47 protein-coding genes and 1 tRNA gene (1 of these 48 running past the window's edge) are annotated in these 57,671 nt (G+C 44.9%); 26 read left to right on the top strand and 22 right to left on the bottom strand.

Features of this window, described 5'->3' with window-relative positions:
- Positions 1 to 41 precede the first annotated feature (41 nt).
- The gene (locus E5S67_RS05065; RefSeq protein ID WP_246276631.1) at positions 42 to 449 is read right to left on the bottom strand and encodes a hypothetical protein; all 408 of its coding nucleotides are present in this window, start codon (positions 447 to 449) and stop codon (positions 42 to 44) included.
- Between the two features lie 816 nt (positions 450 to 1,265).
- Between E5S67_RS05065 and E5S67_RS05070 the strand changes: the two genes are divergently transcribed.
- Positions 1,266 to 1,745, top strand: a complete 480-nt coding sequence (locus tag E5S67_RS05070) for a YqhA family protein (protein ID WP_172185981.1) — start codon at positions 1,266 to 1,268, stop codon at positions 1,743 to 1,745.
- Positions 1,746 to 1,945: 200 nt separating this feature from the next.
- Positions 1,946 to 2,188, top strand: coding sequence for a ChaB family protein (locus E5S67_RS05075; protein WP_172185982.1), 243 nt, complete (start codon positions 1,946 to 1,948; stop codon positions 2,186 to 2,188).
- A gap of 3 nt (positions 2,189 to 2,191) precedes the next feature.
- On the opposite strand, the gene E5S67_RS05080 is transcribed toward E5S67_RS05075, so the two are convergent.
- Both E5S67_RS05080 and E5S67_RS33135 read right to left on the bottom strand, forming a co-directional pair.
- The gene (locus E5S67_RS05080; RefSeq protein WP_172185983.1) at positions 2,192 to 2,356 is read right to left on the bottom strand and encodes a hypothetical protein; all 165 of its coding nucleotides are present in this window, start codon (positions 2,354 to 2,356) and stop codon (positions 2,192 to 2,194) included.
- A gap of 55 nt (positions 2,357 to 2,411) precedes the next feature.
- Positions 2,412 to 2,711 (bottom strand): hypothetical protein, encoded by a 300-nt coding sequence (locus E5S67_RS33135; RefSeq protein ID WP_246276632.1) that lies wholly within the window; start codon positions 2,709 to 2,711, stop codon positions 2,412 to 2,414.
- A gap of 589 nt (positions 2,712 to 3,300) precedes the next feature.
- On the opposite strand from E5S67_RS33135, the gene E5S67_RS05090 reads away from it, so the two are divergent.
- Positions 3,301 to 4,020, top strand: coding sequence for a methyltransferase (locus tag E5S67_RS05090; protein WP_172185984.1), 720 nt, complete (start codon positions 3,301 to 3,303; stop codon positions 4,018 to 4,020).
- 178 nt (positions 4,021 to 4,198) lie between these two features.
- Here E5S67_RS05090 and E5S67_RS05095 read toward each other — a convergent pair whose 3' ends face one another.
- Together E5S67_RS05095 and E5S67_RS05100 are read right to left on the bottom strand one after the other, a co-directional pair.
- The gene (locus tag E5S67_RS05095; protein ID WP_172185985.1) at positions 4,199 to 5,299 is read right to left on the bottom strand and encodes an iron-containing redox enzyme family protein; all 1,101 of its coding nucleotides are present in this window, start codon (positions 5,297 to 5,299) and stop codon (positions 4,199 to 4,201) included.
- A gap of 377 nt (positions 5,300 to 5,676) precedes the next feature.
- Positions 5,677 to 7,452: an AAA-like domain-containing protein gene (locus tag E5S67_RS05100; RefSeq protein ID WP_172185986.1), complete on the bottom strand. Its 1,776-nt coding sequence runs from the start codon at positions 7,450 to 7,452 to the stop codon at positions 5,677 to 5,679.
- A gap of 175 nt (positions 7,453 to 7,627) precedes the next feature.
- Here E5S67_RS05100 and E5S67_RS05105 point away from each other — a divergent pair, with 175 nt between their 5' ends.
- The 5 genes from E5S67_RS05105 (at position 7,628) to E5S67_RS05125 (ending at position 13,586) form a co-directional block, all read left to right on the top strand.
- The gene (locus E5S67_RS05105; RefSeq protein ID WP_172185987.1) at positions 7,628 to 8,173 is read left to right on the top strand and encodes an NfeD family protein; all 546 of its coding nucleotides are present in this window, start codon (positions 7,628 to 7,630) and stop codon (positions 8,171 to 8,173) included.
- A gap of 61 nt (positions 8,174 to 8,234) precedes the next feature.
- Positions 8,235 to 8,795 carry a paraslipin gene (locus tag E5S67_RS05110; protein ID WP_172185988.1) on the top strand — a complete coding sequence of 187 codons (561 nt, stop codon included), beginning with the start codon at positions 8,235 to 8,237 and terminating at the stop codon, positions 8,793 to 8,795.
- Positions 8,796 to 8,911: 116 nt separating this feature from the next.
- Positions 8,912 to 9,430 (top strand): type IV pilin-like G/H family protein, encoded by a 519-nt coding sequence (locus E5S67_RS05115; protein WP_172185989.1) that lies wholly within the window; start codon positions 8,912 to 8,914, stop codon positions 9,428 to 9,430.
- A 19-nt stretch (positions 9,431 to 9,449) separates the two neighbouring features.
- A complete protein-coding gene (locus tag E5S67_RS05120) occupies positions 9,450 to 12,263 on the top strand; it encodes an AAA-like domain-containing protein (RefSeq protein WP_172185990.1) in 2,814 nt (937 codons plus the stop codon).
- Positions 12,264 to 12,527: 264 nt separating this feature from the next.
- Entirely contained in the window at positions 12,528 to 13,586 is a 1,059-nt protein-coding gene (locus E5S67_RS05125; RefSeq protein WP_172185991.1) for an NAD-binding protein, read from the top strand.
- Between the two features lie 241 nt (positions 13,587 to 13,827).
- Here E5S67_RS05125 and E5S67_RS05130 read toward each other — a convergent pair whose 3' ends face one another.
- From E5S67_RS05130 to pyk, 3 genes are all read right to left on the bottom strand, one after another.
- Entirely contained in the window at positions 13,828 to 15,033 is a 1,206-nt protein-coding gene (locus E5S67_RS05130) for a phytochelatin synthase family protein (protein ID WP_172185992.1), read from the bottom strand.
- A 451-nt stretch (positions 15,034 to 15,484) separates the two neighbouring features.
- Positions 15,485 to 15,556, bottom strand: a tRNA-Thr gene (locus E5S67_RS05135).
- Positions 15,557 to 15,650: 94 nt separating this feature from the next.
- The gene (gene pyk / locus E5S67_RS05140; protein WP_172185993.1) at positions 15,651 to 17,438 is read right to left on the bottom strand and encodes a pyruvate kinase; all 1,788 of its coding nucleotides are present in this window, start codon (positions 17,436 to 17,438) and stop codon (positions 15,651 to 15,653) included.
- Positions 17,439 to 17,868: 430 nt separating this feature from the next.
- On the opposite strand from pyk, the gene crtR reads away from it, so the two are divergent.
- Positions 17,869 to 18,759, top strand: coding sequence for a beta-carotene hydroxylase (gene crtR / locus E5S67_RS05145; protein ID WP_172185994.1), 891 nt, complete (start codon positions 17,869 to 17,871; stop codon positions 18,757 to 18,759).
- Positions 18,760 to 18,917: 158 nt separating this feature from the next.
- Here the strand turns inward: crtR and aroH are convergent, their stop codons facing one another.
- Together aroH and sppA are read right to left on the bottom strand one after the other, a co-directional pair.
- Entirely contained in the window at positions 18,918 to 19,343 is a 426-nt protein-coding gene (aroH, locus tag E5S67_RS05150; RefSeq protein WP_425487373.1) for a chorismate mutase, read from the bottom strand.
- A gap of 246 nt (positions 19,344 to 19,589) precedes the next feature.
- Positions 19,590 to 20,408 carry a signal peptide peptidase SppA gene (gene sppA, locus E5S67_RS05155; protein WP_172186044.1) on the bottom strand — a complete coding sequence of 273 codons (819 nt, stop codon included), beginning with the start codon at positions 20,406 to 20,408 and terminating at the stop codon, positions 19,590 to 19,592.
- A 76-nt stretch (positions 20,409 to 20,484) separates the two neighbouring features.
- On the opposite strand from sppA, the gene E5S67_RS32250 reads away from it, so the two are divergent.
- Positions 20,485 to 20,622, top strand: coding sequence for a hypothetical protein (locus E5S67_RS32250; protein ID WP_216670207.1), 138 nt, complete (start codon positions 20,485 to 20,487; stop codon positions 20,620 to 20,622).
- 91 nt (positions 20,623 to 20,713) lie between these two features.
- The gene (locus tag E5S67_RS05160; protein ID WP_172185995.1) at positions 20,714 to 21,787 is read left to right on the top strand and encodes a DMT family transporter; all 1,074 of its coding nucleotides are present in this window, start codon (positions 20,714 to 20,716) and stop codon (positions 21,785 to 21,787) included.
- A gap of 13 nt (positions 21,788 to 21,800) precedes the next feature.
- Here E5S67_RS05160 and E5S67_RS05165 read toward each other — a convergent pair whose 3' ends face one another.
- Genes E5S67_RS05165 through E5S67_RS05180 form a run of 4 tightly spaced genes read right to left on the bottom strand, consistent with a single transcriptional unit; the run spans position 21,801 to position 24,344 of the window.
- Positions 21,801 to 22,220, bottom strand: a complete 420-nt coding sequence (locus tag E5S67_RS05165) for a PIN domain-containing protein (protein WP_172185996.1) — start codon at positions 22,218 to 22,220, stop codon at positions 21,801 to 21,803.
- Positions 22,217 to 22,507: a hypothetical protein gene (locus E5S67_RS05170; protein WP_172185997.1), complete on the bottom strand. Its 291-nt coding sequence runs from the start codon at positions 22,505 to 22,507 to the stop codon at positions 22,217 to 22,219. The genes E5S67_RS05165 and E5S67_RS05170 overlap by 4 nt, the downstream gene beginning before the upstream one ends.
- 51 nt (positions 22,508 to 22,558) lie before the next feature.
- Positions 22,559 to 23,233 carry a phage tail protein gene (locus E5S67_RS05175; RefSeq protein WP_172185998.1) on the bottom strand — a complete coding sequence of 225 codons (675 nt, stop codon included), beginning with the start codon at positions 23,231 to 23,233 and terminating at the stop codon, positions 22,559 to 22,561.
- 1 nt (position 23,234) lies between these two features.
- The gene (locus E5S67_RS05180; RefSeq protein WP_172185999.1) at positions 23,235 to 24,344 is read right to left on the bottom strand and encodes an AAA family ATPase; all 1,110 of its coding nucleotides are present in this window, start codon (positions 24,342 to 24,344) and stop codon (positions 23,235 to 23,237) included.
- A 47-nt stretch (positions 24,345 to 24,391) separates the two neighbouring features.
- Here E5S67_RS05180 and E5S67_RS05185 point away from each other — a divergent pair, with 47 nt between their 5' ends.
- The 3 genes from E5S67_RS05185 (at position 24,392) to E5S67_RS05195 (ending at position 30,371) form a co-directional block, all read left to right on the top strand.
- On the top strand, positions 24,392 to 25,240 hold the full coding sequence (locus E5S67_RS05185) for a M28 family peptidase (protein WP_172186000.1): 849 nt from the start codon (positions 24,392 to 24,394) through the stop codon (positions 25,238 to 25,240).
- Between the two features lie 145 nt (positions 25,241 to 25,385).
- Positions 25,386 to 29,177, top strand: a complete 3,792-nt coding sequence (locus tag E5S67_RS05190) for a hydantoinase B/oxoprolinase family protein (protein WP_172186001.1) — start codon at positions 25,386 to 25,388, stop codon at positions 29,175 to 29,177.
- 51 nt (positions 29,178 to 29,228) lie between these two features.
- Positions 29,229 to 30,371, top strand: a complete 1,143-nt coding sequence (locus E5S67_RS05195; RefSeq protein ID WP_172186002.1) for a three-Cys-motif partner protein TcmP — start codon at positions 29,229 to 29,231, stop codon at positions 30,369 to 30,371.
- On the opposite strand, the gene E5S67_RS05200 is transcribed toward E5S67_RS05195, so the two are convergent.
- Entirely contained in the window at positions 30,352 to 31,140 is a 789-nt protein-coding gene (locus E5S67_RS05200) for a DUF5131 family protein (protein WP_172186003.1), read from the bottom strand. The genes E5S67_RS05195 and E5S67_RS05200 overlap by 20 nt on opposite strands.
- Before the next feature lie 230 nt (positions 31,141 to 31,370).
- On the opposite strand from E5S67_RS05200, the gene E5S67_RS05205 reads away from it, so the two are divergent.
- The 3 genes from E5S67_RS05205 (at position 31,371) to E5S67_RS05215 (ending at position 33,002) form a co-directional block, all read left to right on the top strand.
- Positions 31,371 to 32,018 (top strand): RNA polymerase sigma factor, encoded by a 648-nt coding sequence (locus E5S67_RS05205; RefSeq protein ID WP_172186004.1) that lies wholly within the window; start codon positions 31,371 to 31,373, stop codon positions 32,016 to 32,018.
- Positions 32,019 to 32,202: 184 nt separating this feature from the next.
- Complete coding sequence (locus tag E5S67_RS05210) at positions 32,203 to 32,523, top strand: 2Fe-2S iron-sulfur cluster-binding protein (RefSeq protein ID WP_172186005.1); 321 nt, start codon at positions 32,203 to 32,205, stop codon at positions 32,521 to 32,523.
- Between the two features lie 5 nt (positions 32,524 to 32,528).
- Complete coding sequence (locus E5S67_RS05215) at positions 32,529 to 33,002, top strand: hypothetical protein (RefSeq protein WP_172186006.1); 474 nt, start codon at positions 32,529 to 32,531, stop codon at positions 33,000 to 33,002.
- A gap of 128 nt (positions 33,003 to 33,130) precedes the next feature.
- On the opposite strand, the gene treS is transcribed toward E5S67_RS05215, so the two are convergent.
- A complete protein-coding gene (gene treS, locus E5S67_RS05220) occupies positions 33,131 to 36,514 on the bottom strand; it encodes a maltose alpha-D-glucosyltransferase (protein ID WP_172186007.1) in 3,384 nt (1,127 codons plus the stop codon).
- A gap of 438 nt (positions 36,515 to 36,952) precedes the next feature.
- On the opposite strand from treS, the gene E5S67_RS05225 reads away from it, so the two are divergent.
- Positions 36,953 to 37,183, top strand: a complete 231-nt coding sequence (locus E5S67_RS05225; protein WP_172186008.1) for a photosystem II protein, Psb35-related — start codon at positions 36,953 to 36,955, stop codon at positions 37,181 to 37,183.
- Positions 37,184 to 37,325: 142 nt separating this feature from the next.
- On the opposite strand, the gene E5S67_RS05230 is transcribed toward E5S67_RS05225, so the two are convergent.
- Entirely contained in the window at positions 37,326 to 40,247 is a 2,922-nt protein-coding gene (locus E5S67_RS05230; RefSeq protein ID WP_172186009.1) for an AAA family ATPase, read from the bottom strand.
- Positions 40,248 to 40,523: 276 nt separating this feature from the next.
- Between E5S67_RS05230 and E5S67_RS05235 the strand changes: the two genes are divergently transcribed.
- The 3 genes from E5S67_RS05235 to E5S67_RS05245 all read left to right on the top strand — a co-directional run bounded on the left by E5S67_RS05235 (position 40,524) and on the right by E5S67_RS05245 (position 44,966).
- Positions 40,524 to 41,939, top strand: coding sequence for an MBOAT family O-acyltransferase (locus E5S67_RS05235; protein WP_172186010.1), 1,416 nt, complete (start codon positions 40,524 to 40,526; stop codon positions 41,937 to 41,939).
- 5 nt (positions 41,940 to 41,944) lie between these two features.
- Positions 41,945 to 42,919, top strand: coding sequence for an SGNH/GDSL hydrolase family protein (locus E5S67_RS05240; RefSeq protein WP_172186011.1), 975 nt, complete (start codon positions 41,945 to 41,947; stop codon positions 42,917 to 42,919).
- 271 nt (positions 42,920 to 43,190) lie between these two features.
- Positions 43,191 to 44,966: a hypothetical protein gene (locus tag E5S67_RS05245; protein ID WP_172186012.1), complete on the top strand. Its 1,776-nt coding sequence runs from the start codon at positions 43,191 to 43,193 to the stop codon at positions 44,964 to 44,966.
- Positions 44,967 to 45,067: 101 nt separating this feature from the next.
- Here the strand turns inward: E5S67_RS05245 and gloA are convergent, their stop codons facing one another.
- The 4 genes from gloA to E5S67_RS05265 form a co-directional block, all read right to left on the bottom strand.
- Positions 45,068 to 45,493 (bottom strand): lactoylglutathione lyase, encoded by a 426-nt coding sequence (gloA, locus tag E5S67_RS05250; RefSeq protein WP_172186013.1) that lies wholly within the window; start codon positions 45,491 to 45,493, stop codon positions 45,068 to 45,070.
- Positions 45,494 to 45,603: 110 nt separating this feature from the next.
- Positions 45,604 to 46,116 (bottom strand): cupredoxin domain-containing protein, encoded by a 513-nt coding sequence (locus tag E5S67_RS05255; protein WP_172186014.1) that lies wholly within the window; start codon positions 46,114 to 46,116, stop codon positions 45,604 to 45,606.
- Between the two features lie 19 nt (positions 46,117 to 46,135).
- On the bottom strand, positions 46,136 to 48,391 hold the full coding sequence (locus E5S67_RS05260) for a heavy metal translocating P-type ATPase (RefSeq protein ID WP_172186015.1): 2,256 nt from the start codon (positions 48,389 to 48,391) through the stop codon (positions 46,136 to 46,138).
- Between the two features lie 165 nt (positions 48,392 to 48,556).
- Positions 48,557 to 48,757 (bottom strand): heavy-metal-associated domain-containing protein, encoded by a 201-nt coding sequence (locus tag E5S67_RS05265; protein ID WP_172186016.1) that lies wholly within the window; start codon positions 48,755 to 48,757, stop codon positions 48,557 to 48,559.
- A 322-nt stretch (positions 48,758 to 49,079) separates the two neighbouring features.
- Here E5S67_RS05265 and E5S67_RS05270 point away from each other — a divergent pair, with 322 nt between their 5' ends.
- From E5S67_RS05270 to E5S67_RS05290, 5 genes are all read left to right on the top strand, one after another.
- Positions 49,080 to 49,799 carry a DUF305 domain-containing protein gene (locus tag E5S67_RS05270; RefSeq protein ID WP_172186017.1) on the top strand — a complete coding sequence of 240 codons (720 nt, stop codon included), beginning with the start codon at positions 49,080 to 49,082 and terminating at the stop codon, positions 49,797 to 49,799.
- Positions 49,800 to 50,146: 347 nt separating this feature from the next.
- Positions 50,147 to 50,344, top strand: coding sequence for a hypothetical protein (locus E5S67_RS05275; RefSeq protein WP_172186018.1), 198 nt, complete (start codon positions 50,147 to 50,149; stop codon positions 50,342 to 50,344).
- Positions 50,345 to 50,546: 202 nt separating this feature from the next.
- Entirely contained in the window at positions 50,547 to 52,493 is a 1,947-nt protein-coding gene (locus E5S67_RS05280) for an efflux RND transporter periplasmic adaptor subunit (protein WP_172186019.1), read from the top strand.
- Positions 52,494 to 52,558: 65 nt separating this feature from the next.
- Positions 52,559 to 55,672 (top strand): efflux RND transporter permease subunit, encoded by a 3,114-nt coding sequence (locus tag E5S67_RS05285; protein WP_172186020.1) that lies wholly within the window; start codon positions 52,559 to 52,561, stop codon positions 55,670 to 55,672.
- A 39-nt stretch (positions 55,673 to 55,711) separates the two neighbouring features.
- Positions 55,712 to 56,191, top strand: a complete 480-nt coding sequence (locus tag E5S67_RS05290) for a hypothetical protein (protein ID WP_172186021.1) — start codon at positions 55,712 to 55,714, stop codon at positions 56,189 to 56,191.
- 94 nt (positions 56,192 to 56,285) lie between these two features.
- Here the strand turns inward: E5S67_RS05290 and E5S67_RS05295 are convergent, their stop codons facing one another.
- A protein-coding gene (locus E5S67_RS05295; protein WP_172186022.1) for a sensor histidine kinase crosses the window boundary here: on the bottom strand, positions 56,286 to 57,671 show its 3' portion. The gene runs 87 nt beyond the window's last position; 1,386 of the gene's 1,473 nt are visible here — the last part of the coding sequence; its start codon lies beyond the right edge, outside the window; the stop codon is at positions 56,286 to 56,288.

Genomic DNA, 57,671 nt, shown 5'->3' on the forward strand with positions numbered 1-57,671 from the left:
CCTTTCGTCCCTGTAGTTCCGGGCGTTCGCGCTGCAGTTGTTTATGTTGTACATGTTGTACAGGTTTTAGCAGATCCTGTAGTACCGGTTGTACCGGTTGTGTCCGTACCTGTCGTACCGCTTGTACCGCTTGTACCCGTGCCAGTCGTACCCGTACCGGTTGTACCCGTGCCAGTCGTACCCGTGCCGGTCGTACCGGTGGTACCGCTTGTGCCAGTCGTACCGGTGGTACCGCTTGTGCCAGTACCGCTGCCAGTACCGCCGCCAGTACCGCCGCCAGCACCGCCACCAGCACCGCCGGCTCCCGACTGGGCTGAAGCAGGCACTGCTAACGAAACCGTTGCTAAACCTAAAGTACAAGCGCTTGCTAAAACAACTTTCAACAACTTAGAAGATTTCATGGTAATGCTTGCTTTTGTGTAGAGTCCTGCGATCGCTTCTGATGCCAAAACCGCAGGGTCAAATTGACAGCGTAACGTGCAACTTTTCTAACCTGTGCTGCGGGATAATGAAGGTAATGGAGCCAATTTAGTCCCGTTTCCTCGATTATTTTTCCCTGATACATTAGACCGCAGCGTTAATAGTTTATAAGCTATTACGTATCCTTCAAGTGCGCCATTCATCTTTAGGAACATTTGGCAAAATGGCGTTTTATTTCAGGTGGTAGATGATATCTGATTGGGCGGCCGACTAGCTAAATCAAAACTTGCACGCGGGGGATAGAAACCGGGTTTATCTGAAAAATTTTGGGTTGAGTAACGAGACATATACCAATCAAGCGGGTTTCTCAGACAAGCGCGCGGCTCTTCCTATAAATTTTCCCCGGCTGCTGGTGCTTTGAGGCAGAAATTCTTGATTTTCTCTCCGTCAATTTTGGCTTAGCGCTCCGCCAGATGAGTTAGTTTAAAAATTTTTTGCTCGCTATTTTTCCTTAACTTCCTGCTGGCAATTTGGGCACTCGCAGAATACTGCTCAAACTTTTCCAGGAAACTAAATTATCTCAAAAAGCCCGATCTGCCGATCATAGTCCCAGACGGCCTACAACCCTGCAACAGCAAAGCTTTTGACTGGGCTTTGAGTTGCGTAAAATAGGCAGGCGAACTGAGGGATATCCGAGTCGAACCCGGGCGACATTAAATTAACCAGCGGCGGCACACTCGTCAGAATTGCTTGTGAGTGCGATCGGGCAAACTCTGATATAGTAAAGCCAAAACTATGCCAGAGAGCGCTTGTTCTCTAACACATTTTCCAAGGAGACATCAACTATGCTGCATCGAATTCTTGCCAGAAGTCGCTATCTAATGTTAATCGCTGTATTCGGTTGTTTTGCAGCGTCTGTGACGCTTTTGATGTACGGTGCCCTGGAAACCGTCATTACCATCGGCTACACAGCTACAGTAGCGGTTTCCAGCGAAAACTCGAAACAACTGATTCTGTCTTGCATCGAAGTTGTAGATTTGTTTCTCCTCGCCACAGTATTTTACATTACTGCACTCGGACTTTACGAGCTGTTTATTGACGAGCGCATCAAAGTACCACACTGGCTGGAGATTCACACAATCGACGACCTAAAAACCAAACTCACTAGCGTGATTGTAGTAGTGTTGAGTGTATTGTTTCTCTCTGAGGTAGTTAAATGGAACGGCGCGACAAACATCCTTCCCTTGGGAGCGGGTATCGCTTTAGTAATCGCTGCGCTGACGTATTTTCTAAATTCGCAAGTAAAAAAGCCGAAGTCAGATTAATGGCTGTTTGAGCAGGGAAATTAGCCAAATCCCGCTGAACCAGCAACGGCAATCAAATTGCCTTATATTTTCACAATCATTCAATATTACATCTGCCTTCGGACTGATAAAAATGCAATCTTAAACTTGCTTTTAGAGAGAGGAAGGTAGTTGCTTGGAGTATATAAGATAGAATTTATGTTTGATAATAGGAAACCATTATGCCAGAACAACAATTTGATACCCTACCTTCAGAAGCACAAGAACTACCCCAAGGAGCGCAGCATATTTTTCAGGCTGCTTTTAAAAGCGCTAGCGAAGATGGAATGAGCCAAGATGCTGCTACTCGCGTGGCTTGGAACAGCGTAAAATCTGAATACGTTCAAGGCGACGGTGGCACGTGGCATCACAAGGGCGACGATACTAACCAAACCCGCAAATCTGTACAGTCTGGTGGCAATTAGTTATCAGCCATTAGTAATATCGTGTCCGCTAACATAACCCCTATCTGCGGTGTAGTGAGGGCTTCCTTCCTCAATTTTTGATGAGAACGAAGAGTCCTCACTACCAACCAATTGCAGTGATGTTATTCTAGCGGGCATGATATCATCAGTCATTAGCAAAGCAGTCATCACTTGTGGTTAATGCTTGACGTTGATAGCTGTGGGAATCGCGGTCGTACAGAAGTTAATGCAGGGTGTTAATCGGCTGGCGCATATCCCATTGCAATTCCGCTAAAACGAGCAAGCTAAATACCATTACGGCTCCCGTAAATAGGAAAGACCAACCGTCCGTGTAAGGCAAAATCCAAATGCCAGATAAATGAAAGAAAGTTGCAGCTAAAAGCGCGTGCGATCGCACTTCCCATCCCGTCCAAAAATAATAGCCGATTCCGCTCATTCCCAACCACAGGGGAGAGAGAGTCGCCAACGATTTTCCCCAACTCAAAAAAATGGCCGAGTCGGTTAGCAGCAATGCTAATAACATCAGTATTACCCAACCCTAAAGCACCCAAGTCAGGCGTTCTATTTTAACCCAATAGTATGTCCAGCTTAGCATTGCTACTGTACCTACGAGGCTGAGTGTTGACCGCAAACCTGCTTGCAGCATCCAACTCACAGGAAAAACTTGTGCTGTGCCGAAGATGGGTATTAAGAGCAAGATCCACAGTAGGCAAGCTCGACCAAGGCAACTATAAAATTTTGAATATAATCGATCTTTGCCAAGGGGAAACTGAACCTGCCAAAGCCCTTATAAATCCTAAACGGCGTTAATTTGTTTGCGTCGCAGAGGTGCAACTGAATAATTTAAGCAGGTCATGTTTGACAATATTAAAATTAATAATTAGTGGTTCATTTACCTACTCTTTCAAGAGTAATCGATATTAATATAATTGCTATCTGCCAAACGGATTAATTTTGTAAATTTGACCGTATATCGGCAGTAAGACTTATTCAATTGCAATGTAAAAGCGGAAGAGATCGATTATAAAAAATTAGAAAATAGCTCTTGCGACAGATTGCTGGAATATTACTTATTCGATACTTTGAAAATAGTCAACTTTGTTACAGAATTTATGCTCACTTCATCCCATCCTCTGAAACAGGTATTCCACTGCCCGGAAGAATCTGATTTTTACGCGCACTGCTTGGAAACTTTAGTGTTAAATGCCAGCGACAATTCTCGACTTATCGTAGAGTTTGGTTCAGGAGAGGGAAGTCCTGTTATTAAGTCTTTGCTGAGAACTGATTTTGATGGCACAATACAGGGATTTGAGCTAAATAATGTAGCTTGGAAAATTGCTCAGTCTCAAATTAAGGAATATGAACTGAGCGAACAATACACGGTCAACAATTGCTCTTTTTTTGATTCGCCTTTATACCAGTCGGCGGATTGTGTAATCTCAAATCCCCCTTACTTGCCGGCGGTGGATGATAAGATTTACCAGCCGCTGTTGCACGGCGGGAGTGATGGTTCTACAATTGCTAAGAAACTTTTATCTTTGGGCTGCGATGAAGTTTTGCTGATGGTTTCTAGCTATTCTAATCCTGTGGGTTTGATCGATTATGCCTTGGATCGAGGCTACTCGGTTGCAAATTTTGAGATTGCACCTTTAACTTTTGGCTATTATAGTTCGGAACCGAAGGTGAAAAGCGCGATCGCCAGTCTGCGAGAACAGGGCATGGCTTTTTATTCGGAAAATATCTATCTGCTGGCTGGAGTTTTGTTTAAGAAACAGGAAAAGTCGCAAAGAGATTTGTCGATCGAGCTAATTCAGTTAATGACAGCATTTTAAAATACATCGCTGGTATGGTGCCTCTGAGATGTTGCACCATTGTCAGCAACAGGCAAGATGCCTGTTCCACAAGAAATACACTCTTTGTGGAACAGGCATCTTGCCTGTTCATAAAAGGCTTATTGAAAACGCTGCAATATCTAGGGTGCATCAAAGACTGATGCACCCTAGATAGCCGTTAATTCCGTTCTGTGGCTTGGATCGATCGCACTACAGCAGCCGCAGCCCGATCGCCGATCGACTTCTCCTGATCGTACCCCAACACCAGCTCCCACGCCTCCTGCGGGTATTTATCAACCAGCGGGATCGCCACTTCATCCAACATCCAGCGCCCGTGACGCTCATCTTCTTTGATGTGCAGTTCCCAATAACCCATCGCAGCCTGCGAGAGGCCCAGACGCTGGGCGGCGGCTAAATAATTGCGGTAAGCGACGGGCCCCGCCACCTCAAAATAAGTGAGTCCGCCGTTGTAACGCAGAAAATGGCGCTTGCGTTCCGTCAGCAGAAAGTTGTGATTGATGCTTGCGAGTACTTCCCAAGGCACTAAATCGAAGTACGCTTCCGGTTCGGTACTCATCCCGAATTCTGCCAGCATTTGAGCAAAAAAGGTCGAGTGCTTGCGGGGGAGACGACCGCCGCCGTATTCTTCGATCAGCACCCGCGTCAGCGTTGACTGAATTTCGTTGCCAGCACCGCCGAGGATGCGAGAAAGGCGGCTGGCTTCCACTAAACCGTCGAAAGAGGCGATCGCCAGCAGGTGTTTGTATCCCTCTTCAGTCATCTGTTCCCGCTGGTAGCGATCGAGATCGGTTAGCGGAGGATCGACATCGGCGGCGGCGCGATCGCGCAGGGCTTGCTTGACATCCGGCAATTTTTGCAGCGCTGCAACGTCGATTTGCGCCAGTTCCCACTGCTGCCAAGGTTCCTCAATGCGATCGCGCACGGAACGCAAATAGTGCGATCGCTCGTTATTGTAGCGGCGCAAATCGTCGTACCAAAACAAGTTGAGGCGGTTGATGCGGTAAAGCAGGCGCTGCAAGAAGCAGTGAGCGGCCTCATCGCCCGGTTCCTGTTGGTAAGCTGCTTGAATTGCGTAGGCGATCGCGCTTTCAAAATCGCTGACAAGTAACGGTTTTGCCGCCACCGTCTTGTCTAAATCTTCGACTTCTAGCAAATTGACAAATTGCCGATCGGCTGCTTCGTAATTTGGGGGTGCGGGTTGCTTTTTGGGAAGACTCGGCGAGTCTATTTTGGGGAGTAAATCTGCCGTATTTTGCATGGAATTAAGTTATGCTAACTCTAATTATTGTGCTGCCTGCCCAAACAGCCAACCGTTGCAGATTGCTGAGGATTCTGGCTAATTACTTTCAAGATAGCGAATCAGTCAGCCGTATACACCCTTCCATTGATAGAGATTTGACCGCTACCGTCTCATACCCTTTCAACTTGTGAGTAAAGGTAACAACGTTTATGGAAAATGGTATTAACTTATATCAGGCTTCCTTCTCAATCACCTGTTTAGCAACGGGCAAGATGCCCGTTCCACAAAAACTCCATTTTCTTGTGGAACGGGCATCTTGCCCCTTCTTGAAAAACTAAATTTTCTTGTGGAACGGGCATCTTGCCCGTTCTTGAGACTGGTACAACCTATGACTGTCAACCTAGGCGATCGCGAAAATACTCGTCATACAAAGTGCATCTCGCACTACAATAATTGCCCTCCTGTTTCACCAACCCCATACTGTTTAATTTAAAGGCTAATTCTAGCCTCAATCTGACTGGCTTTTGCACACTCGAAACCTCTCTCATCGCCTCGATTAATTCTGGATATTTTTCTAAATTCCACAAATGCCTGCGCAAATGGTCGCTGTAAATCCCTGCCTCCGTTGTCGCCGATTTCAGCAATTGATTTAAAGTCACATCTTGACGGGCAATGCGATACATCGCCAGCCGCACTAAATAGGGATGTCCTCCCACTAGCGCCGTCATTTCAGCAACTTCTGTAGCGCTCCAATTCAATCCGTGTCGCGCTGCTAAGTCTTGCACTTGCTGCGAACTAAATTCCAGCAATTCAATCGGTAAACCCACATTAAACGGCGATTTATTCACATCCATCGGGATATAAACTTCCGTCGAATGCACCACAATCAAACGAAATTTTTTCCAAATATCTCGCCGTTTTGCTTCTTCGTGCAAAGCTCGCAATAACCCAAAAAAGTCGTCGGCAATTTCCGGCGATTCAAACAGGCGATCGCTCTCATCCAAGCCTAACGTCAGAGATTTCGAGGATTCTGAAAGCAAATACTGTTCAAAATAAGCCTTGCAGCACTGATTGCTGCCAATCAAATCGGCTAATTCCCAACACTTGGGCAACTGCTCCAGCATTCCTAACTCTTGACCGATGCTAGCACAAAACCACTGCAAAAATGTATCTGAATTAGCGAATATTTTCCTATTGGCTAGCTGAAAACTCAGCGCTACCGTGCGAGAACCTTGCTGTTCTGCGTGATGCAAAATCCTCGCCATTAAGGAAGTTTTGCCCATTTGTCTGGGTGCTTTTATGCGGATCAGCGCTCCCGGTTGGGCGATCGTCTCGTAACAGCGGGATTCGATCGGAGGGCGATCGATATAAAAACAAGAAGTGAGTTCAACTTGTCCTCCCGGCAATTCTGGCGGCGCTGCTGGCAGGGGTTGAATTATTGACTGTTTGGTGCTAGTAATTACTTTCCATTCTACAGCTAATTCATGGTCGGCAGTTAACGATGTGCGACCTTCTTTGATAATGGTGAAAATTTGTGATAATAACTTAAATGAGTCGCCAACACCGCGCCACAGCCAGGGCTGAATTCCTGCTAAATAGCTGAGTAAATCAAAAGAAAGCGGTGTATTGACTTCAACGAAAATCGGTAAAATTGCGGGTTTATGACCAGTTAAACTGTGCAATTCTTTGGCTAGCTGCACTTGTTCCAATACCATTTCGCTAGCGGCCGATTCTTCCGAAATCAGCAACAGCAAATAATCGCAACGCTTTAAATATGAGCCTGAGTCGCTGCTGTTGTTAATCAAAAAGACTTCGTGGCCTCCTGCACTCAAAGCTTGGTGTAACTGCTGAGAAAGGGTGTGGTTTGAGGTCGATCGGGCGTTGGCGAAGCCCTCGAAGAGAATCGCTACTTTTGCCCTCACAAGCAGTACCTCCTCTGGCTCTGATTCCGCCTCAAAATCGGCTAAATCGCGCCATTCCTGCCCCAATCCGCGACAAATTTCGATGAAATTGGCATAATCCACAGGTTTGCCATTCAGAAAATGGCTGACAGTAGATTGGGCCATCCCTAAATCCTCAGCCAAGATTTTCTGACTGGGAAAGCCATTTCTCAGGAGACAGGATTTAACTGCGCGAATGCACTCTTCGCGCACCCTTAGCGATCGTGGCATTGCTTATCACAATCAAGACACTGAAACCATCATAAATGCCAACCGTCCCTAAAGTCGATGAAAAGTCGATGAAAAGTCGATGATTTTTCAAATAACTCAGTCGCCAACTCAAATAGCCACCTGATTAGATTAGAAATAACAAGGTTGAATCCCATCAAAACGAGGTAAAAGCATTGTGTATTCTATCCTAATTTGGTCGCTGGCGTCAGCCACTAATCAACCAGGTTTCGCCTTCACCCCGCCCCTATTCTGGCTGCTGCTCGGAGTTGTGCTTAGTGCGATGGAGCTATTAATCATCAAAACTCAGCCCCAAAAATACAGGTTTTACGTGCTAATGATGGGAGCTTCTGCTTTAATTGAATCCTTTATTTTGTGGAGAGGCTCGGTAGCATTTCAGTTTAGTTGGGCGAACATAATGTATGAAGATTTTGACTGGCAAATCTTCTACTGGATGGGGATAGCCCTCGCGCTGAGTATCTGGATTCGACCGATTTTCATTGTTCGCAAAAAGTTTGTCATTCCCGAAGCAACCGAAGCGACAACAATCTCCGAAATTTTCCCTGGAGAAACCGGAATGGTGATTTATGAAGGGGCTTCGTGGAAAGCCCGCAACGAAGATTCCCAAGGGGCGATCGCACCCAGACAAAAAGTTTACGTTTTGCGCCGCGAAGGAAACACGCTGATTGTTGTACCTGACAAATTAATTCACATCAACGGCTAAACATTGGCAGCCACCTCAATTCATCTTTAGTTCACAGCTTAAAATTACCAGGAGATTCACTATGTATCAGTATTTTTTGATGGTGTTGTTTGCAATCACCGGAGTATCCTTAGCCAACAGCGTTAAAATCGTCCGTCAAGGAGATGAGGCTTTAGTTGAAATTTTCGGAAAGTACGATCGCAAGAAACTCGAGCCAGGTTTGACTTTTTTGATTCCCTTTGTCGAAACAGTCGCCTATAAACAAACTCTGCGCGAGCAAATTTTAAGACTGTCACCGCAAGAATGCACGACGCGCGATCGCGTTGCCGTCACCGTTGAATTTATTGTGTACTGGCGCATAATTGACTTAGAAAAAGCGTCTTACAAGGTGCAGAATCTCAAGGAAGCGATGTTAAATATGCTGATTCTTTCAATTCGGACTCACATTGCGACATTAGCTCTGGAGGAACTTTACACGGCTCGCAATGAAATCAATAATGCTTTAGTGGAGGAGTTGGATACAACGACAGATCCTTGGGGTGTGAAGTTTACGAGAGTGGAATTGCGCGATTTTGCGATCGGCAGTAAAGTGATTAAGCCAACATCCATTAACCGTAAAGAAGTAGAACACCTGCGAGCTTAAGGATTAGTATTACCTCATTTTCCTCGTTACCAGGCTCTCCCTGGTAACGCAGATACAGAGGCTCTGCCTCGCCGACTTTAATTCGCCTTGTATATACCCTTTAACCAGACAAAGCCATGACTAAATATCAAGAATCAAGTATTAGCAATTCAACTTATAACGGTTGCGGATGCTTATTGCTTTTAATGGGCATTGGAGTAATGGGCGCGATCGCTCTGCCATCATTTCTGAATGCTAGCAATAAACCCATGATTTCACAAGCAAAACAGTATGTTGGCTCTATGAACCGAGGTCAGCAAGCCTATTTTGCAGAAAAAAATGCTTTTTCCAGTTCTGTTAAGGCTTTGGAAATTGGCATTAAAACAGAGACAACAAATTACAAGTATTCAGTTCGCGCCACTAAGAAAGCAGCATTTGGTTATGGAGTATCCAAGGATAAACAACTTAAAAGTTATGTCGGCGGTGTTTTTCTGGTTCCTGCTAAAAACTTTGAGCCAAATGCTGCTAAAGAGGAAATAACTACAACCTCCATATTGTGTAGAGCTGATTTTCCCGGTACAATTAAACCAGCAGAACCCACCTATGAAAATGGTAAGATTGCTTGCGGTAAAGGCACAATAGAAGTGACTAAATAATCTAACTAGAAGCAAGATAATGACAGTGGAGTACCAATACCAAATCGGCGGCAGTCTCCCGCAAAATGCACCTACTTATGTAGTGCGGCAAGCTGACTCAGAACTTTATCAAGCCCTGAAAGCTGGAGAGTTTTGTTACGTGCTCAATTCCCGACAAATGGGCAAATCCAGTTTGCTGGTGCGAACTGTACAAAAACTCTCGGCTGATGGCATTGCCTGTGCTACGATCGACCTCTCAGACATTGGCAACCAACAAGTCTCTCTAGATAAGTGGTACGGCGGCGTCGCTTACAAACTCTTGTGCAATTTCAACCTGTTTAACCCAGTCGAGTTTATGACTTGGTGGCGGGAGAGAGAGTTGATGTCGCCGGTGCAGCGCTTAGCAGAGTTAATTGAAGAATTGCTGCTACTCAGAATTTCTCAACACCTGGTCATTTTTATTGATGAAATTGATAGCGTTCTGAGTTTCCAAGAACCGCTAGACGATTTCTTTGCATTAATTAGATGTTGCTACAATAAACGCGCTCACAATTCAGAATACCAGCGCATTACATTTGCTTTGCTGGGAGTAGCTACGCCATCAGATTTAATTAGCGATGCAACTCGCACGCCTTTTAATATCGGTTTACCTATTGAATTGCACGGTTTTAAATTACAGGAATCTCTGCCTTTAGCAAAGGGATTTGAGGGAAAAGTAGAGAACCCTCAAGAGGTTTTAAAAGAGATTTTGGACTGGACTGGAGGACAGCCATTTCTGACTCAAAAGCTTTGCAAGCTGATTTTGCACCATGTAAAAAGCTTAGCATCGGCTTCTATTATATCAGATTCAACGGATGAAAGCAAAACTGAAAATATTACTCCAAATCAATTATTAATTAGCGAGATAGTGCAATCTCATATTATTGATAATTGGGAATCATCCGATGAACCCGTACACATCAAAACAATTCGCGATCGCCTTCTCAGAAGTCCGCACCGCGCCAGTAGGTTATTAGGGCTATACCAAAAAATATTGCCACTTTCAGAACCCCCCGATTGTAGGGGCGGTGCCCCCGTGCCCGCCCTGGTAGGGGGAATCTGGGCGGATGATACTCCCGAACAAACAGAATTGCGGCTGAGCGGATTAGTAGTAAAACGAGCCGGAAAATTAACCGTATCCAACCGCATTTACGCAGCTATATTCAACCAAAACTGGGTAGAAAAAGCACTCGGCGACTTGCGCCCCTATGCCGAATCTCTAACAGCATGGATAGCTACAAGTTGTCAAGACGAATCTCGATTGTTGCGCGGTCAAGCACTGGAAGATGCGCGAAAATGGGCTGCAAATAAAAGCTTGAGTACCCAAGATTATCAATTTTTAAATGCGAGTCAAGAAGCGGAATTTGCGAAATTCCGCTGTCAAGAAAAACAGCATCAAGCTGAAATAGAACAACTGCGTCGCGAAAAAAAATTACTAGAGGAACTAAGCGAAGCACAAAAGCAGAAAAAAGTGATTGCACTTAAACTTTGGCGCGAGCAACAACTGAGAGTACAAACAGTTACAGGAGCAGCAACAATACTAATATTAATTCTGATAGCAGCCTTTTGGGTTAAACCGTCAATCGAAGAAAGAAACAACAAAATTCTCACTCTCAGTCTACTATCAGAAACGCTCTTGGCTGCCGATAAAAAAGAGGAAGCTTTGCTAGAAAGCATTAGAGCTGTTACAGAAATGAAAGGATCGCTCGGAGTCAGCTCAGATATTCAGATGCGAGTGGCGATCGCCCTCGAACAGGGAGTTTACAGCTTTCGGGAACGCTGCCGCTTGCAGAGTCAAGCCAGTATCCTTGCTTTCGCGAGTTTCAGTCCCGACAGTCAAACAATTGTGACGGCTACCGATGATAATTCTATCAAACTTTGGCAAACTAAGGGAACTTTGCAAGCAACATTAATTGGCCATACTGATAAAATTAGAAATGCCATCTTCAATCCTAGCGGTCAGCTCATTGTTTCAGCCAGCGACGACAAAACTATCAAAATTTGGCAAAAAAATGGCAAATTAATTCATAATTTAAAAGGACACAGCGGTCAACTAACAAGTGTCTCTTTTAGTCGAGATGGTAATATTATTGCTTCAGCTAGTGTCGATGGAACTGTGAAACTATGGAAAATCAACGGTAAAAATTTATCAACTTTTAAAGTGGAGCGAGGTTGGATAACCAGCACGAGTTTTAGCCCAGACGGTCAGATAATTGCTGCGGCTGGCACTGATGGCACTGTTAAACTTTGGAGTTTGACCAAGGTTAAGGAAAAGTTGCAAAAACATGAGTCAATCGTAGCAAGCACCGATATCAAATTGTTCCGAACTTTAGAGATTAAAAGTGATAAAATTATGAGTGTAACTTTCAGTCCAGACGGAGCAATGCTGGCGGCGGGAAGTGCTGGGGGAACTGCGAGAATTTGGAGCAAAGATGGCACACCGCTAAGTATTTTAAAGCATACAAGTGGATTGACAAATATCAGCTTTAGTCCCGACAGCCAAATGTTGCTATCTGCAAGCACAGACAAAATGGTGAGGCTGTGGAATATTGACGGTACATTGCTCAAAACTTTAAAAGGTAACAAAGATGCTGTTTGGAGTGCGAGTTTTAGTCCAGACGGCAAGGCGATCGCAAGTGCTAGTGCTGACGGTACGGTGATGCTGTGGAATCTCAATCTTGACGATTTGCTGGTGCAGGGCTGCAATGTCGCCCGCAATTATTTTCAGACAAATTCGATCGCCAATCCCAGCAATCGCCACCTCTGCGACGGGATTGAAACTCAGTCAGGCATTAGGCAAACAAACCCCGGTTAAGACTCAAACTCGTGAGTTTTGCAGCAAAGTATCTAGGCAGAAACCGGCTTTTTGACCAAGAATTTCTTGATGGTACAAGCCCCCGCATTTATCCGTGGAATCAATCCAAAATCTAAAATCTAAAATCCTCAAGCCCCCGCATTTATCCGTGGGGTCAATCTAAAATCTAAAATCTAAAATCTAAAATCGATTGACCGCCCCTGCGTCTAGGGCTGATATGGTTACAATTGGTAGCAGCTAATAGGTAATAGGTCAGCCCGATCGGTGTATTCAACTCTAGAACAAAAGTACCAGCGCCTGCAAAAAGACTTAACGGGCGGAGTCATCGCCCTGGGCGGCATTTTATGCACGGGTACTCTCTGGTATTGGCAGGTGGAAAAATGGTCTTTGCTCGATGCCGCTTACATGACTGTATTTACCCTAGCAACTGTGGGCTACGGTGAACTTCAGCCTCTCGGGAAACGCGGGCGAATGTTTACCATATGCCTGATTTTGATGGGCGTGATTGTGATTGGTTTCATCGTCAACCGCTTTACAGAAGCGCTGATTGAAGGATATTTTCAAGAAGGAGCAAGAATTAGGCAGCAGCGACGATTGGTAGATTCTTTGATCGGGCATTACATTATCTGCGGTTTTGGGCGCACTGGCCGCCAAATTGCCTTGGAATTTCAGGCCGAATATATCTCTTTTGTGGTGATAGATTCGGCGGTGCAGTCGGTTGAGGCAGCTTTGGCGCTGGGGTACACGGCTGTGCAGGGAGATGCGACTCTGGACGAAACTTTGGTGAATGTGGGGATCGATCGCGCAATTTGCATAGTAGCAGCTTTGCCTTCGGATGCCGAGAATTTATACACTGTCATGTCAGCGAAAACTCTGAATCCCAAGGTGCGGGCGATCGCCCGCGCCACCACAGAAGAAGCCGTAAAGAAGTTGCAGCGAGGCGGCGCCGATGCCGTCGTATCCCCCTACATTAGTGGCGGAAAGCGGATGGCGGCGGCGGCTTTGCGGCCTCAAGTTATGGATTTTTTAGATGTTGTTTTGACGGGCACCGATAGTTCTTTTTACATGGAGGAATTTTTGATCGATCCCAATAGTTGTGTCTACGTCGGGCAAACTTTGAGAAATGCCAAGCTGCGATCGCAATCGGGGGCCTTGGTGTTAGCGGTGCGGCGCGCTGGCGGGACTTTGATTGTGGGGCCTACAGGAGAAACTGCGATCGAAGGAGGAGATATGCTGATTTGTTTGGGTACTGCAGAACAACTGCGCACACTCAATCAAATCCTCAGTCCCCTGAGTTTTCGCCTCCCCCGGTCCCCGAACTAATACGATGTCAGGTTTGTATAGCATTCGCCAAATCGGTTTTCCTTTCTAAATCTGGAAAAAATGCTACAAAAAGATTTTATAGCTAAAAAATTGGTAATTCTCTGGATTAACAAACTGAGCGTTCAGATTAGCGGTAGGGCGAGCGCTTAAGAAAGTTAGCCCATCTCTACCAAGAAATTAGAGATTAAATTTTCACTTTTGTAGTTAGTCGAGGTTTGGGGATTTCAAAAGGCGGTAGGTGCTAACTCTGATGGGTATTGCAGTGAGATCCATTTGAATATAAAGTGTAAAAATCCTGGAGTGCTGACATTTGTTCTCTCAATCTAGATATCTCTATATCCAGGGGAGAAATTAGTTTCTCAAGGTAGCGAACCTCACTCAACCACAGTCGTAAATCTGGTTTGAGAGTTGCATAGAGCGTTTCGGGGCAGGATAGTAATATTACTGTTATTGTCTCTGCTACGAATGACTGTTGCGATCGCCACTTCCCTACAACAGACATTGCATCCCAGTCATCGCTGGACAAGTATTGGTGAACAATATTAAACAGTGAATTTAACTCAATAGCTGCTCGTAATTTCTCAAATGTCTCTGCCGTCTCTGAGGAGGTATGCAGCATAGTTGTAAACTCAACAGGCCAATGGTGCAGGATGGTACTGACAAATGAAGCAATTGAATCAGGTTGCTCTTTTCTCAGAATGTCAGGCAGTATTTCTGCAAAGTAAGGAGCAATACTACGCCACTGATGTAAATCAAAAGCAACATGAAAAAAGGTTTCTTGCAACCCTTCACTCTTCTGCAATAAAATATAACCTCGACCTTGATTAGTAACCGGATCGACAGGCTCAAATGCTTTCCATAACAAAGGCAGAGAAACCCAGTGAGGTGGATATTTGAAACGGGCAACATCTAGCAGAAGCACTAGATCCCGCTTTGGATGATAGCCACCAATTGGTGAGAAGTGACCATCACCAGTTTGTCCCAATACCTTTCGGCTGTAGCAAACAACTAGATGAATATCACCTGGCGCAGTAGTCACCTGCTGAACTGCTTGCCGAAAGTTTTCCAAACTGCTTTGGTCGTAACGGTTAGGTTTTACAACAGCACCGTTGCAACGTGCGAGACAGGCAAACTCATCAAAGGTGATACCGTTTTCTTTAATAACTGAAAGAGGTAAGCAACAGTCTAAAAACTCCTCTCCATACCATCTCCACACCCCTTTCCAAATGCGACCCGGATCGATGGATAAAGCATTAAGAACAACAACTAAACTACCCAATCCACAAAAAGCGGGTTCTGCTTGAGTATGAAACTGTTCAGCTAGAGCAAAATACCCTTCCATACCTCCTAATGCCAACGCTTCTCGAAAAATTTGCCTTCCTTCTAGTGAGGAAAAGGCAATAGCAGAATCGGGGAGTGAACGACGATAAAACCCTTGAGCGGACATTGAGTGTTTTAACCTTCATTGCTTACGGCTAAGATATCTTATGCAACATCGCTAAACTGATATTAATGAATGCACATATCTACTACCTTTTTTGCATTTTAGCAAGACAGCGCTGCGAACGTTTGACTTTCTGGGTGAAAACTTTAACAAACGCGACCATTTTTCTTAGATAGAGTAACCGCCAAGGCGGTGGCTATAGTCACGAATGCAAATCCTCTTTTTATCAATGCTTTCCAGAACAAATAAATATTTTTACAAGGTACGAACAAAATCTTGAAAGATATTTACTTTTGATTGCAAAAAATTACCGATCCACCACCAAGGATTGACGGCAAATAAAAATGCTCTCGGCAAGTCGCCGAGAGCATTTTTGAGCCGTTAAACTGCGTTTTTGAAGACAGATTGACTCCAAACTTTTTGCTTTGGTTTTGCAAAAATTGTTGAAACCCAAAGCCGATGGTGGGATTTGAACCCACGACCGTTCGATTACGAATCGAATACTCTACCCCTGAGCTACATCGGCACAGACAATTTTGGATTGTAGCACAACCTAAGGGAAAAAAGCAACGAGTTGTAGAATTTAATTCAAAACTCCACAACTCCTAACTCAGAACTTGTTAAACGGCCAGTTCCCCGTCGGTTGAGCCGCCTCTGGCCCCGGAATAAACTAAACCCCGCTGCATATCCAGCGTCAGCATAGTTCCGTCCCGAATTACCCGCGTGGCATTCTGCACGCCCACCATCACTGGCACGCCCAACCGCAAACCGATAATCGCGGCGTGAGAAGTCAAACTATCCTCCTCCGTCACCACACCTGCGGCTTTCCGAATCATGTCCACAAAAGCGACGCTGGTGTGCTCTACTACCAAAATTTCTCCAGCGTGGAAATTGCCTACATCCGCAGCCGTGCGAGCAACCCTTGCCATGCCGCTCACCGAACCCAAACCGACACCGGTGCCTTTGCCTAAAACTGCTGTCACTACTTCAACTTTGATCAAATCCGTCGATCCGGCAACCCCTTGCAGAGTACCGGCGGTCATCACCACTAAATCTCCGTCGCACACTAACTCTTTTTCCTGGGCGACAGTCATCGCAGATTGAAATGTCTGGCCGGTTGAAGGCAAATCCAGCACCAACAAGGGTTTGACTCCCCATACCAGTTGCAGTTGTCGGGCTACGTCTACGTGAGGAGTAACTGCCAAAATCGGAGTTTTCGGTCGGAATTTCGAGACATTTCGGGCTGTAGCGCCGGTTTTGGTCAGCGTCATGATGGCGGCCGCGTTCAACTGTTCGGAGATTTGGCTGACTGCTTGACTGATGCCGTTGGGGATCGATCGACCAATATCTTCTACATTCCTAATATTGCCGCTAATTCCTTCCCTCTCCATCCGCACCGCAATTCTCGCCATCGTCGCTACCGCTTCGACAGGGAACTTGCCGACAGCCGTTTCATTCGAGAGCATCACCGCATCAGTTCCGTCGAGAATCGCGTTTGCCACGTCGGAAATTTCCGCGCGGGTGGGACGGGGATTACCTACCATGCTGTCGAGCATCTGGGTAGCGGTAATTACCGGAATCCCCATGCGGTTGGAGGTAGCAATCAGCCGCTTTTGCAAAAGCGGCACGTCTTCGGCGGGCAGTTCCACTCCCAAATCGCCGCGGGCGACCATCACGCCGTTGCAAAGGGCCAGGATTGCTTCCATTTGTTCGATCGCCTCGTGCTTTTCGATCTTGGCAATCACAGGTACTTGCTTGCCCGCACTGGCTATCAGTTCTTTAATTTCGAGCATATCCTGGGGATTCCGCACAAAGCTCAGGGCGACCCAATCGACACCTTGGTCGAGGCCGAACATTAAATCTTTGCGGTCTTTATCAGTCAGCGCCTTAATCGACAGGTAAACTCCCGGAAAATTCACGCCTTTGTTGTTAGAAAGCGGCCCGCCGACTACGACGCGGCAGTACAATTCCCGCGAAGTGCGGTTTACTTTTTCGACGCGCATTTCCACTTTCCCGTCGTCGAGCAGAATCAGTGCTCCCTCTGGAACTTCGTCTGCTAGGGGGTCGTAGGTGACGGAAGAAATTAGCTCGGTGCCGGGAACCGGGCGGCTGGTTAAAATGAAAGGATCGCCGTTTTTGACAACAATAGACCCTGTTTCAAAGCGCCCTAAACGAATTTTCGGGCCTTGGAGGTCTTGGAGGATGGCCACCGGCTGGTTGAGTTCAAAGGATGTTTGCCGGATTAACCGAATGCTGCGTTGGTGGTCTTCTTCTGTTCCGTGAGAAAAGTTGAGTCGCAAAGTTGTGGCACCGGCTTCTATGAGCTGGCGCAGCACTTGTGGGTCCGAAGTTGCTGGGCCAATGGTGGCGACGATTTTAGTCCGGCGTAGGGCTTTTGGCAATTGCATCAGCGGTGTTCTGGGGAGGCAGGTGGATTTCTTGTTTAAATTTCGGCTAACGTTTCATCTTTGCACTACAAGCAATGACGCTAGTCTTAAGTCTTAAAAATTTTGATCGTCGTCAAAAAAGCAGGTATTGAACAATATATAGAATATCTGACTTTTTACCCATCGGTAATCTTTTCTTGGGGAGCGCTCTTTTGGGTAAATTTTTCCGCTCTCAGGCTTGACATAAATACAGACATACCCATATTTTATTTGGTATGCTCAGCCCTTTTGGCTAATCTATCACTGGCATCCTTGCACAACAGCAATACTTTCCTGTTTGTGCAGACGCTAGTTTCTGGCGATCGGACTCAGTTCTTTCATAAAACTTTACTATTGTCCGGCTTGTATCTTATACTACGCAAGTGTGAAATATTAAGGAGTCTTAACAAAGATGTCGGAGGCAGGACGGCCGCTGACAGTGCCGAAAGAGTTTCTGAGTCCTCCCGGTGACTTCAATCCGACACTGCTGCTGTTTTTGAGTGCAGTAGCGATTATCGTGATTTCTAACTTGGGTTTCTGGTGTTGGGAATGGCCGCAGTGGTGTTGTTTTTCGCTGAACGTGTTGGCTTTGCACATGGCTGGAACTGTGATTCACGATGCGTCTCACAATGCAGCCCATCGCGATCGCACAATCAATGCTATTTTGGGACACGGCAGCGCGCTGATGTTGGGTTTTGCATTTCCGGTGTTTACGCGGGTACATATGCAGCATCACGCTCACGTCAATGACCCAGATAACGATCCAGACCATTATGTTTCTACCGGCGGGCCTTTGTGGTTGATTGCTGCGAGGTTTTTTTACCACGAGATTTTCTTTTTTAAGCGCAAACTGTGGCGGAAATACGAATTATTGGAATGGTTTCTCAGCCGTTTGTTTGTGATCGCGATCGTGTATATCTCGATTCAATACGACCATTTAGATTACGTGCTGAATTTTTGGTTTTCTCCGGCTTTAGTGGTGGGATTAGCCTTGGGGTTATTTTTTGATTATTTGCCGCACCGTCCGTTTCACGATCGCGATCGCTGGAAAAATGCCAGAGTATATCCGAGTCCTATTCTGAATATCTTAATTTTGGGACAGAACTATCACCTGATCCATCATTTGTGGCCTTCAATTCCTTGGTATAATTACAAGCCTGCTTACGAAGCTGTGAAGCCGCTGTTAGATGAAAAGGGTTCTCCTCAAACTTTGGGAATATTGGAAGGTAAAAAGGACTTTTGGAGTTTTATATATGACATCTTTTTAGGGATTAGGTTGCATCACAAGAAAGCGTCTGATTGACAAAAAACCCGGTTTCTCGAAGAAACCGGGTTTTTTTTATAATAAAAGCTTTTAACCGTATATGCCCAGGGCAGTTTTTGTACTGTATCAAGTCCCGTAAAAAATAAACCCACCTGTAATGGTGAGTTAACTTTTAAATCAAGCCCAAAGTGAATCTATTATTTTTCCCCAGCCACCGCCACCGCTAAATTCCTATCCGGGCGCAAATTTTGAGCTCCCCGTAAATAAGGATGATAAATTTCAGTATGTGCGGGCCAATTGATGTGAATCAAAAAGCGGATGCAGCGTTCCAAAGCACCCTCAACGTGCATTTGCTGTACGTCCAACAAAGGAACATTACACCAGTGAGGACGTTCGCGGGCGATCGCGGCCGGAAACACAGCATCTAAATCACGAGTTGCAGAAAACGTGGCACTAATAATTAATTCTGGATTTATATCATTTTTTGCTTCTAATTCATCTAACAATTCTCTCACCGCTTCTCGAATTGCTTCCACCGAATTCTCGCTGGCAGTTGTTGCCCCGCGAATCGCCCGCACTTGCCACTCCACGCAAATTTCCTCCATATTTTTGTTATTAGTCATTAGTCATTAGTCATTAGTCATTAGTCATACTAAATTAGGCTTAAATACCCAGTTTATTTCTTAGTCCCCGCTTGAGTGGACTTCGTTTGTGTAGTTTGACCTCGAACTCGTAGGCGAAGCCAGCGCGAAGCTCTTATGACGGGCAAAGCGCCACATTTGAGTTTGAGGTCAACAGGTTTCAATCGCCCAATCATCCAGGGAGTAACTAATGACTACTGACTCCTGACCAATGACTAATTTATTTAATCACGGGCGATACATCCACAGCGGCAAACCGCTAGTAGAAAGCTCGAATTCCAGCACATTATTGTAAGCTGAAAGCCCGGATATATCCAGACTACTCCCCAAGACGCGATTTAGGAAAGGTTTTTGTTTTTCTAGCGTGCAGCACTCGGTTTTTTCCGGGTCGAGGCCTGCGAGTTCGGCGGCAAGGCGGCGAGCGTCCTCTTCTGTTCCCAGTCGATCGACCAAACCCAATTCTAAGGCTTGCTGGCCGGTAAAAACGCGGCCGTCGGCAAAAGTTTTCACGTTTTCAACTGCCAATTTCCGGGCTTCAGCAACGGTTTCCACGAATTGCTGGTAGCTGGTGTCGATCAAGTCTTGCAGAATTTGCTGTTCAGGATCTGTCAATTCTCGATCGAATGCCAAGATATCTTTATACGGTCCCGATTTAATCACCTGAAAAGAAACGCCTACTTTTTCTAACAGCCGTTCTAGATTGTTGCCCCGGATAATCACGCCAATACTGCCAGTAATTGTACCGGGATTGGCAACGATATGCTCGGCTCCCATGCCGATGTAAACTCCGCCTGAAGCTGAAATATTGCCGAAACTGGCAACAATTTTGACTTTTTCGCGCAAACGCTTGAGCGCGCTGTAAATTTCCTGGGAATCGCCCACAGTGCCGCCGGGGCTGTCTATCCGCAGCAGCAAGGCTGGAAATTTGCGTTCTTCAACGGTTTTAAGAGCTTCTAGGACTCGTTTACGGGTTTCTCCGGCAATGGCTCCGGTGATTTCGATACGGGCGATTTGTTTGCGATAGCGGGGCTTGAATGGCCAAATCATGGGCAGTGTACAGACAATGTTACGGGTTTTTGTAGCTAACTTCTTATAGTGTGCCTTATTCATCGGGGTAGATGTTGTGGCTGTGTTCGCAACAGGCATCTTGCCTGTTCCAGATTGTTCGCAACAGGCAAGATGCTTGTTCCACCTTGATTTTGTGGAACAGGCATCTTGTCTGTTCCTAATGGCAGATCGAGATTTGTACGATCGCACTTAACCCACGTTCGATATATAATTGTAAAAATTGCTTAACAAATCTACATCATTCTCGTGAGAGCCACTCTCATCAATTATTTGGAGTCTCCACCATGCAGCTAAAACTTACCGATTCTAAACTGCCTTTTGCCCCGCTGTTGCTGATTGCGCCGTTTTTCCTGTGGGGAACCGCGATGGTAGCGATGAAGGGGGTAATGCCGCACACAACGCCGCTGTTTGTGGCATTCGTGCGTTTAGTACCTGCGGGCGTGTTGGTGCTGCTGGCGGCGGCACTGATGGGAAAACCGCAGCCGCAGGGTTGGAAAGCTTGGCTGTGGATTTCGCTGTTTGCTTTAGTTGACGCTACTTTGTTTCAAGGCTTTTTAGCCGAAGGTTTGACCCGAACCGGTGCGGGTTTGGGTTCGGTGATGATTGATTCTCAGCCGCTAGCTGTGGCGATTTTGTGTTTGTGGCTGTTTCAAGAAAAAATTGGTTTTTGGGGCTGGTTGGGATTAGTTATTGGCGTTGCGGGCATCAGTTTGATTGGGTTGCCGGATGGCTGGATTTTGGGCCTTTTTCATCCTGAAAACGCGCCGGTTTCTGCGGGTATCGAACAGTTGTTTCAGGGTGGAGAATGGTTGATGCTGTTGGCTGCCTTGTCGATGGCTGTGGGTACGGTTTTGGTGCGCTGGGTTTGCCGCTATGTTGATCCGGTGGTGGCGACTGGTTGGCACATGATTTTGGGCGGTTTGCCGCTGTTGGCAATTTCGGCTGCAACTGAGTCTGAACAGTTTGTGAATATCGATTTTTCCGGCTGGATGGCATTAGGTTATTCTACTGTGTTCGGAAGTGCGATCGCCTACGGTTTATTTTTTTATTTTGCTTCGAGTGGCAGTCTAACCAGTTTAAGTTCTCTTACCTTTCTTACGCCTGTATTTGCTTTGCTGTTCGGCAATTTGTTCTTAGGCGAAGTGCTGAATCCGCTGCAATCGATGGGAGTTGGGCTGACTTTGGTGAGTATTTATTTGATTAATCAGCGGGATACTTTGGGTGATAAATTGCGAAAAGTGCGGCACGGTGAAGCGAGTGCAGAAGTTGAAGCAACAGGATTGTTAGAATCGTCTGAGTTGAATTCTGTAGAATTACCCGTGCAGTTGCGGGTTAGCGAACTGGAATCAGAAGTTTAGCGCTTTGACAAATTTAGGGAGAATTGGTTAATTCAAGAATTAACTGATTTGGAGTTACAATCCTAGGAATAGTAACCGGAAAATCTCGCGGGTTGCGGGTGACAATGGCATCAATTAGATTGATTACAGCACTGCTGTACTGAATTGCATCTTCAAAATCCTTGAAGTTGCAGGTTAATGCCATTGAAATAACAGAGTTATCTACTGTTGCTACTTGACAAAATGTAGCTATATACCTCAAAAATTCAAGCGTTGAATCTCGACCTTTAGCTTTACGGATAATATAGTAAAGGTCGCTAAAAGTTGAGGCTGAAATATAGCCTTCTACCTCTCCTTGTTCAACTAAGGACAAAACTTGTTCGCTTTCGCCAAAAAATGGCTGTCTTTCAAGGGCGATATCTAAAATGATGTTGGTATCTAGCAAGATTTTCACAGATTGTATTTCTCCTTTAAAGCTTCCCATCTAGCTGCCTCTGCATCGAAGTCAGGTGAAACAGGTTCAGTATTTTCAAACCAGGCTTGCAAAGCCTTGATTTTAGTTGTCACTTTTCTTTTAGGCTTAGCTTCCTCCGACTGAATTAGTGGATCTGGAGAACTGACAACCGTATCAGCTAGCTGCAAGACGATGATTTCTACATCTCCCGGCGGCATATTCACGGGTTCCACAACTACCAAGTTGCCAGTCGCATCGATTTTACCTCTAAGTTTGTATGCTTGCATGGTAATCTCCGATAACTATGTTTCTATTATATGACATAATAACTTGTTTCATTACCAATCCTCTTCACCACCAATCTTAATGTCTCTGCTTTGAATCTCTTCTATAAAAATTTTTAAACTGGGATTTTCTGCGCAATGCTTCATCAAAACTTTATGCTTGCGATATGGTGCTGAAATTACTCGATAATATTCAGGATTTTTAGCATTAGCGTCGATCGTAAAATTGTGTTTTTTCTGAAGTTCTCTATTTAAAGTATCGAGACAGTTCTTAACTTTATATTTTTTAGTGTCGGTATAATACAGTGGAAGCAACCAACACTCAATAGAATGTACGGAGATTGCAAATATAATTTTTTGTTGATATGTGCTGTAAAAATCATCGCCGCTTGCACCCCTAAACTTTTCAATAACTTTTTCAATTAACTGCTGAGGAGTAAATTCACCGTTTTCATCTTGCTTGGGGATATTATAATCTTCTGAAACATCCGTATCTATTTGGATAATGATATAGTCAATAAATTGCAATGCTTCTTGGAAATCTCTTGACTTACAATAATCAAAAACTAGAGTCCAGCCGCCGTAGGTGGATTTATTCTCATTGTCTTTATCTCTTTCTGGTTGAAGTTGTCTGATATCTAAATCTGGACTATTGAAAGATCCAGCTAAAATATTCTCAATAACAATCTGGTCAGTAAGTCCCTCTGTAACCAATCCAAAACTAATCATATTAAAAATTTTTAGGAAGTCCGCCGATATAGCCCCTCAAAAACGCCTCTGATAATTTTACAGGTTCCTGTCCTTCGAGAGGTTCAGGTTTGAGAATGCGTGTAGCTTTAGTATGCCCTAATTGGTTGCGGTAGATCGCAAACAGCCGCTGTTCCTCATCATCTAAATCTAAACCGTCCAAAACTGCCGGGTTGTGGGTTGTGAATATAACTTGTTTGTCGTGTTTTTTGGCTAATTCGACTAATTCTTGCATTAATCTGCGACACAATCTGGGGTTGAGGGAAGCGTCAATGTTATCTATTGCAAAAAATTTAGGCGTGAGATCGCTAATAAATAAAGCAAAGTAAAAAAGCAAAAATAAAAAGCCTTCATTAGAACTTCTTTGGTCAAAGTAAGTTAAATCCGGGTCTAAGTATCTATCTTTAATTGGGAGAGAGTTTTGAATATTTGATAAATGTGGAGGAGCTTCAAAATCTTGAAACCAATCTATCAGTTGCAGCTTTTTTTTTATTTCATTAAGCTGCTCTTGCTTATCATCTGAATTCAAGAATTTTAAAAGTTTAAACAAACCTTCTCCATTAATCCCTAATGGTTGAATTTGGCCTTCTTTTTCAAAAGTTCGTAAAGCTTGGTTTTCAGGAGAGTAAATTATAAATTTCCATAGATAAACTATTTGATAAGCCTGATGTTTAAGAATCTTATTTTTTTCTATATTGGTGCCAGTATAATAACTTACAAAATCTGGAAGTGGACTATAACAAATATAATAATTGCTGTCATTAACCCACTGAGAATAGGGAGAGTTATCATTTTGTAAACGAAACTTAAATTCTTGTCCATCATTCCACCGTAAGTCAATTTTGATCTCTTCAACCAAATTTTCCTTTTCAAAAGCCGATCGCATAAATTGAGGTTCTGTAACTCTGATGCCCCGAGAAGCTAAAAACTCGTTATCCAGCTTGTCATCAGCCGCCGCAGAAGCAAGGGCGATCGCCTCTAGGATATTACTCTTGCCGCAGCCATTTTCACCAATCAATACGGTGACTCGTCCTAATTCTAGCTTCAGCTTTTGAATGGACTTATAATTTTCGATTCTGACTTCTCCAATCATAATTCAATCCCATATAATCTTAATGTACTCATTGTATCTCCGATCGCATGAATCTCAAAGAACGCTTGCACAGCCATCTGATTCAAATTGTACGCGATCGCAATCCATACCTCGCATCCGAAGGGCATTTTTATGCTCAGCAATACATCCGCGAACAGTTGGCACAGTGGGGAACTGTAGAAATTGACGATTTTTCCGTGCGCGGCCGAATTCATCACAATGTGATTTTGGATTTACCCTCCTTCGATCGGGCGAGTAAGAAGCAGTTGTCGCCGATCGTAATTGGTGCTCATTACGATACTGCACCCGGATCGCCTGGGGCGGATGATAATGCTACTGGTGTTGCTGTTTTGCTGGAACTCGCAAGGGATATCGCATCTAGACCGCTCAAATATCCAGTGCAATTAGTCGCCTTCGATATGGAAGAATACGGTTGTTTGGGAAGCAGTCATCATGCAGCTAAATACAAGCAACAGCAAAAGTCAATCCGGTTAATGATTTCTTTGGAAATGTTGGGTTATTGCAACCATAATCCTAATTCTCAAAGCTATCCCGCTGGCTTGAAAGATTTTTATCCTAATAGTGGCAATTTTATTGCTTTAATTGGCACTTTCCCGACTGTTCCCGATTTGATTAATTTGAGTGGCAAAATTCGCAAATCGGGTCAGCCCTGCGAGTGGCTGCCGGTGCCGAATCGAGGTTTAATTGTCCCCGATACTCGCCGCAGCGATCATGTTCCTTTTTGGGATAATGGTTATCCGGCTATCATGGTGACTGATACTGCTAATATGCGAAATCCGCATTATCATCGAGAAAGCGATAGGATTGAGACTTTGGATTTGGATTTTCTGACTGGTGTTTGTCAGGGGTTAGTCAAGGGCATTCGACATCTATAATTAACACGATCGACCGCCTGCTAGTTTGAGCGACCAGAAATTATGAGTTTTATGACCCGAAGTTATGAATTTTATGAATTGACTCGAACAGAAGTTTGTTGAATACTTGTAAATTAATCAAACAAAAATTTCAAAAAAAAGAGATATGAATCCTACTTCTCCCGATCGCACTCGCTGGCAATTTTGGATCGATCGCGGTGGCACTTTTACCGATATTGTCGCCAACAGCCCCGACGGTAAATTAGTCATTCACAAGCTGCTGTCGGAAAACCCAGAACGCTACACCGACGCCGCAGTTCAAGGAATTCGCGATATTTTAGGAATTGGCGCAGATGTTCTCATACCCGCCGCCGAAATTGAAGCGATTAAAATGGGGACGACGGTGGCGACAAATGCTTTGCTGGAACGAAAGGGCGATCGCACAATTCTGTTAATTACTAAAGGTTTCGGCGATGCGCTGAGAATTGGCTATCAAAACCGCCCCAATATTTTCGCGCGTCACATTGTTTTGCCCCAGATGCTGTACGATCGAGTTATTGAAGTTGCAGAACGCTACAGCGCTCAAGGTGAGGAGTTAACTGCTGTCAATCCCGAGTTTATCCCGTCTTTGCAGCAAGCATACGATGAGGGAATTCGCAGTTGTGCGATCGTATTTATGCACGGCTATCGCTACTCGGAACACGAAAAACAAGTTGCTAAAATAGCGAAAGAAATTGGCTTTTCTCAAATTTCAGTATCTCACGAAGTTAGCCCGCTGATGAAATTAGTTTCGCGGGGAGATACTGCGGTTGTCGATGCTTATTTATCTCCCATTTTACGTCGATACGTCGAACAAGTAACCAGTCAGTTAATCGAGGCAGATTCCGGGAACGAGGGATTATTAATGCCCAATGCCCAAAGCCCAATGCCCAATGCCCAATGCCCCAAATTAATGTTTATGCAATCGAATGGCGGCTTAGTGGACGCGGCACAATTTCAAGGAAAAAACAGTATTTTATCCGGGCCTGCTGGGGGAATTGTCGGTGCAGTTCAAACGAGCAAAAAGGCAGGTTTTGATAAAATTATTACCTTTGATATGGGCGGAACTTCCACAGATGTTGCCCATTTTAACGGCGAATACGAACGCGAATTTGAGACGGAAATTGCTGGGGTGAGATTGCGATCGCCCGTGATGGCAATTCACACTGTAGCAGCCGGCGGCGGTTCAATTGTCTTTTTTGACGGGGCTCGCTACCGCGTCGGGCCGGAGTCTGCTGGGGCCAATCCTGGGCCTGCTTGCTATCGCAAAGGCGGCCCCTTGACGGTGACTGATTGCAATGTGATGTTGGGGAAAATTCAACCGGATTTTTTCCCGAAAGTATTTGGATTGAATGGAGATTTGCCGATCGCGCCTGAGGTAGTAAACCAAAAATTTGGGCAATTAGCGGGGGAAATTGGGGGCGAGAGGACGGCCGAAGAGGTGGCGGAGGGTTTTTTGGCGATCGCTGTGGAAAAGATGGCGAATGCTGTCAAAAAAATCTCGCTTCAGCGCGGTTACGATGTTTCGGAGTATACATTGTGCTGTTTCGGCGGTGCGGGCGGCCAACACGCTTGTGCGATCGCCGATGCTTTGGGGATGAAACGGGTATTTATTCACCCTTATGCAGGTGTGTTGTCGGCTTACGGTATGGGTTTGGCTGATGTGCGGGCTATTCGCGAAAGGGCGATCGAGCAACAATTAAATGCAGAATTATTACCTGAGTTGCATCATATTTTAACCGAATTGGAGGCTGAGGGAAAGAGGGAATTGAACCGCAGAGGCGCAGAGAACACAGAGAATGAGTCAGAGGTTTTAGCTGTTAGCAAGTTGCGCTTAAAATATCAGGGAAGTGACTCGGTTTTGGCGGTCAATTTTGCTGACAATATTGAGGCCATGCAGGCTGAATTTGAAGCAGCACACCGACAGCGTTACAGTTTTATTATGCCCGAAAAACCGCTGATTGTGGAAGCGGTTTCGGTGGAAGTTGTAGAAAGAATGGATGTGCCGGAAGCATCCACAATTTCCCCCTCTTGTGGCACAGGCATCTTGCCTGTGCAACCAATTTTGCAGACATTGGATGTGCCGGAAGCATCCACAATTTCCCCCTCTCGCGGCACGGGCATCTTGCCCGCGCAACCAATTTCAACGGTGCAAATGTATGTTGCTGGCGGGTGGCGGGAAACGCCTGTTTATCAGAGAGACGATTTGCGATCGGGCGACTGCATAGAAGGCCCTGCTATGATTGTTGAAGCTACGGGAACTAATATCGTAGAACCGGGCTGGGAAGCGGAAATCACCGAAAATAATGATTTAATTTTGAACCGCAGATGCACGCAGATGGACGCAGATAATATCCGCGTTGATTCGCGTTTATCTGTGGCTAAATCAGATCCGGTTTTGCTAGAAATTTTTAATAATTTGTTTCGGGCGATCGCCGAACAAATGGGCGTCACCTTGCAAAACACAAGTTCCTCAGTCAATATCAAAGAACGTCTCGACTTTTCCTGTGCAATTTTCGACAAAAACGGGCAATTAGTTGCCAACGCGCCGCACATTCCCGTACATCTGGGCTCGATGAGCGAAAGCGTTGAAGCTTTAATTTTAGCACAAAGCAATGCGATTCAACCCGGCGATGTTTATGTTTCTAACAATCCCTACAACGGCGGCACGCATTTACCAGATATCACCGTTATTACTCCAGTATTTGCTCGTGATTCCTCCCTTCCTTTGTTTTATGTTGCCTCGCGGGGACACCACGCCGACATCGGCGGCATCACTCCCGGTTCCATGCCTCCTAACAGTACAACAGTAACTGAAGAAGGTGTATTGCTTGACAATTTTCTGTTAGTAAGCGAGGGCAATTTTCGAGAAAAAGAATTACTAGAAATTCTGAGAGGGGGTAATTTTCCGGTTCGCAATTATGCTCAAAATATAGCCGATTTGCAAGCACAAATTGCTGCTAACAAGCGCGGCGCAGAAGAGCTGATCAAGATGGTAGAGCATTATGGATTAGAAACTGTGCAAGCTTATATGGGGTTCGTACAAGACAATGCTGAAGAGTCGGTACGCAGGGTAATTGATGTTTTGAGTGATGGCGAGTTTACTTATCCGATGGATAGTGGCGGACAAATTAAGGTAGCGATTACAATTAACAAATCTGCGCGCAGTGCAAAAATAGATTTTACTGGCACTTCCGGTCAACAAGCCAACAATTTTAATGCTCCCGCTGCGGTGTGCAAAGCCGCTGTTTTGTATGTTTTCCGCACGTTGGTAGATGACGATATCCCTCTAAATGCTGGCTGTTTGAAACCTCTCGAAATCATCAATCCCGAAGGCTGTATGCTGAATCCTCGCTATCCAGCGGCGGTAGTGGCCGGAAATGTGGAAACATCGCAGAATATTACCGATGCTTTGTATTGTGCTTTGGGAGTGATGGCGGCTTCTCAGGGAACTATGAATAATTTTACCTTTGGAAATCAGCGCTATCAATATTATGAAACTATTTGCGGCGGTTCGGGTGCTGGTGCAGATTTTGACGGTACGGATGCGGTTCAAACTCACATGACTAATTCGCGTTTAACTGACCCAGAAGTATTAGAATGGCGCTTTCCGGTGTTGTTAGAAAGTTTTGAAATTCGGGCTAATAGCGGGGGGAATGGATCTCATCGCGGCGGTAATGGAGTCGTGCGGCGAGTACGGTTTCGGGAGGCGATGACGGCGGGAATTTTATCGGGGCGGCGGGTGATTTCTCCTTGCGGTTTGAATGGGGGGGAAGCGGGGAAAGTTGGACGCAATTATGTTGAAAAGGTTGAGGGAAAAGTTGAGGAATTGGGGAGTACGGCGACTGTGGAAATGCAGCCGGGGGATGTGTTTGTAATTGAAACACCGGGGGGCGGAGGATATGGTAGAGCAAAATAGTAGTATAATTCAGTAAAATGTAATAATCATCGAGCTCGGAGAGGCAAAGTTATGGTTAATAACTCTTTTTACGATAAACCTAAAGAACAATCTTTAGTTAAAATTGAGATCGTAGCTAAATACTTTGGGGCATGGGCTAAGATAATGATTAGTCAAATAAAAAAAATACCCTTCTCAAAAAGACCCCCAAATATTGCATATGTAGATTTATTTTCTGGACCAGGTTATTATAAAGACGGTTGCAAATCTACACCATTACTAATTTTGGAAAGTGTCCTTGCTGAATCACAAATGCGAGAACAGTTTGTAACAATTTTTAATGATATAGACTCCACTAACACCGAGTCTCTCGCTCGGGCAATAGCATCTTTACCTGGTATAGATACCTTAAGACACCTACCAATTATTTTAAATAAGGAGGTGGGAGAAGAAATTATCCAGGATATTAAAAAAAATATTAAATCAGCACCGACACTTTTTTTTATTGACCCTTTTGGTTATAAGGGTTTGTCAATTAGTCTAATAGGATCAGTTATCAGCAATTGGGGTAGTGATTGCATATTTTTCTTTAACTACAACCGCATTAATATGGATGTAAATAACCCCGTTGTAAAGAAAGAGATGAACTCCTTTTTTGGTGAAAAACGAGCTGATGCGCTGAGGGAAGAACTTAAACCTATGCAGCCTGAAGAACGAGAATCAACTATTGTAAAGAGTATTTGTCAGGCATTGAAAGATGTTGGGGGGTCGCACGTTCAAGATTTTTGCTTCAAAAAATCTAGTGCTAGTCGTACTAGCCATTATCTTATTTTTATATCTAAGAATAAGCGAGGTCACTCAATTATGAAAGATATTATGGCTCAAAAAAGCTCCATTTTTACTCAAGGAGTACCATCTTTTGAATACAATCAGAGTCAGGCGGCTATTCAGCTTTCACTCTTTGATTTTCAACCGATCGATGACCTTGAAAATATGCTCCTTGATGAATTTGCTGGTCAAACACTCACAATGGAAGAAATTTACAATCAACATCATGTTGGCAAGCGTTACATTAGTAAAAATTACAAGGAAGCTCTTAAAAAACTAGAACAACAAGGTAAAATTGTAGCTGATCCATCTGCCAGTCAACGAAGAAAGCCAAAAGGAGAAATTACATTTGGAGAGCAAGTGAGAGTTACCTTTCCACCAAAGTAGATGTTACTACTTTATTTGAGTTGCGACTCACGCTGAAAGTGTAGCCATTGAATTGCCTTTGATGTTTATTCCATGCTTCCGGCATCTCATTCCAAATTTTATCATCCAGAAGTCTCCCAGCAGCTTTGGGCGTTCTACCTCCCCATTGCTTGAAGAAAAACGCGACTCCAGCATTCTGACACTGATCCCGAAGACTTTGTGCCCATTCTTCCTGCATCGGACGGTGTTTTTGCCCCGACTCTCCCCCAACTATTACCCAGTGAATATCTCTTAGATCGAGTTGCAAAGGCCCTAAAAGTGGTTCGCAGGATAAAAAGCGTACCTTTGCATTGACTTGTCGCAAATGCTCCACACGATGAACATAGTTTTGATTTTCAACAGACACCCCCATCCAAATATTATCACACCAATCAAGTTGAGAGGCTAAGTCTGCTAAACGCTCATGTCGCTTCGTAAGAATTTGATAAATGTGGTGAGGAGTTTCACGCATTACATCAAAGACTTGTTTCAGAAATTCCAGAGAAATATCTTCATGGAACAAATCACTCATTGAGTTAACAAAAATGCGACTCGGCTTTCGCCAGCTTTTAGGTTCATTCAAACGCTTTGGATATTCCGTTAAATCAAAACCGTTAGGAAAATTAGTATGAAACCGTTTTGTTAATGCTTCAGCATAACAATGTGTACAACCAGGACTGACTTTATCGCAGCCTGTCGTTGGATTCCATGTTCTGTCGGTCCATTCGATACCAGTATTAATGCTAGACATACAAAAAAAAATACTACTTAAACAACCTTTGTAGGTGACGGTGAACTAATAAAATTCGCTCTATTAATTGAGGTTTATTTAGCGTCACTTACCAATTCCATTATATAATTAAATTGACTTAAATATAACTTAAATATCAACATATTTTTTAAGCACTTGCATCAAATGTATATCGTGTTGTAGAATCGGGCTGAACCAGCATTTATTCTCCGAACCTTTCCAGAACAATTGTGCAAACACCTAATTTTTCAGAACTCAACCATCCTGTGGTCAAATCCCTGTTCCATCACAGCGACCAGGAATTATTGACTCTGTTTCAAAACCATCCCGATCAGGGTCGCTTCTTCACGGCAATTTTTTGCCGCTACGCTCAAATTGTCCACTCCCTGATTCGCCATTCCGTGCGATCGCCCGTACAAGGAGATTACCTATTTGCCCACACTTGGCTGCACATCTATCACGAGCTCCGAGGCCTCGATTTGCGCCGCGAACTCCAAGAGTCTGAGGGCGGAAATCTCAGTCTCCAAAACTGGCTGATTAATGTTACAGCTATCTGCATAAATCAAGCCGAATTGCCTCCTGTTGAGTCGATCCACTACTCTTTGCAATCTGCTCCGCCCCCCCTGTGGTGTTACGTCAAACAAGCTTTAGAATTGTTAGCGCCGCTGCCGCGTTTAGTAGTGTTGATGGCTCAGACTTTCCGCTGGAGCGAAACTCGAATTGCAGCTTATTTACAAGCAGAAGGCGAAGCTATTTCGCCCGCTCAGGTAAAAGCTTTGCTGCAAAAAGGATATCAAACTTTAGAATCCGGTTTGCCGGAGGATATTCGGGCTATTTATCTCGATGAAAATCTCGATTATCAAGAAGAACTTGCTTAGAGATCGGATACAATCGCGCCGAGTTTGTGTAGTCTCAAAAACCCGGTAGTTGGAAAATATCGGGTTTTTTTAGCTATTATATATAGGGAAGCTGCCCGCTGCGCGCCCTAGATTTCGATGTTTTGTGAAAGTTGTAATAATCTAATTTTGTTAAATACAAAGAATCCAAATATAAGAGGTGGAAATGGCAATTTATCAAGTTCGGTTTGTGAATGAGGCTCTCGCCCTCGATCGCACGATCGCAGTACCAGACGACCAGTATATCTTAGATATGGCAGAAGATGCGGGCATCCGCTTGCCGAATGGATGCAAGCAAGGAGAGTGTTCTGCTTGCGTTGTCAAACTGCTGAGCGGTGAAATCGACCAAAGCGAACAAAAGTTTTTGAAGCCGTCAGAATTGCAAGCTGGCTACGCTGTTACTTGTGTGGCTTACCCGCTTTCTGATTGTACTTTGTTAACTCATCAAGAACAAGTTTTGTATCAAACAGCTCTTTATTTTAAGTAATAAGTATGGAGCGATTTAAAGATACTCGTGAAACAATCTACTCATTCCAGGATGAATTTCTGGTGCGATGCCCTTGTTGTGATGCATGTGCGATCGTGCGTTGTATCGATCCTGATAAGGCCGATCTCTTTGCTCCTCGCAGATTTTCTTGTACAGCTTGTGGTTCCTCAAAAGATTGGTCTAAGCAAAAGATTGAAAGCTGGTATAGTAGGTCAGGGGATGACTATTTAGGCTATCCTCTGTGGCTTGAAACTTCCTGTTGCGGTCAGACGCTTTGGGCTTACAATCTTCGACATTTAGAATTTATTGAGGCGTTTGTTCGGGCAAAGCTGAGGGAACGAAAACCTCATGAACTTCATGGCTGGTCTAATAAGAGTCTGTTCTCTCGACTTCCAAAATGGATACAATCAGGTAAGAATCGAGAAGAAATTATCAAAGCGATCGCAAAGATGCGTGAATCAGTTGTCACTCCTACCTAATATTCGCCGGTGCAAATGGTTGTTCAACCAGATTTTGTGTCATGTAAGGTGCGTGACTCTCAAGAATCGGGCTGCCACTTGAGTGGCTAGAAAGTCACGCACCCTAATGAGTATAGATAAACTCCCCCTTATAAATTCAGCAATTGTACAATCCGCTGAAGCGGAATGTGCGCCCAATCCAAGCGGTAATTAAGTTCGTAGGCTAGCTCGCCAACCGCTTTTTCCAAAATGTAAGCATCCAGCAAAACTTGTAGTTCCGGTATAGATTTGGGCAAGAAATTTGCATCGGCTGCTGTTGCCAAATAGCTCTTAACAAAAGTGAGGCTGACCCAGCGGTGCCAAACGTTCGCCCACTGCTGCATCTCCGGGAGATTTTCAGGGCGAATCATGCCACTTTCTACTTCATTGCGCAGTGCCAAAGTAACAGCGTAACTCAAAGATTGCAGCATTCCCGCAACATCTCGCAGGGGCGACCTCTTCATCCGCCGCTCGCTTAAGGGTCGATTCCGTTCTCCTCCGAAATCAATAATTACGAAGTCTTTGCCTGTATAAAGAACTTGCCCGAAATGAAAGTCCCCGTGACAGCGAATTCTATCAGCCGTAATTCTCAAGTTCAAAATAGACTTGAAACGTTCCATGAGCAAATCTTCGCGGTTGAGGAGCTTTTGCGCCGATTTTTGTATGTCTGGCGGCAGTTTGGTCAGCCGTTTTTTCAGCTCCAGCAAAGTTCTTCCTGCGACATTTCTCATGTGTTGATAGATGGAACGCTGGTAAAAGGAGGTGAAGCTTTCTGGGGCAAAAGCGGGATTTTCTATGTCTGAAGCTAAAGCGAGGTGAAGTTCGGCTGTCCGCTGGCCTAAAAGTTCGGCTGATGCTAAGTAAGAGCCGATGAGTTCGCGAGCTAATGCCGGAATTTCTAGCGATAAATCCGCTACTAGCGAGTTTGGCTGCCGCTGCGTTAGTCCGATCAAAGCGCTCGGTAAATAATTTTCGGGGGAAATAGATAAATTTTCGCCGGAATGCTTTGCTTCTACTGTCATTACTTGCTCGAAATAGTCGCGCAGTGTGTCTAATGTATAAGACCAAGCGTCTACGCTGTCGGGGATTAATTTTTGTAGTATTCCGACTGTAATGACTTGTTTTCCTGGTGTTTGATATTCCAATGCTCCGGCAATTGGAGCGTAGTGTTGGATCGAGTTGCGATCGGTTAAAAAGCGTCCGATTTCTAATTCGGGGTTGATTCCTTCCTCGACTTTTCGCAATATTTTCAGGACGAAGCGGTCGCCGTAAGCTGCGGATGTATTGCTTTGTTCTTTTTTGAACAGGTGAGGTTCGAGGTGCGATAAATCTTGTTCCGATCTGAATTCACTGTCGGCAATTCCTACGAGTTGACCTGCAACCCCTCTGTGAGTGCGAGAATTGGCGATCGCCCCCAGCAGCGCGCTCAGAAAACCTTTGTCCCCAGCAGCATCAAATAGTACCCCGACTTCCTTGTTGGTTTCTGGGAAGTGCAGGCGCGCGATCGCCCGATCGTCCGCATCGCCTTTCATCTCTTCCCAACCTAAAGGCAAAACGTAAGTTTCCGGCATACCTTCAGTATAATTCAACAGCAAAAACAGAATGTAAACTTTAGATTCCTCCCCGGCACTATCTTTACATTCAACAGGCACAATCTCACTTATTTCTAATGATTGAATTATCCTGTCTGTACCGCTATACCAGCGATTGCGTCGCAAGTATTCCGGCAAAATATTTAGCAGCATATCGCTTAACTGACTTGTAGAAAAAGCAGTTTTCCAAGTACCTATGACTGCCAAACTCGGCAAGTCTGTGTGAAAACCGTGCAGCGAAAAATCTTCGTGTTTAGCAGTAAGAGTAAACCAGTAAAATGTGTGAGAGCTCAAGCTCAAAAAGTAAGGCGAGTCGCCAACCGCCGGAAACTCAGTACGGCCGAAAATCTCCTCTGGAACAGCACCTTTAAAGGGCGAAAGGTCTAATTCTGCCGTCTGCACGAAGCGCGACAAATTAGCCACTACGAGAATGTGTTGGTCTTGATAAGTGCGCACAAAGGCTAAAACTTTGCGGTTTTCCGGGTACAGAAACTCGCAAGTTCCGCGGCCGAATGCTTGGAAGCGCTGCCGAATTGCAATTAGGCGTTTCATCCACCACCACAGAGAACTCGGATTCGCCCGCTGCGCGTCCACGTTAATAGATTCGTAGTGATATTCAGGGTCAACAATTGGCGGCGCGTAAAGCCGCTGCGGGTTAGCGCGGCTGAAACCGGCATTGCGATCGCCGCTCCACTGCATCGGAGTTCTCACCCCGTTACGATCGCCCAAATAGATATTGTCTCCCATGCCAATTTCATCGCCGTAGTAAAGCACCGGCGTACCCGGAAGAGACAGCAGCAAAGCATTCATCAACTCGATGCGGCGGCGGTTATTTCCCATTAAAGGAGCCAAGCGGCGGCGGATGCCCAAATTAATTCTCGCCTGAGTATCTTGAGCGTAAACCCGATACATATAATCTCGGTCTTCATCACTCACCATTTCCAGCGTCAATTCATCGTGATTCCGCAAAAATAATGCCCACTGACAGTTATTGGGAATCTGCGGAGTTTGCTGGAGAATATCGCTAATTGGGAAGCTATCTTCCATATACAAAGCCATAAATAAACGCGGCATCAGCGGAAAATGAAAGTTCATGTGACATTCATCCCCAGCAGCGTAATATTCAACCGCATCCTCCGGCCACTGATTCGCCTCAGCAAGCAGCATCCGGTTGGGGAATTTCTCATCTACGTGCTGCCGCAATTGCTTCAGAAATACGTGAGTTTCTGGCAGGTTTTCGCAGTTAGTACCTTCGCGCTCGTACAGGTAAGGCACGGCATCCATGCGCAGTCCGTCTACTCCCAGTGCCAACCAGAAATCTACCACGTCTAAGATGGCTTGGCGGACGGCCGGATTGTCGTAATTCAAATCTGGTTGGTGGGAATAAAAACGGTGCCAGTAATAAGCTTTTGCTACCCCATCCCAAGCCCAATTAGATGTTTCAAAATCTTGGAAAATAATCCGAGCATCTTGATATTTTTCCGGCGTGTCGCTCCACACGTAAAAATCTCTTTCGTTACTGCCTTTCGGGGCGCGGCGCGATCGCTGAAACCAAGCGTGCTGGTCGGAAGTATGGTTGACAATTAACTCAATAATGACTCGAATTCCCCGCTGGTGCGCTGCTTCTAAAAGCTCTTTAAAATCCTCTAATGTGCCGTAAATTGGGTTGACGGTGGTATAGTGAGATGTATCGTAGCCGTCGTCTCGGAGCGGCGATGGAAAAAATGGCAGTACCCAAATTGCTGTTACTCCCAAGTTTTGCAGGTAATCCAGTTTTTCTGTCAGTCCTCTAAAGTCGCCGATCCCGTCTGCATTGCTGTCGGCAAAAGCGCGTACTGGTACTTCGTAAATAATCGCGTCTTTGAACCACAAGGGGTCGTCATTTAACATTGAGTTTGGCATGATTTTTATGGGTGATTGGTAATTGGGAATTAGCCCTTGCAATTTGGTAATTGGGCTTTGTTAGTTCAAATCCAAACTGATAAATCATAACTCATAATTTGGCGGCGATTCCTCATGCCAGCGGCAGAGTTTTAATCGTAATTTATTAACGCAAAACTTATAATTTCTTAATTATAAAATTCTAAAAATGTGTTTTGCTATTTCGGATACAGTTCACGATCCGGATACCTATTGGGGCGCGGTGCGCACCCTACATATCGTTGCGCGGTGCGCACCTTACATATCGTTGCGGGGTGCGCACCCCTACAGACTAAGTATTAGGGGCGGTATTTACTACCTGTCGGACGGTTGCCACGACAGTACACTACCTTGACTTTAACGGCTAGCTTTTGTTACATTTGTTTACATAAAGCAACAAAAGTTAAGGAAAAAGCAAAAATGGTTCTTGTAATCGCTCTTTTAATCGTCGGTTGGGTCGCAGCAGCATTAATTGGCACTCAAGCATATTTCCTGGGCGAACAGTCAAAGCCAATCCACGAGCGGAATTGGAACGATGAATCTTTTGAAAAATTGGCTGTAGCAATCACAGCAAAAGAGATAGATTACAGCGTTCGCGTTCCCGCCTACAGCATGGATGCTTACGGCAGCCGCACCATCTCGAATTCCTGATATCAATTAACAAGTTTCACCATTTTCAATAACAGACCCGACGGCCTGTTCCTAATTTTAAATAACAGGCAGGATGCCTGTTCCACAAGAAGATTTATGGTTTGTGGAACAGGCATCTTGCCTGTTCCTAGCTGTTGGGCAACTACAAACTATTACCTACTAGCGCTGGGCGAAATTCTTTTTTGCGAAATTGCAAAGTGTTATTTTCGCAGTCGATCGCAATTGTATCGCCCTCCACAAACGCATTTTCCAGGATCTTGTTTGCCAGCGGGTTTTCCAGCTCCCGCTGGATGGCACGTTTCAAGGGACGAGCGCCGTAAACCGGGTCGTAACCGACATCTGTGATATGGTTTTTCGCCGCATCCGACAGTTCCAAAGTGATTTTTTGCTCGGCCAACAAACGCTCGAGCCGCTTGACTTGAATGCTGACTATTTGCCGCAATTCGATCTTGCTCAAAGTGTGGAACAAAATTGTCTCGTCTACCCGCTGAAGAAATTCCGGCCGGAAGTGCGATCGCAGCGCTGCCATCACTCGTTTTAACATCTGTTCGTACTCTTGGTCTGTCTCCCGTTCTTGAGTCAATAAATTTTCATTTTCACTCTTTTCGGGAGTATCGACTCGCTCGGCCGACACCTCAACAGTACCGTCGGCAGCCACTTTATAATCTGTCTTTTGACTTGACAAATCTTTCGTTTCCTGCTTCCGACTAGCAGGCTTTTTGACGGTTTTTTCCTTCTTAGTAAACACGTCTAAAATGTGGTCGCTGCCGATATTGCTGGTCATCACAATTACGGTATTTTTAAAGTCAACCACTCGACCTTGAGAATCGGTAATTCTGCCGTCATCCAACACTTGCAACAAAATGTTAAATATATCGGGGTGTGCCTTTTCCACTTCGTCAAACAGCACTACCGAATAAGGGCGTCTCCGCACTGCTTCGGAAAGTTGTCCCCCTTCGTCGTAACCGACATATCCGGGAGGAGCTCCTACTAACCGGGAGACGTTTTGCTTCTCCATGTATTCCGACATATCGATGCGGATCATCGCATCATCGCTGTCAAACAAAAACTCCGCCAACGCCCGCGCTAACTCAGTTTTTCCGACGCCTGTGGGGCCCATAAACAAGAAAGAGCCGATCGGTCTTCCGGGGTCTTTCATGCCCGCCCTAGCGCGCCGAATTGCCGCTGCCACGGCTGTTACAGCTTCCTCTTGACCGATGACTTTTTGGTGCAAGTGTTTTTCCAATTGCAGCAATTTTTGGCGTTCGGATTCTAACAACCGGTTAACCGGAATGCCCGTCCATTTAGCGACAATTTCCGCAATATCGCCCTCAGTAACTTTTTCCCGCAGCAGGGAAGAACCTTGAGCTTGCTGTTTCAAAAGTTCCGCTTCTTTCGCTTCCCGATCGCGCACCGCCGTTTCCAACTTCCCATACTTTAACTGTGCGGCTTTATTCAAATCGTAAGCCCTTTCTGCTTGTTCAATTTGGACTCGCAGTTGGTCTTCTTCTGCTTTCAATTTATTGATTGCATCCAACAACTGCTTTTCGCCCAACCACTGAGAGGACAATTTTTCCTGCTTGACTTTTAAGATGTCAATCTCAGATGTGATGCGTTCGACGCGGAAGCCGAGCCCAGGGGCTAGAGTACCTTTTCCTTCCCCTTCGATCGACAATTTTTCCATTTCCAACTGCATCACCCGGCGGTCAATGCCTTCCAATTCCACAGGTTTAGAGGTAATCTCCATTTTCAAGTGGGCGGCCGCTTCATCTACAAGGTCGATCGCCTTGTCCGGCAAAAAGCGATCGGAAATATAGCGAAAAGACAAAGTTGCAGCAGCTACCAAGGCCGAATCAGTAATTTTTACCCCGTGGTGGCGTTCGTAACGGTCTTTCAAGCCGCGCAAAATCGAAACAGTATCTTCAACGCTGGGTTCGCCGACAAATACTTGTTGAAATCGGCGTTCCAAGGCAGGATCTTTTTCAATATTTTTGCGGAATTCGTCGAGAGTTGTAGCGCCGATGCAGCGCAATTCGCCTCTCGCCAACATGGGTTTTAACAAATTTCCGGCATCCATTCCCGAACCGGAACTGCCGCCGCCACCAGTGCCGACAACCGTGTGCAATTCGTCGATAAATAGGACAATTTGCCCGTCGGAATCGATAACTTCCCGCAGAACAGACCGCAACCGTTCTTCAAATTCGCCCCGGAATTTTGCCCCAGCAATTAAACTGCCCATGTCGAGGCTAAATAGCTGGCGATTTTTCAAAGATTCCGGTACGTCGCCGTTGACAATTCGCTGGGCTAAACCTTCGGCGATCGCAGTTTTTCCGACTCCCGGATCGCCAATTAACACCGGATTGTTTTTTTGCCGGCGGGAAAGAACTTGCACCACGCGCCGGATTTCCTCGTCGCGGCCGATTACTGGGTCGAGTTTGCCGGCTTTGGCGGCTTCTGTCAAATCGCGGCCGTACTTGCTGAGGGCGTCGGAGTTAGCTTCGCCATCTTGATCTTGGGCTTTAGCGTTGCTGCGGCTGCCTTTTCCCGTTTCGGAATTTTTTTCTTGGGTTTTAGCAGTGGCGCGGACTAATTTGATTGCTTCTTCGAGTTTTGGTCGATCGATCGTACCGGCTGGAGGTTTGCGATCGTAACCCGGGCGGCCCGGCGGGCCGTCGCCTTTTGTCAGCAACCTGCGGCCGACTCGTTCGTCTTCTACTAAGCCAATTAATAAATGTTCAACGGCGATAAAATTATCTTGCCAAGTCGCCCTGGTGGCCTCGGCAACATCTAACATCACTTCTAAGCCGCGGCCGAGGTATAGTTGGTCAGCGTTGGCAACTCTGGGCTGTCGTTTGGCAAAAGCATCTAACTGCTGGGCCAACCGGGGGGCATCGACTCCAGCTTTGCTGAGAATGCTGTTTGCCTGACCTTGCTGTTCGAGAAGGGCGATTGCTAAATGTTCAACCTCTAGCTGCTGATTGGCAAAGCGGCGGGCTACATCCTGGGATTTGACAATGGCTTCCCAGGCTTGATCTGTAAATTTGCTAGGGTCTGTTGGCTGCACGTTGCTTCCTCCCAATCAAGGGGATTCCTGTTGTTATCCATTAATACATCGTCTCACAACCATCATAATCTTTAAACAGGATTATGAATTTATGAGTGCGGTTAACTAGCGCGGAAGTTATGACCTAATTGACCTCTTGCAAAAGCTTACAGTCCGCAATCCACCCAAAAATTTGGTGCGGTCAGACCGACTCTGGCGATTCCCTTCGGGATAGCTTCCCTCGTGCGTACTTAGAAAAATATTGCCATAAACCAGATTTTTTAGTGGCTGAGATTTATGCTATTTCCCACTTACCAATTTTTAGTATTTTTCCTAATTATTTTTAGCGCCATCGTCTCTGTGAAACCCCAAGTCGATTTGTATAAAATTGTCTTGTTAGTTTCGAGTTTATTATTTTATTCCTTTTGGAGTTTTGACTTTCTCTTGCTCCTTATTTTCTCTACATTTTACAATTTTATCATTCTCCGGGTTCTCTGCAACGGTAAGTATAAAAAAATTGCTTTAATCTCCGGTCTATTTTTCAACATTGGCTATCTCGGCATCTTTAAATATTGCAACTTCTTTGTAACTTCTTTATTTGAGGTACTGAACCAGCTACAAATTCCAGCCAACTTTCCAGTTTTGCAAATAATCGCCCCCGTCGGCGTGTCGTTCTACACTTTTAGAATGATTTCTCATTTAATCGACTGCTACCAGCAAAAACTCCCCTGTCCGAAATTTGTAGATTACGCCGCCTACATTACCTACTTTCCGCAAATTGCCTCCGGGCCAATCTCGCGAGCTCGCGAATTTTACTCGCAGCTAAATTCCCCGGAAAAGTACGACTATCAAATCGAAGAAGTTATAGTTTTGATTCTGTCTGGACTCTTCAAGAAATATACTTTAGCCAGCTTTTTGTTTAACTTCACTGACTTGCCATTCAAAGTCCCCCAGCAGTACAGCAGCATCGATTTAATCCTCGCGGCAATTTCCTATTCCTGTCTAATTTACGTAGATTTCAGCGGGTACTCGGATTTAGCGAACGGCATTTCCTGTTTGCTGGGTTTTAAACCCATTGCCAACTTTAATATGCCATACCGATCGCTCAGCCTGCAAGAATTTTGGAAAAGGTGGCACATCAGTCTTTCCGAGTGGCTGAGGGATTACCTTTACTTTCCCTTGGGCGGCAATAAATACGGTCAGTTGAGGAAGTACCTAAATCTATTTTTAACAATGGCGATCGGTGGATTGTGGCACGGCGCAGGTTTAAACTTTATTTTCTGGGGAGCAATTCACGGTTTAGGATTAATTGTCAACCATTTATGTAAAGATATCCCCCAAGCTATTCACTTTAAATTAGATTATGCCTTTCCCAGATTTGCTAAATTTTGCAGTTGGTTGTTAACATTTAGTTTTGTTACTTGTAGCTGGGTATTTTTCGGCACTCCCAACTGGGAAACTGCGGTGAGTTTTTTTGAAGGAATTGTCCATCCTGCCGTCGCAACTTTTCAGTTTAACTTTTGGCAATTGTATTTAGTAATTGCAGTCATCGGCGCGCTCAACTTTTGGGGCGATCGCTTCGCTAAACTATTGCAAACTGTATTGTCATTAAAAAACATTTTCTTTCGGGTTGTCTTAGTTTCGCTGCTCGTGTATACTATCTTGATGTTGGGGCCGAGTACCGTTCCGCCTTTTATTTACTTTAATTTCTAAGAAATATGAAAGACCGGGAAATTTTGCTGATTGTTACTTCTGTAATTCTCACTTTAATATTTTCAAACTTATCATTATTTCTCAAAAGCTTTGCTTCAACTCCTTTCGCCAGCCCAGAAATTAAACAAGCCGCAGGCCAGATCGAACTAGACGGTTTCCGAAAATCCGAACAAGATTTTTGGAGCAAAATTAAAGATATTAACTTCGATAGCGTCCCCAAAGAACCAGAGATTTCTCCTGTCGAAACCGAAACAAAAGCGGCTGTTGAACCCCAAAAGCCTGCTAATGCTAAAAAACCAACCCCAGCTAAACCGAAGCTGACCAGACCTTATCGCAGATTTTTATTTATTGGAGATTCCGTAATGTTCGACTTAGGAATTCAACTCCAGTACACTCTTAAGAAAAAATACAATATCGCCGATACGAAAATTGACTACAAGGTATCGACAGGATTAAATCGGATAGATTATTATGACTGGTATGCCAGAACTCGCCAAATTATCAATAATTACCAGCCGGATGTAGTGATAGTTTTGTTCGGAGCCAATGACCGTCAAAATATCACTGATTATCAAGGAAAAGCCCGGGTTGTTCTGACCAAAGAATGGCAAAAAGCTTATCAAGAAAGAGTTGAAAAATATGCCAATTTACTCGATTCGTCATCCGTCGTGAGAAAAGTGTATTGGATCGGTCAATCGATACCTAATAAATCTTCTTATATCAAAGCTTTTCCCATTATGAATAATATTTATAAAAATGCCACTAAATCTTACTCTAAAATCGAATTCATTTCTACTTGGGAGACTTTTGAACAAGCAGGAAAATTTGTTCCTGTAGTTGCTAATAAATCAGGTAAGCGAGGCTATGTAAAAAATAATGACGGCTTGCACTTTACCTCCCACGGAGCTCAAATTATCAGTGACTTAATCGTTGACCGAATGGTAAGCGACCAAATATTAAAAGCTCCGAAAAATAAATAACTATAGTAGGTTGGGTTTCCTGAGCCAACCTAAAATTTTGACATTTCACCGACTACTGCAAAATTATATATTTAGTTTGGATGCAACTTGGCTTTGCTCAACCCGGTTTATAAGAAAAATCTGGGATTTAGTCAGGATAAATTTACTCATGAAACCGGGTTTTTCGCTCCCTGTCGAGGACTAATATTGACAAAAAGCAGCAATAGATGTAATGCTGAATTCAGTATCAAACAACGCCGTCCATATCTAGCAATTGTCATGGCGACAAATTATGACGAGCAATCTGTGGAAAGTCGATCGCACCAGCATCCCTGAGTCAATAGAATGCAGCGGCACAGCGCTAATCTTCACTCTCACTAAATATACTCAACCTTGGCAAAGAATAAACACTGTTGAAAAAATCCTGCGACAGTGCGGGATCGAGCCTTTGGCTGAAGTTTTGGGCGTACCCAACAGCGGAATATTAAGGAGAAATATATCGGAACCCCTCAGAAAACCGCATCCGAATTTGCTGTTTCGCGCTTTGGCAATTCAAGCATTTGGGAAGGTGCGAGATGGGCTGATATCAAGTGAGAAAGCGGCTAGAGCAAGCCATTTTAGCAAAAATCTGCTGGCGGCGTTAGAGGTGGAAGCGCGAGGGGGATCGACTCCTTTAATTCGCTGGTCTGCGGCTGTTAGTATTAAGTCAATTTGGTTGGATGAAGCAGGACAAGGGCAAGGCAAGGAAGGTGGTGTAAATGTCACAATCAATGCAGGGGAAATTGAGCGACGGGTTGTAGAAGAGCAAATTCAACTATTAGCAAGCAACAAATTTGCTTTGGACGACAGCAGCAGAAATGACAGCGGTAAGGAATATGAGAATTGTCTCGATTTTTGGGTGTACGGCCCTAGCTGGCTGCTGCCGAACCTGCCAATGGATTGCGAGGAATATCTGTTTTGGATCGATCGAGTATTTGCTGCGATCGCAGTTACGGGATCGTACAAATTGAGTCCCGAAAACGATGCAGCGGTAACAAACTTTTTGCAAGTTGCGGAAAATAATTTTAATGACTTGGAATTCTCCAAAATACTTGCCAAAATTTTTGAGTTCCTGCACCACCGGGAAGCGAGAGTCAAAAATCGAGCTGCAATTATTTTAGAACCTTACAAAGACAAGCTAGACCGAAAATCTGCGCAGATTATGACAGCACTAGCCTATAAATTTCATGTAGAATATCAGCCCTTACAATCTCTGACTCTTCCCGAAATTGAGGAGTGCAAAGCGTCACTGTATCTACGTAAAAATGAAATTGACGAGGTGTATAGTGAGGCTTTGTCGCTGTGCGGCGATCGGGATGTCGAGATGGCAAGTTTCTTGTCAGCTAAACAGAGGGAATACCAAAATACTGTAGACGAGCAGATCGACAATCTCAGCAAGTTAGTTAAGTCCATCATAAATTGCCAGAGCTTGTTAGATGCTAATAGGGAACTTTTGTATTTGACTGTAGATCGGCTGGAAAAATGGGATTACACCCTCGACAATAAACTGGCTGCGCACCGCAAAAAACTCCAAAATCTGAGCTTTGACAAAAGCACCTCCGAGAAGTGCATAAACCTCGACAATGAGCTCAATTATATCAGAGATTGTTTGCAGTCTACTTTGTATGAAATTACATCAAATATTAACAGCAAAATTAGAGAGTTAGAACTTTCGGGGTCCAAAAATAGCAATACAGCAACAGATATGTTTAAGTGGACGTGGCTATTGTTCGCGGTGGGGTTTTCAGTAGGGCTGTTTTTGTATTTATCGGATTTAGTAATTAACTGGATATTCGGGGTCAGCTACACAAGCGAATTCCTAGTTTATTGGACTATTTTATTTAGTGTGATGGTAGTATTTTTGTTAGTATTAGCTGTATTCTTTTCGGCGCTCGCTGTTTTAGACCATCGCCGAGAATCTCAATTAATTCCTCAATTTGATAGTTTAAGCCAAATAGGCAACAGTTTTTCTATTTTGTGGCAGAAAAGTTATTTGCAGCAGTTTGTACCGTCAGTGCGATCGAATTAAAAGTTTCAGTTGACAGTTGACAGTTGTGGGTACGACTGTTGTTAAAAGGACAACGGAAGAGGGAAGATAGTTTTTCCTTCCCTTTCCCCCTCTTAAGAAAGTTAGGATGCGGTTGCTGCTACTTTCTGGGTGTTGCTAACTTGATTTGCCAGTTGAATTAATTCAACTTTATATCCATCTGGGTCTTCCACAAAAGCGATTACAGTTGAACCGTGCTTCATCGGGCCCGGTTCCCGACTAACTTTACCGCCGCGAGCTTTAATTTCTTCGCAAGTACCGTAAATGTCGTCAACTCCGATCGCAATATGACCGTAAGCATCCCCCAAATTGTATTCTGTGACGCCCCAGTTGTATGTTAATTCCAAAACTGTAGTGTCTGATTCGTCGCCGTAGCCAACAAAAGCCAGAGTAAATTTACCGTCTGGGTAGTCCTTTTGCCGCAGCAACTTCATGCCTAGAACCTCAGTGTAAAATTTGAGGGACTCTTCCAGGTTGCCGACTCGGAGCATCGTGTGTAGTAGTTGCATTTACCTCACTCCAAATTTTTTAAGCTTTCATCTATTTTAGCTATTTCCTGCGGAAAAAACTCGCCCCTCAACCGTCGCAGTTGCCGCAGGTTGATAACTGTCTATTTGATTTAGCTTTGTACTTCCACCACACCCCGAAACATATTCATGCCGCACGTAAATAGGTATCGTCCAGGTTTGTCAGGGGTAAATTCAACAGCCGTTACCTGATTGAGAGGTAATTCTCGCACTATGTGAAAATCTGGTAACAACACTTTTTCGAGACAACTATTGGGGTCGCGCCTCAAGAAATTGAGCCGGACTAATTGACCCGCTTCCACAACTACAGTGGCAGGCTCATAACCCCCGTCTACAGTAATATTCAACTCTTGTATCCCCTGAATAGATTCAGCTTGCTGCCCTTGAGTTTTACTGAATAAAAACCACCACAATTCCAAACCTATTAATGTCAAACCACCTATTGTTACGCCAACTTTTAAACCTAGTGGCTGTTCAATGCTGCGGAATTGAGTCGTTGAAGTAGAATGCTGGACGGACATTTTGGAAGCTTGAACTCCCGATGCTATTCCCATCACCAGCCCTAAACTCGCGAGACTTCCCCAAATTTGACGATGCTGTAACATTTTTTTAATTCCTCCAAATTTAGGCAATAGATTTTGGGTGAAAATTCCGCAATCGCAAAGCATTACTAACTACAGATACTGAACTGAAAGCCATTGCTGCACCAGCGATAATTGGATTTAGCAGCCAGCCAAACATGGGGAACAAAATGCCCGCCGCGATCGGTATTCCAGCGATGTTATAAATAAACGCAAAAAACAGATTTTCGCGGATGTTCCGCATGGTGGCGCGGGAAAGTTTAATTGCTGTAACTATACCTTGCAAATCTCCTGAAATTAAGGTAATGTCGCTGGCGGCGATCGCCACATCTGTGCCTGTGCCGATCGCAATTCCCACGTCTGCTAAGGCCAAAGCCGGTGCATCGTTAATCCCGTCTCCCACCATCGCGACAATTTTTCCTTCGCCTTGCAGGGCTTGGATTTGAGCTGCTTTTTGGTCGGGTCTAACTTCGGCAAAAACGCGAGTAATACCCACAGATTGGGCGATCGACTCCGCCGTCGCGCGGTTGTCCCCAGTCAGCATCGCCACCTCCAAACCGAGTTTTTGAAGTGCTTCCACGGCCTGCGCTGACGAGGGTTTGAGGGCATCAGCAATGCCCAGAATTGCCTCTATTTTGCCTTCTACAGCCATCCAAACAACTGTTTTGCTCGCAGCTTCCAAAGCTCTCGCGCGCAGTTCCAGATATTCAGTATCGCACCCTAGTTCCTGCATCCACCTCAGCGTTCCCAGGGCGATCGACTTTCCCTCCACAACTCCGCGCACTCCGCTTCCCGCGATCGCCTCAAAATTCTTAACATCCGTCCAATTAACCTCTTGAGAGTGAGCGTACCTCACAACAGCTTCCCCCAGAGGATGCTCCGAATTTCGCTCTACAGACGCCGCCAATTGCAGCAACTTTAACTCATTGCTGTCCGCCGTTCCTTTAATTGTCACAAAATCAGTTACAGTTGGCTTGCCTTCTGTGAGAGTTCCTGTTTTATCTAACACGATAATTTGGATTTTGTGAGCCAATTCTAAACTCTCCGCTCCTTTGATTAAAATCCCGTTTTCTGCACCTTTACCAGTTCCCACCATCACAGCAGTCGGAGTCGCCAAACCCAGAGCGCAAGGACAGGCTATAATCAGCACTTCCACCATTGTTACTGTAGCTAGAGTGAAGTTGCCAGTCGCGTTAAACCAGATAATAAAAGTAGCTAAACCGATGGCAATTACTGCGGGAACAAACCAACCAGTCACTTGGTCTGCTAACTTTTGAATCGGTGCTTTTGAACCTTGTGCGTCCTGCACCATCTTGACAATTTGAGCTAAAAATGTATCTTTTCCAACTCTTGTCGCCCGAAACTTGAAGCTGCCAGTTTTGTTAATTGTGGCTCCGATAACTTCGTCGCCAAGCTGCTTTTTGACAGGCAAACTTTCTCCCGTAACCATTGCTTCGTCTACCGTCGAAGCACCCTCAATTACCTCTCCGTCTACGGGGATTTGCTCTCCCGGCCGCACCTGCACGATGTCGCCAATTTCCACTTGGGCGATCGGCACTTCCAACTCTTGCCCGTTGCGAATTATCCGAGCAGTTTTTGCTTGCAAACCCATGAGTTTGCGAATTGCCTCCGAAGTCTCTCCCTTCGCCCGATTTTCTAGGGTTTTTCCCAACAAAATTAAGGCGATAACGCTAGCGGCAACTTCGTAGTAAACGCCAGGAGTCAAACCTTGGGCGGTGAATAAACCAGGAAAAAATGTCACAAATACAGAATAAAAGTAAGCAGCACTCGTACCCAAAGCAATCAGGGTATCCATTGTTGCTACACGCCGTTTGAGGGATTTCCAAGCTCCCACATAAAACGATTTGCCGCACCAAAATTGTACGGGTGAGGTCAGCACTAATTGCAGCCAAAAATTGTGCAGCCACGCGGGAATAAATGGCAGGTGCAAGCCCGTCATCGCCGGAATAGCACCCACAACCAGCAGGATGCTGATGATACCTGCTGTCCAGAGTTTCCGCTGCAAGGTTTGAGATTCCGATTTGCGATCGGCTTGTTCGGAATCATCCTCTGTGGCAGCCATTTCTGGAAGTGGCAAAGCTTGGTATCCCGCTGCATCAACAGCCGATTGAATTGTTTCTAAGTTGGTTTGCTTGGAGTCGTATCGGATGGTTGCTTGTTCCATCCCAAAATTGACATGACACTCAATTACGCCGGGAACCGATTGAATTGCTTGTTCGATAGAGGAAGCACAAGAAGCACAACTCATGCCCCGCAATTTAAGTGTGAGATTGTCCATATATGCACTCCTAAGTTATAAAGTTACCTTCTGTCTTCAAATGACCTCGCCTAAATACGGATAACGTGCGACGTACTCCTGTCGTGGAGAATCAAAAATTTTAGACTCTTGTTAAATCTCCCAGATTCAAAGCTGCAAGTAAATCTAAAATCTAAAATCTAAAATCTAAAATTGACTTGCTGGATAGCCAGCAGATGCGATCGCTTTTCTAACTTCACTTTCCGGCTTTGCGGTTTGAATTGTGACCAATTTTGTCTTGAGATCCGCCTCAACCGTGGAGGCTGAGTCAATGTCTTGGACTGCTTTTGCGATCGTAGTCGCACAAGCAGAACAAGCCATCTTAGGAACTTTTAGCTGTAAAGTCATAATTTGAACCTCAGCAGAAACTACTCTGCTCAATCAATGAATTAACTCCATTGTAAAGTCTCCAGTAGGCAGGAGAGTCAAGGGGAATTGCAAAATAAATCAGGAATTATGAAAAAAGTGGTTTGACACGCTACCCATAGGGGTAAGGCGCGCACTCTGCACCCTACCTAATTACGTTCAAGAGAGTTCTGTAAATCTTAACTTTGAGTGCGAGCGGCTACATAGTAATAATTCTTTACAAGTCCGATTAAAAAATTTCATCCTAATTTCATTTATATGTGAAAAGCTGAAGATAAATGGCAGTTTTAAGGATATAAGCTCTATGAAACAAATTTCATTAAAAACAGGCTTTGCAGCGCTGATATTGACCGCCACAGCCGCTTTAACCAGTGGAGTGCTTGCAGCTTGTTCCAAAGCCCCTTCCAGCGAAACTCAAGCCCCTAATGTTACGGCTGCAACCGCAGCAAACAACAAGCAAGACGCGGCACAAGGCGGCGGCATGGGTGGGATGAATCATGGCATGAATCACAATATGTCAATGGATTTAGGCCCTGCTGATGCCGACTACGATTTGCGATTTATTGATGGGATGACAGTACACCATCAAGGTGCTGTAAACATGGCAAAAGAGATGCTGAATAAATCAAAACGCCCCGAAATGAAAAAACTAGCAAATAACATAATTGCTGCTCAGAACCGCGAAATCAATCAAATGAAAGAGTGGCGAAAAACTTGGTATCCCAAAGCCAGCAGTACGCCGATGGCTTATCACGCTCAAATGGGTCACATGATGCCAATGACTCCCGAACAAATGCAAAGCATGATGATGAGCATGGATTTAGGTGCTGCTGACGACCAGTTTGATTTGCGGTTTATCAATGCGATGATTCCTCACCACGAGGGAGCTTTAGTGATGGCTGAAGATGCTTTGAAGAAGTCAAAACGGCCGGAAATGAAGAAATTGTCTCAAGAAATTCTGAGTTCGCAAAAGCAAGAAATTGAGCAAATGAAAAAGTGGCGGCAAGCTTGGTACAAACAGTAATTTAGCTCACCTCAACAAAACGTGACCCAAATCCTGAAAATGAGTGACATTAATCACAGTAGCTCAAGAGTTCCGAAAATACTTGCTTCACAAAAGCAAGAAATTGAGCAAATGAAAAAGTGGCGACAACTTTGGTAGACAAAGTAATGTAGCTCGACTGTGGCTGTCAGCATTTGTTTGACTCCATCTCAGTTTCATGAGATTACCTACACATACTGTAGATAATTGAGCCGCCCTACATCTAAAGTAGTAGAAAGTTACGTAAGAATACTGTAGACAATGGAGCGGCCCTACATCTAAAGTAGTAGTAGATAAGTCAGCAAAATGCTATATAGACGGGGTACTTTATGATCTTGAACAGCTTGGAATTAAACACAACTTATAAATCAAATACGGCCGTAGAAGAGCTAGTGAGCGCATTAACAAACGAAATTGAAGCGCAAGCAGAGATAAAAAAACCGGAAAAAAATTTACAGCAAAATCGCCTGTCATTAGGCGAAACTTATCTTCGTATTTTAGAAACCGGTGGACATCTGGGCTGCTGATGCGAAATTTCATCCTAATTTCATTTGACGGTGAAATACTAGGTTGAGTAGAGCATTTCTAGCTCTCGGTCATTGCTTAGCGGTCGCTTCTTGGAAAATGCTAATAAGTAGCTTTACTTAAGTGGTATCACTTACTTACCTTGGCAAAATACCAACCGTTAAACCTGTGGCACTCAACCTGATTTCAAGGACAATGCCAACGATGATATTTCATAAATATGCTCAGTCTCCGGCAATTATTAGCAGCTTTTCTGGAATTTTGTTCAGCCTAATTTTGCTAACTTCTCCCGCCGCAGTTTTTGCCCACGCTGGCCACGGAAATGAATTTCACCAAAGCAGCGAAACACCTCAAAGTCCTGCTGCTATTTCTGTGGATGCCGAAACAGCAAAACGGTTAGGAATTAAAATCTCCCCTGCCGCCCGCCAGAGACTAGATATCGGCATCAAAACCACAGGACAAATTGAAACTTTGCCGAACCAAAAAGTAGAAGTGACGGCTCCTGTTGCTGGCAAAGTAGTAGAGTTACTGGTGAAGCCTGGGGACAAAGTATCAAAAAGTCAACCCGTTGCGGTTTTATCGAGTTCAGAATTAGGACAATTGCGGGTTGAATCTCTCTCGAAACGTGCCGAAGCTGAGGCAGATTTGCAGCAGGCGGAAGGAGATTTCAAACTAGCACGAGAAAATTACGATCGCCAACTTCAAATATCCGCAGCAGAAATCGCCCAAGCCCAAACCCAATTGGCAGCGGTAACTAAGCAGTACCAGCAAGAACAAGAATTAGTAAACAAGCGTTCCGTGGTGCAAGCCGCTCAAGAAAACTATCAGCGTCAAGTTGAAATAGCGCAAGCAGAAATAGCGCGGGCAGAAACTGAACTGACTGTGGCTAAAGAACAGTTCGATCGCGACAAAGAATTAGCGGCATCAGGGGCGATCGCGCGGCGCACAATGCTGGAATCGCAAGCCCATTTCGCCGAAGCAAAAGCCACTGTTGCTAAAGCAAAAAGCCGTCCTGAAGTTATCAAAGCCCAAACCGAAATTAAACAAGCCGAAGTAGACCTGCCGATGCGGGAATTGCGCGAATCTCAAGGCAGAGTAGCGGAAGCAAAAGCTCAACTTACCAGAGCTCAGAGTCGCCGGGAAGTCCTAGAAGCCGAGAACCAACTCAAACGCGGCAAAACTGCCGTCGAAGTCGCTCAGTCGCGCATTCGCTTGGCTGACGCAGCCTATCAAGCGCGGCTGCAACAATTAGGAACGGTTGCCAACGATCGAGGACTCGTTACCGTAGTTGCTCCGATTTCCGGGACGGTAGCCGATCGCGAAATCACCCCAGGAGAGTCAGTAAACGCTGAAAAACCGTTGATGAGTCTGTTAAATGACAGTCGCGTTTTTGCCACAGCAAATATTTACGAAAAAGACCTGAATCAAGTAAAACAGGGTCAGGAAGTCAGGGTAAAAGTTGCTAATTTACCCCATCGCACTTTCAATGGAAAAATCGCCTTAATTGGGTCATCCGTGGAAGGAGAAACGCGGGTTGTGCCGGTGAAAGCAGAACTAGATAATATTAACGGCGAATTAAAGCCCGGACTGTTTGCGGAGTTGGAGATTTTAACCGACAAAACTGCAACAAATATTTTAGCAATTCCGAGTGCGGCGGTAGTGGATGTTAGCGGTAAAAAAACCGTTTACGTCCAAAATGGCAATGCTTATCAAGCGGTTGAAATTGAACTCGGTCAAACTGCCGGAGATTTAGTTGAAGTGAAGAGGGGTTTATTCGAGGGAGATTTGATAGTAACGCAGCGAGCACCTCAACTTTACGCACAATCTTTGCGGGGCGGCAGCAAGCCCTCAAAAGACGAGGCAAAAAAAGAGGCATCTCCAAAGGTAACAGAGGTTAATTTGAATAATTTACCCGTGTCTTTATGGTGGGCGGGAATAGGGGGAGGAGTTGCGATCGCATCCCTGACTTTCACAGCCGGCGTGTTGTGGGGAAATCGGCGCAAATTGCCAGCAATAGCAGCGGATTCTGGAAACTATGCCGCCAACAATAGTTTTTCCGCCTCTGCACCGGCGTTGCAAAATGAACTGCTGTTACACAATGACAACCATCACCTTAAAACTCAAGAGGCAGAAGTCAAGAGTTTGAAGTAAACAATTGTTTGAATAGAGCAACTAAATTTGCCGAAGTATGTATCTATTAACTCAAAGCTAATAAAATGTTCAGCAGTATTCTTAGATGGGTAATTAATCGCCGCTGGCTAGTTGTGATCGCCACCATTATTGTTAGTCTTTGGACATCTTATATCATCCCTCAAATGTCGCTTGATGTCTTCCCTCCTTTTGCACCCCCGCAGGTGGAAATTCAAACCGAAGCACCGGGACTCGCGCCGGAAGAAATCGAGTCTTTAGTAACACTGCCGATCGAAAGTGCAATTAATGGAACTCCTGGGGTGACAGCAGTGCGATCGTCTTCGGCTGTGGGCCTTTCTGCGGTTAAGGTAATCTTTGATTGGGGAACAGAAATTTATCAAGCGCGGCAGTTGATAACAGAACGGTTGCAGCAAGCTCAAAGCAAACTTCCGGCTGGGGTAGAAATACCGCAAATTTCTCCGACAACTTCTCCTGTGGGCACTGTTATTACCTATGCTTTTACGTCAGAAACTACTCCTTTGATGGAAGTGCGCCGTCTGGTTGATTGGCAAGTCACAAATCGGCTTTTGGCAGTGACTGGCGTTGCTCAAGTGGTGGCTTACGGTGGCGACGAAAGGCAGTATCAAGTATTAGTAGAACCTGCCAAGTTGAAAGCTTTTAATGTGTCGTTGCAGCAAGTAGCTGAAGCGACGGCGGCTGCGAATGTTAACGCGCCGGGGGGGTATTTAATTACGCCGGATCGAGAAACTTTAATCCGGGGGGTGGGGCGGATTGAGTCTCTGGAAGATTTGCAGCAATCTGCGATCGCCTCTCGCCACGGAACGCCCGTCAGAATTGGTGATGTAGCTGATGTCAAGATTGGTGCTGCAATCAAGCGGGGCGATGGCAGTTTTAACGGCAAAAAAGCTGTGATTGTGATGGTAAACAGACAGCCAGTTGCTGATACTCCGACAGTAACTAAAGCGGTTGAGGCGGCAATGGCTGAGGTGCAGCAAGCTCTGCCCAAAGATATTAAAGTTACTGTGACTTTTCGACAGGAAGAATATATTAATTCCTCGGTGGAGAATGTGCGATCGGCTTTAGTTGAAGGCAGCATCATTGTCACCCTTATTCTCATCCCGTTTTTGATGAATTGGCGCACTCTGGCGGTTGTTTTGCTGGATTTCTTTCTGACTTGGCTGTTGGCGCTGCTGGCGATGTATTGGCTGGGGCTGGGGCTGAATACGATGACTTTGGGGGGTTTGTCGGTGGCGATAGGCACTGCGATCGACGATGCGATCGTCTATGCGGAAAATACCTACCGCAACTTGAGAGAAAATACGTCTTCTCTTCATCCGCGTCCGGTGATGGATGTGATTTTTGACGGCAGTCAGGAGGTGCGCGATTCGTTAATTGGAGCGACTGTTATTGGCATTGTGGTGTTTTCGCCTATTTTTACTTTGCCCGGTGTAGAAGGTCGGATTTTTACGCCGATGGGGATCACTTATCTGGTAGTTGTTGTGATTTCTAGTCTGGAATCGCTGTTAATATCTCCGGCCCTTTGCGCTATCTTGTTGCCTAACAAACGCATGAGCGCTGCGGAACCTTGGCTGCCGAGATTTTGCAAGAAAATATATCATTTTTTGATAAAATTCTCAATGCGTTATTCGGGAATAATTTTAGCTTTTGCTGCTGCTAGTATGGTGGCGGCATTAATTATTTTGCCATCCTTTGGACGGGTGTTTTTGCCGGAGTTTCAGGAGCAAACTTTGGTGAATACTATTCAGCTTTATCCGGGGGTGTCTTTGGAGACAACAGATAGCGCGGCTTTTGCTATTGAAGATGCACTTAAGGATGATAGCAGGTTTGAATACGTGCAAGTGCGATCGGGCAGAGCTCCGGGAGATGCTGATGCTGCGGGAGTCAATTTAGCTCACATCGATATCGGTTTGAGCGAGGAAGGGATGAAAAACAGGCCGAAAACTTTGGAGTCGCTGCGGCAAGAATTTGCTAAATTGCCGGGAGTTGCACCCAATATCGGCGGTTTTATTTCTCACCGGATGGATGAGGTTTTATCTGGTGTCAGAAGTGAGATTGCTGTTAAAATCTTTGGCCCGGATCTGGATCAACTTCGCAGCATCGGTGCCAAAGTTGAAGAGCAAATGAAAACAGTTGAGGGAATTGTGGATTTGCAACTCGAACCGCAGGTGCCAGTGCAACAAATTCAAATTAAGTTTAACCGCCAAGCTGCGGGTAGATACGGTTTGAAAATCGGAGAGCTTTCTGAAATAATAGAGACAGCTTTAAACGGCAAGGTTGTTTCTCAAGTTTTGGAGGTGCAGCAAACTTTTGACTTAGTTGTTTGGTTGCAGCCTGAAGCTCGAAATAACTTAGAAACTATTCAGAATTTGTTGGTTGATACTCCGAGCGGCAACAAAATTCCTCTGGCCCAAGTTGCTACTGTAAAATACGGTACGGGCCCAAATACGATTAATCGCGAGAATGTTTCTCGCTTGATTGTGGCGGCGGCGAATGCTAAAAGTAGGGATTTGCGATCGGTTGTGAATGAAATTCAAGCTAAAGTAAAACGAGAGGTGCAGTTGCCTTTTGGCTATTTTATCCAGTACGGCGGTCAATTTGAAGCTGAGCAAAGAGCTTCGCAAAATATTATCATATTTAGTGCGATCGCCTTTTTGGTAATTACAGTATTGATGTACTTGTCCGTCAAGTCGATCGCTTCAACTGCTATGATTATGATTAATTTGCCGATCGGATTAGTGGGAGGAGTAATTTCTGTAGCTTTGACGGGCGGTATAATTTCCGTAGCTTCCCTGGTTGGCTTTGTCACATTATTCGGCGTTGCTACCCGCAACGGCTTGTTATTAGTAGACAATTACAACTCTAAGTTTGCCGAAGGACTGCCTTTTAAGGAAGCAATTATTCAAGGCTCGATGGAACGGCTCAACGCCATCCTCATGACTGCTTTAACTTCAGCTTTGGGTTTAGCACCTTTAGTCTTAAAAGGCGGGGCGGGCAAAGAAATCCTGCAACCGCTATCAGTAGTAGTTTTAGGAGGATTATTTACTTCGACAGCACTAACGCTCTTAGTTTTGCCAGCTTTGTATGCTCAATTCGGGCATTTCTTACGACCTCAACAACCTCAGCCAGTTGTTGAAGACGGGAAGGTAGTTAATGTGTGATATTTTCTAATTATTGTCAGTCAGCAAGGAGTCAAACCAATGAAATCGCTCAAGTCAAATTTAATTGTTCTAGGTAGTGTCGGATTGCTGTTTTTGGGAGCTTGCAGTCAAGGCGAGCAAGCAACCGATCCAAATAGCACTCCAGCATCCCCTCCTGTCGCCTCTCAACCTGCGTCTTCTACTCCCGCCACTGCTCCTGAAACAGCAACTCAAGGGGGGCAAGTGGTGGAGTCTGGAGCTTACCATTTAGAGTTTGTACCTAAAAAAGAAGCTACCGGAACTCATTTAGATCTTTATTTGCAAAAAGGGGATAAAAAGGAACCAGTTCCTAATGCGAAAGTGACGGCTCAAGTGCAGTTGCCGAATGGAAATCAGCAAACTCTAGCCCTCAAATACGATGCTGAGGGCAAACATTACGCTGTAGTGTTTCCCGGCAAAGATGCAGGAACTTATCCCGTGAAAATGACTGCGGATATTAACGGAGAAAAAGTTGACGGTCGTTTTACCTTCAATCAATAGATGGCTGATTGATTAATGCAGTCTTAATCATTTAAATTGTCAAAAATTTGAATCAATTAGTTCAAATTGCAATTTGAAATCTACCATTGGCAATTCAAACTGCCTCCGGCATTTCCACTAATCTGCTAGTTTCAAGGCGCTTCTGCGTTATTGGCAGCGAAATTATAAATTCCGTACCTTCTCCAAGTCCCGAAAGGCACTCCAAGCAGCCACAGTGCTTTTCTCGAACAATTTGGCTGCTAATTGATAACCCTAAACCCGTTCCTTTACCGGCGGGTTTTGTGGTAAAAAAGTGATTAAATATTTTATCTTTGACTTCTTCAGTCATGCCAGGGCCGTTGTCGGAAATGCGGATGATTGCCCGATCGCCTTCCGCCACTTCTGTGCTAATCTGAATGCTAGGAATGCTTCTCTGGCTATTCAAAACAGGCGAATTAGAAGTGTCTCGCAAAACATCAATGGCATTACTGATAATGTTCATGAATACCTGATTTAGTTGCCCTGCATAACATTCAACCAGCGGTAAATCGCCGTACTCTTTAATCAGTTGAATATCTGGGCTTTTGCCATTTGCTTTCAGTCGGTGCTGGAGAATTAGCAGGGTACTGTCGATTCCTTCGTGAATGGAAGCAAAACTCATACCGTCTGTGTCTAAACGCGAAAAATTGCGCATCGACGAAATAATCACGCAGATTCTGTCAGTTCCTACCTTCATTGAACAAAGGAGTTTTGGCAAGTCTTCCCTTAAAAAATTGAGTTCTACTTTCTCAATTTCTTCTTGGATTTCTGCTACTGGATTGGGATAATATTTGTCATATAAATTGACTAGCCGCAATAAATCTTCAACATAATTGCGGGCGTAGGCGATATTTGCACCAATAAAGTTGATTGGATTGTTAATTTCGTGGGCAATTCCTGCTGTCAGTTCTCCCAAAGCTGATAATTTTTCGGTATGTACTAATTGAGCTTGGGTTTCCTGGAGTTGTTGCAAAGCTAGTTCTAGTTCTTGGGCTTTTTCTCTCAGTTGAAACTCAGATTGTAGCAGCGCTCTTTTGGCTGCTTTCCGCTCTAAAATTTCTTTACTTAAAGAAGCATTTGCTCTAGAAAGTTTGGCTGTTCTTGCTTTCACTCGCTGTTCTAATACTTCTGCTAGTTCAGCAAGTGCTGCCTCCGCTTTACGGCGTTCTGCAATCTCATTTTCTAATGCTAAGTTGGCGGCTTCTAGCTTTGCAGGACTGGGAAGTGCCAGTGCAAAAGGCATCAATGTTAATAGCAACAAAACTGAACTTCCGGCTACGAAAGCTGTAATGGCTTTCATGAACTCTGACACTAAAGATTCAGGAAACCAAACATACCATGTTTCTATGACGTGGATTGTGCCGCAGGTGACGAAGAAAGCTCCAAATACCAGGAACATCCACTGAAAGGGGATATCTCGCCCTTTGTAAAGGGCATAAACTAGCATTGTGGGAATTGCATA

Origin of the sequence: Microcoleus asticus IPMA8, assembly GCF_013179805.1 — a bacterium.
Lineage (GTDB): Bacteria > Cyanobacteriota > Cyanobacteriia > Cyanobacteriales > Microcoleaceae > Microcoleus > Microcoleus asticus.

What these genes read in the sequence shown, in the direction of transcription:
- E5S67_RS05130 (WP_172185992.1), bottom strand. Translation starts at nt 15,033, where the DNA reads ATGTCCGCTCAAGGGTTTTATCGTCGTTCACTCCCCGATTCTGCTATT.
- E5S67_RS05240 (WP_172186011.1), top strand. Translation starts at nt 41,945, where the DNA reads ATGAAAGACCGGGAAATTTTGCTGATTGTTACTTCTGTAATTCTCACT.
- E5S67_RS05190 (WP_172186001.1), top strand. Translation starts at nt 25,386, where the DNA reads ATGAATCCTACTTCTCCCGATCGCACTCGCTGGCAATTTTGGATCGAT.
- E5S67_RS05210 (WP_172186005.1), top strand. Translation starts at nt 32,203, where the DNA reads ATGGCAATTTATCAAGTTCGGTTTGTGAATGAGGCTCTCGCCCTCGAT.
- E5S67_RS05100 (WP_172185986.1), bottom strand. Translation starts at nt 7,452, where the DNA reads ATGCCACGATCGCTAAGGGTGCGCGAAGAGTGCATTCGCGCAGTTAAA.
- E5S67_RS05275 (WP_172186018.1), top strand. Translation starts at nt 50,147, where the DNA reads ATGATCTTGAACAGCTTGGAATTAAACACAACTTATAAATCAAATACG.
- E5S67_RS05120 (WP_172185990.1), top strand. Translation starts at nt 9,450, where the DNA reads ATGACAGTGGAGTACCAATACCAAATCGGCGGCAGTCTCCCGCAAAAT.
- E5S67_RS05290 (WP_172186021.1), top strand. Translation starts at nt 55,712, where the DNA reads ATGAAATCGCTCAAGTCAAATTTAATTGTTCTAGGTAGTGTCGGATTG.
- crtR (WP_172185994.1), top strand. Translation starts at nt 17,869, where the DNA reads ATGTCGGAGGCAGGACGGCCGCTGACAGTGCCGAAAGAGTTTCTGAGT.
- E5S67_RS05170 (WP_172185997.1), bottom strand. Translation starts at nt 22,507, where the DNA reads ATGCAAGCATACAAACTTAGAGGTAAAATCGATGCGACTGGCAACTTG.
- E5S67_RS05160 (WP_172185995.1), top strand. Translation starts at nt 20,714, where the DNA reads ATGCAGCTAAAACTTACCGATTCTAAACTGCCTTTTGCCCCGCTGTTG.
- E5S67_RS05215 (WP_172186006.1), top strand. Translation starts at nt 32,529, where the DNA reads ATGGAGCGATTTAAAGATACTCGTGAAACAATCTACTCATTCCAGGAT.
- E5S67_RS05280 (WP_172186019.1), top strand. Translation starts at nt 50,547, where the DNA reads ATGATATTTCATAAATATGCTCAGTCTCCGGCAATTATTAGCAGCTTT.
- E5S67_RS05175 (WP_172185998.1), bottom strand. Translation starts at nt 23,233, where the DNA reads ATGATTAGTTTTGGATTGGTTACAGAGGGACTTACTGACCAGATTGTT.
- E5S67_RS05095 (WP_172185985.1), bottom strand. Translation starts at nt 5,299, where the DNA reads ATGCAAAATACGGCAGATTTACTCCCCAAAATAGACTCGCCGAGTCTT.
- E5S67_RS05265 (WP_172186016.1), bottom strand. Translation starts at nt 48,757, where the DNA reads ATGACTTTACAGCTAAAAGTTCCTAAGATGGCTTGTTCTGCTTGTGCG.
- E5S67_RS05235 (WP_172186010.1), top strand. Translation starts at nt 40,524, where the DNA reads ATGCTATTTCCCACTTACCAATTTTTAGTATTTTTCCTAATTATTTTT.
- E5S67_RS05070 (WP_172185981.1), top strand. Translation starts at nt 1,266, where the DNA reads ATGCTGCATCGAATTCTTGCCAGAAGTCGCTATCTAATGTTAATCGCT.
- E5S67_RS05080 (WP_172185983.1), bottom strand. Translation starts at nt 2,356, where the DNA reads ATGACTGCTTTGCTAATGACTGATGATATCATGCCCGCTAGAATAACA.
- E5S67_RS05090 (WP_172185984.1), top strand. Translation starts at nt 3,301, where the DNA reads ATGCTCACTTCATCCCATCCTCTGAAACAGGTATTCCACTGCCCGGAA.
- E5S67_RS05180 (WP_172185999.1), bottom strand. Translation starts at nt 24,344, where the DNA reads ATGATTGGAGAAGTCAGAATCGAAAATTATAAGTCCATTCAAAAGCTG.
- E5S67_RS05115 (WP_172185989.1), top strand. Translation starts at nt 8,912, where the DNA reads ATGACTAAATATCAAGAATCAAGTATTAGCAATTCAACTTATAACGGT.
- E5S67_RS05225 (WP_172186008.1), top strand. Translation starts at nt 36,953, where the DNA reads ATGGTTCTTGTAATCGCTCTTTTAATCGTCGGTTGGGTCGCAGCAGCA.
- E5S67_RS05245 (WP_172186012.1), top strand. Translation starts at nt 43,191, where the DNA reads ATGACGAGCAATCTGTGGAAAGTCGATCGCACCAGCATCCCTGAGTCA.
- sppA (WP_172186044.1), bottom strand. Translation starts at nt 20,408, where the DNA reads ATGATTTGGCCATTCAAGCCCCGCTATCGCAAACAAATCGCCCGTATC.
- E5S67_RS05255 (WP_172186014.1), bottom strand. Translation starts at nt 46,116, where the DNA reads ATGTTACAGCATCGTCAAATTTGGGGAAGTCTCGCGAGTTTAGGGCTG.
- pyk (WP_172185993.1), bottom strand. Translation starts at nt 17,438, where the DNA reads ATGCAATTGCCAAAAGCCCTACGCCGGACTAAAATCGTCGCCACCATT.
- E5S67_RS05200 (WP_172186003.1), bottom strand. Translation starts at nt 31,140, where the DNA reads ATGTCTAGCATTAATACTGGTATCGAATGGACCGACAGAACATGGAAT.
- E5S67_RS05185 (WP_172186000.1), top strand. Translation starts at nt 24,392, where the DNA reads ATGAATCTCAAAGAACGCTTGCACAGCCATCTGATTCAAATTGTACGC.
- E5S67_RS05260 (WP_172186015.1), bottom strand. Translation starts at nt 48,391, where the DNA reads ATGGACAATCTCACACTTAAATTGCGGGGCATGAGTTGTGCTTCTTGT.
- gloA (WP_172186013.1), bottom strand. Translation starts at nt 45,493, where the DNA reads ATGCAACTACTACACACGATGCTCCGAGTCGGCAACCTGGAAGAGTCC.
- E5S67_RS05285 (WP_172186020.1), top strand. Translation starts at nt 52,559, where the DNA reads ATGTTCAGCAGTATTCTTAGATGGGTAATTAATCGCCGCTGGCTAGTT.
- E5S67_RS05195 (WP_172186002.1), top strand. Translation starts at nt 29,229, where the DNA reads ATGGTTAATAACTCTTTTTACGATAAACCTAAAGAACAATCTTTAGTT.
- E5S67_RS05075 (WP_172185982.1), top strand. Translation starts at nt 1,946, where the DNA reads ATGCCAGAACAACAATTTGATACCCTACCTTCAGAAGCACAAGAACTA.
- E5S67_RS33135 (WP_246276632.1), bottom strand. Translation starts at nt 2,711, where the DNA reads ATGTTATTAGCATTGCTGCTAACCGACTCGGCCATTTTTTTGAGTTGG.
- treS (WP_172186007.1), bottom strand. Translation starts at nt 36,514, where the DNA reads ATGCCAAACTCAATGTTAAATGACGACCCCTTGTGGTTCAAAGACGCG.
- aroH (WP_425487373.1), bottom strand. Translation starts at nt 19,343, where the DNA reads ATGACTAATAACAAAAATATGGAGGAAATTTGCGTGGAGTGGCAAGTG.
- E5S67_RS05110 (WP_172185988.1), top strand. Translation starts at nt 8,235, where the DNA reads ATGTATCAGTATTTTTTGATGGTGTTGTTTGCAATCACCGGAGTATCC.
- E5S67_RS05270 (WP_172186017.1), top strand. Translation starts at nt 49,080, where the DNA reads ATGAAACAAATTTCATTAAAAACAGGCTTTGCAGCGCTGATATTGACC.